56 protein-coding genes (1 of these 56 running past the window's edge) are annotated in these 55,547 nt (G+C 66.5%); 30 read left to right on the top strand and 26 right to left on the bottom strand.

All coding sequences use genetic code 11. The annotated features are described in order from the left end of the window. Positions 1 to 69 precede the first annotated feature (69 nt). The 9 genes from K3181_RS01930 to murI all read right to left on the bottom strand — a co-directional run bounded on the left by K3181_RS01930 (position 70) and on the right by murI (position 8,844). A complete protein-coding gene (locus K3181_RS01930) occupies positions 70 to 762 on the bottom strand; it encodes a nitroreductase (protein WP_221600297.1) in 693 nt (230 codons plus the stop codon). A gap of 62 nt (positions 763 to 824) precedes the next feature. Next, complete coding sequence (locus K3181_RS01925; protein WP_221600296.1) at positions 825 to 2,009, bottom strand: cell wall hydrolase; 1,185 nt, start codon at positions 2,007 to 2,009, stop codon at positions 825 to 827. 115 nt (positions 2,010 to 2,124) lie between these two features. Beyond that, a complete protein-coding gene (locus K3181_RS01920) occupies positions 2,125 to 3,048 on the bottom strand; it encodes a hypothetical protein (protein ID WP_221600294.1) in 924 nt (307 codons plus the stop codon). A 131-nt stretch (positions 3,049 to 3,179) separates the two neighbouring features. Continuing rightward, positions 3,180 to 4,037, bottom strand: a complete 858-nt coding sequence (locus K3181_RS01915) for a TauD/TfdA dioxygenase family protein (RefSeq protein ID WP_221600292.1) — start codon at positions 4,035 to 4,037, stop codon at positions 3,180 to 3,182. Between the two features lie 54 nt (positions 4,038 to 4,091). Further along, a complete protein-coding gene (locus K3181_RS01910; protein WP_221600290.1) occupies positions 4,092 to 4,367 on the bottom strand; it encodes a YdeI/OmpD-associated family protein in 276 nt (91 codons plus the stop codon). Positions 4,368 to 4,429: 62 nt separating this feature from the next. Beyond that, the gene (locus tag K3181_RS01905; protein ID WP_221600288.1) at positions 4,430 to 6,193 is read right to left on the bottom strand and encodes a hypothetical protein; all 1,764 of its coding nucleotides are present in this window, start codon (positions 6,191 to 6,193) and stop codon (positions 4,430 to 4,432) included. Positions 6,194 to 6,237: 44 nt separating this feature from the next. After that, positions 6,238 to 7,458: a 5-aminolevulinate synthase gene (gene hemA / locus K3181_RS01900; RefSeq protein ID WP_221600286.1), complete on the bottom strand. Its 1,221-nt coding sequence runs from the start codon at positions 7,456 to 7,458 to the stop codon at positions 6,238 to 6,240. A gap of 104 nt (positions 7,459 to 7,562) precedes the next feature. Beyond that, positions 7,563 to 8,039, bottom strand: a complete 477-nt coding sequence (locus K3181_RS01895) for a hypothetical protein (protein WP_221600284.1) — start codon at positions 8,037 to 8,039, stop codon at positions 7,563 to 7,565. 7 nt (positions 8,040 to 8,046) lie between these two features. After that, the gene (gene murI / locus K3181_RS01890) at positions 8,047 to 8,844 is read right to left on the bottom strand and encodes a glutamate racemase (RefSeq protein WP_247714829.1); all 798 of its coding nucleotides are present in this window, start codon (positions 8,842 to 8,844) and stop codon (positions 8,047 to 8,049) included. A 79-nt stretch (positions 8,845 to 8,923) separates the two neighbouring features. Between murI and plsY the strand changes: the two genes are divergently transcribed. The 6 genes from plsY (at position 8,924) to K3181_RS01860 (ending at position 14,452) form a co-directional block, all read left to right on the top strand. Beyond that, positions 8,924 to 9,541, top strand: a complete 618-nt coding sequence (gene plsY, locus K3181_RS01885) for a glycerol-3-phosphate 1-O-acyltransferase PlsY (RefSeq protein WP_221600283.1) — start codon at positions 8,924 to 8,926, stop codon at positions 9,539 to 9,541. Next, complete coding sequence (dprA, locus tag K3181_RS01880; RefSeq protein WP_221600281.1) at positions 9,538 to 10,647, top strand: DNA-processing protein DprA; 1,110 nt, start codon at positions 9,538 to 9,540, stop codon at positions 10,645 to 10,647. The genes plsY and dprA overlap by 4 nt, the downstream gene beginning before the upstream one ends. Before the next feature lie 292 nt (positions 10,648 to 10,939). After that, entirely contained in the window at positions 10,940 to 13,519 is a 2,580-nt protein-coding gene (gene topA, locus K3181_RS01875) for a type I DNA topoisomerase (RefSeq protein ID WP_221600279.1), read from the top strand. Then, positions 13,519 to 13,773: a hypothetical protein gene (locus K3181_RS01870; protein WP_221600277.1), complete on the top strand. Its 255-nt coding sequence runs from the start codon at positions 13,519 to 13,521 to the stop codon at positions 13,771 to 13,773. Before topA ends, K3181_RS01870 begins: the two co-directional genes overlap by 1 nt. Next, on the top strand, positions 13,773 to 13,955 hold the full coding sequence (locus K3181_RS01865; protein ID WP_221600275.1) for a hypothetical protein: 183 nt from the start codon (positions 13,773 to 13,775) through the stop codon (positions 13,953 to 13,955). Before K3181_RS01870 ends, K3181_RS01865 begins: the two co-directional genes overlap by 1 nt. A 203-nt stretch (positions 13,956 to 14,158) precedes the next feature. Then, positions 14,159 to 14,452, top strand: coding sequence for an endonuclease domain-containing protein (locus K3181_RS01860; protein ID WP_221600273.1), 294 nt, complete (start codon positions 14,159 to 14,161; stop codon positions 14,450 to 14,452). A gap of 150 nt (positions 14,453 to 14,602) precedes the next feature. Here the strand turns inward: K3181_RS01860 and K3181_RS01855 are convergent, their stop codons facing one another. Genes K3181_RS01855 through lepB form a run of 4 tightly spaced genes read right to left on the bottom strand, consistent with a single transcriptional unit; the run spans position 14,603 to position 18,398 of the window. Further along, on the bottom strand, positions 14,603 to 15,874 hold the full coding sequence (locus K3181_RS01855; RefSeq protein ID WP_221600271.1) for an MgtC/SapB family protein: 1,272 nt from the start codon (positions 15,872 to 15,874) through the stop codon (positions 14,603 to 14,605). Further along, a complete protein-coding gene (gene era / locus K3181_RS01850) occupies positions 15,874 to 16,788 on the bottom strand; it encodes a GTPase Era (RefSeq protein ID WP_221600268.1) in 915 nt (304 codons plus the stop codon). The genes K3181_RS01855 and era overlap by 1 nt, the downstream gene beginning before the upstream one ends. A 45-nt stretch (positions 16,789 to 16,833) precedes the next feature. Next, entirely contained in the window at positions 16,834 to 17,505 is a 672-nt protein-coding gene (gene rnc, locus K3181_RS01845; RefSeq protein WP_221600266.1) for a ribonuclease III, read from the bottom strand. Then, the gene (gene lepB, locus K3181_RS01840; RefSeq protein ID WP_221600264.1) at positions 17,502 to 18,398 is read right to left on the bottom strand and encodes a signal peptidase I; all 897 of its coding nucleotides are present in this window, start codon (positions 18,396 to 18,398) and stop codon (positions 17,502 to 17,504) included. The genes rnc and lepB overlap by 4 nt, the downstream gene beginning before the upstream one ends. A gap of 67 nt (positions 18,399 to 18,465) precedes the next feature. Between lepB and pgi the strand changes: the two genes are divergently transcribed. Genes pgi through K3181_RS01820 form a run of 4 tightly spaced genes read left to right on the top strand, consistent with a single transcriptional unit; the run spans position 18,466 to position 22,599 of the window. Continuing rightward, positions 18,466 to 20,028: a glucose-6-phosphate isomerase gene (pgi, locus tag K3181_RS01835; RefSeq protein WP_221600263.1), complete on the top strand. Its 1,563-nt coding sequence runs from the start codon at positions 18,466 to 18,468 to the stop codon at positions 20,026 to 20,028. Between the two features lie 42 nt (positions 20,029 to 20,070). Further along, entirely contained in the window at positions 20,071 to 21,435 is a 1,365-nt protein-coding gene (locus K3181_RS01830; RefSeq protein ID WP_221600261.1) for a sensor histidine kinase, read from the top strand. A 60-nt stretch (positions 21,436 to 21,495) separates the two neighbouring features. Next, the gene (locus K3181_RS01825) at positions 21,496 to 22,179 is read left to right on the top strand and encodes a ferritin-like domain-containing protein (RefSeq protein WP_221600259.1); all 684 of its coding nucleotides are present in this window, start codon (positions 21,496 to 21,498) and stop codon (positions 22,177 to 22,179) included. A gap of 15 nt (positions 22,180 to 22,194) precedes the next feature. Further along, positions 22,195 to 22,599 carry a GtrA family protein gene (locus K3181_RS01820; RefSeq protein ID WP_221600256.1) on the top strand — a complete coding sequence of 135 codons (405 nt, stop codon included), beginning with the start codon at positions 22,195 to 22,197 and terminating at the stop codon, positions 22,597 to 22,599. Positions 22,600 to 22,605: 6 nt separating this feature from the next. Here K3181_RS01820 and K3181_RS01815 read toward each other — a convergent pair whose 3' ends face one another. From K3181_RS01815 to K3181_RS01805, 3 genes are all read right to left on the bottom strand, one after another. Then, the gene (locus K3181_RS01815) at positions 22,606 to 23,847 is read right to left on the bottom strand and encodes an NRAMP family divalent metal transporter (protein ID WP_221600254.1); all 1,242 of its coding nucleotides are present in this window, start codon (positions 23,845 to 23,847) and stop codon (positions 22,606 to 22,608) included. 86 nt (positions 23,848 to 23,933) lie between these two features. Then, positions 23,934 to 24,203 carry a hypothetical protein gene (locus tag K3181_RS01810; RefSeq protein ID WP_221600252.1) on the bottom strand — a complete coding sequence of 90 codons (270 nt, stop codon included), beginning with the start codon at positions 24,201 to 24,203 and terminating at the stop codon, positions 23,934 to 23,936. A gap of 142 nt (positions 24,204 to 24,345) precedes the next feature. Then, complete coding sequence (locus tag K3181_RS01805) at positions 24,346 to 24,519, bottom strand: hypothetical protein (protein ID WP_221600249.1); 174 nt, start codon at positions 24,517 to 24,519, stop codon at positions 24,346 to 24,348. Positions 24,520 to 25,039: 520 nt separating this feature from the next. Between K3181_RS01805 and K3181_RS01800 the strand changes: the two genes are divergently transcribed. From K3181_RS01800 to K3181_RS01775, 6 genes are all read left to right on the top strand, one after another. Then, on the top strand, positions 25,040 to 26,425 hold the full coding sequence (locus K3181_RS01800) for a DEAD/DEAH box helicase (RefSeq protein WP_221600247.1): 1,386 nt from the start codon (positions 25,040 to 25,042) through the stop codon (positions 26,423 to 26,425). Between the two features lie 74 nt (positions 26,426 to 26,499). Then, entirely contained in the window at positions 26,500 to 27,186 is a 687-nt protein-coding gene (locus K3181_RS01795; RefSeq protein ID WP_221600246.1) for a CDP-alcohol phosphatidyltransferase family protein, read from the top strand. A gap of 78 nt (positions 27,187 to 27,264) precedes the next feature. Then, positions 27,265 to 28,617, top strand: coding sequence for a glutathione-disulfide reductase (gene gorA / locus K3181_RS01790; RefSeq protein ID WP_221600244.1), 1,353 nt, complete (start codon positions 27,265 to 27,267; stop codon positions 28,615 to 28,617). A gap of 394 nt (positions 28,618 to 29,011) precedes the next feature. After that, positions 29,012 to 29,923 (top strand): LysR family transcriptional regulator, encoded by a 912-nt coding sequence (locus K3181_RS01785; RefSeq protein WP_221600242.1) that lies wholly within the window; start codon positions 29,012 to 29,014, stop codon positions 29,921 to 29,923. A 405-nt stretch (positions 29,924 to 30,328) separates the two neighbouring features. Further along, complete coding sequence (gene infA / locus K3181_RS01780) at positions 30,329 to 30,595, top strand: translation initiation factor IF-1 (RefSeq protein WP_221600240.1); 267 nt, start codon at positions 30,329 to 30,331, stop codon at positions 30,593 to 30,595. A gap of 248 nt (positions 30,596 to 30,843) precedes the next feature. Further along, complete coding sequence (locus K3181_RS01775) at positions 30,844 to 31,059, top strand: hypothetical protein (RefSeq protein WP_221600238.1); 216 nt, start codon at positions 30,844 to 30,846, stop codon at positions 31,057 to 31,059. On the opposite strand, the gene K3181_RS01770 is transcribed toward K3181_RS01775, so the two are convergent. Beyond that, positions 31,053 to 32,168 carry an NAD(P)/FAD-dependent oxidoreductase gene (locus K3181_RS01770; RefSeq protein WP_221600236.1) on the bottom strand — a complete coding sequence of 372 codons (1,116 nt, stop codon included), beginning with the start codon at positions 32,166 to 32,168 and terminating at the stop codon, positions 31,053 to 31,055. The genes K3181_RS01775 and K3181_RS01770 overlap by 7 nt on opposite strands. A 71-nt stretch (positions 32,169 to 32,239) precedes the next feature. Between K3181_RS01770 and K3181_RS01765 the strand changes: the two genes are divergently transcribed. From K3181_RS01765 to K3181_RS01735, 7 genes are all read left to right on the top strand, one after another. Then, a complete protein-coding gene (locus tag K3181_RS01765; RefSeq protein WP_221600234.1) occupies positions 32,240 to 33,259 on the top strand; it encodes an NAD-dependent epimerase/dehydratase family protein in 1,020 nt (339 codons plus the stop codon). After that, positions 33,259 to 33,981, top strand: coding sequence for an SDR family oxidoreductase (locus tag K3181_RS01760; protein WP_221600232.1), 723 nt, complete (start codon positions 33,259 to 33,261; stop codon positions 33,979 to 33,981). Before K3181_RS01765 ends, K3181_RS01760 begins: the two co-directional genes overlap by 1 nt. A gap of 101 nt (positions 33,982 to 34,082) precedes the next feature. Further along, positions 34,083 to 34,637, top strand: a complete 555-nt coding sequence (locus tag K3181_RS01755; protein ID WP_221600229.1) for a TspO/MBR family protein — start codon at positions 34,083 to 34,085, stop codon at positions 34,635 to 34,637. A gap of 31 nt (positions 34,638 to 34,668) precedes the next feature. Next, positions 34,669 to 34,914: an accessory factor UbiK family protein gene (locus K3181_RS01750; protein WP_221600227.1), complete on the top strand. Its 246-nt coding sequence runs from the start codon at positions 34,669 to 34,671 to the stop codon at positions 34,912 to 34,914. 32 nt (positions 34,915 to 34,946) lie between these two features. Further along, positions 34,947 to 35,546, top strand: coding sequence for a DNA repair protein RecO (gene recO, locus K3181_RS01745; protein ID WP_221600226.1), 600 nt, complete (start codon positions 34,947 to 34,949; stop codon positions 35,544 to 35,546). Next, complete coding sequence (gene leuB / locus K3181_RS01740; protein WP_221600224.1) at positions 35,543 to 36,610, top strand: 3-isopropylmalate dehydrogenase; 1,068 nt, start codon at positions 35,543 to 35,545, stop codon at positions 36,608 to 36,610. Before recO ends, leuB begins: the two co-directional genes overlap by 4 nt. Before the next feature lie 32 nt (positions 36,611 to 36,642). Beyond that, on the top strand, positions 36,643 to 37,785 hold the full coding sequence (locus K3181_RS01735) for a glycosyltransferase family 2 protein (RefSeq protein ID WP_221600222.1): 1,143 nt from the start codon (positions 36,643 to 36,645) through the stop codon (positions 37,783 to 37,785). A gap of 183 nt (positions 37,786 to 37,968) precedes the next feature. Here K3181_RS01735 and K3181_RS01730 read toward each other — a convergent pair whose 3' ends face one another. Together K3181_RS01730 and K3181_RS01725 are read right to left on the bottom strand one after the other, a co-directional pair. Beyond that, positions 37,969 to 39,240, bottom strand: coding sequence for a phospholipid carrier-dependent glycosyltransferase (locus tag K3181_RS01730; RefSeq protein WP_221600220.1), 1,272 nt, complete (start codon positions 39,238 to 39,240; stop codon positions 37,969 to 37,971). A gap of 40 nt (positions 39,241 to 39,280) precedes the next feature. After that, positions 39,281 to 39,601 carry a hypothetical protein gene (locus tag K3181_RS01725; protein ID WP_221600218.1) on the bottom strand — a complete coding sequence of 107 codons (321 nt, stop codon included), beginning with the start codon at positions 39,599 to 39,601 and terminating at the stop codon, positions 39,281 to 39,283. Between K3181_RS01725 and K3181_RS01720 the strand changes: the two genes are divergently transcribed. Continuing rightward, positions 39,567 to 40,772, top strand: coding sequence for a trans-sulfuration enzyme family protein (locus K3181_RS01720; RefSeq protein ID WP_221600216.1), 1,206 nt, complete (start codon positions 39,567 to 39,569; stop codon positions 40,770 to 40,772). The genes K3181_RS01725 and K3181_RS01720 overlap by 35 nt on opposite strands. A 57-nt stretch (positions 40,773 to 40,829) precedes the next feature. Continuing rightward, positions 40,830 to 42,452 carry an acyl-CoA dehydrogenase family protein gene (locus tag K3181_RS01715; protein ID WP_221600214.1) on the top strand — a complete coding sequence of 541 codons (1,623 nt, stop codon included), beginning with the start codon at positions 40,830 to 40,832 and terminating at the stop codon, positions 42,450 to 42,452. Positions 42,453 to 42,492: 40 nt separating this feature from the next. On the opposite strand, the gene K3181_RS01710 is transcribed toward K3181_RS01715, so the two are convergent. Further along, the gene (locus K3181_RS01710; protein ID WP_221600212.1) at positions 42,493 to 42,906 is read right to left on the bottom strand and encodes a DUF6628 family protein; all 414 of its coding nucleotides are present in this window, start codon (positions 42,904 to 42,906) and stop codon (positions 42,493 to 42,495) included. A 119-nt stretch (positions 42,907 to 43,025) separates the two neighbouring features. Between K3181_RS01710 and K3181_RS01705 the strand changes: the two genes are divergently transcribed. The 3 genes from K3181_RS01705 (at position 43,026) to apaG (ending at position 46,300) form a co-directional block, all read left to right on the top strand. Continuing rightward, the gene (locus K3181_RS01705; RefSeq protein WP_221600210.1) at positions 43,026 to 43,637 is read left to right on the top strand and encodes a 2-hydroxychromene-2-carboxylate isomerase; all 612 of its coding nucleotides are present in this window, start codon (positions 43,026 to 43,028) and stop codon (positions 43,635 to 43,637) included. Positions 43,638 to 43,742: 105 nt separating this feature from the next. Further along, positions 43,743 to 45,707, top strand: a complete 1,965-nt coding sequence (locus tag K3181_RS01700; protein ID WP_221600208.1) for an alpha/beta hydrolase family protein — start codon at positions 43,743 to 43,745, stop codon at positions 45,705 to 45,707. A 194-nt stretch (positions 45,708 to 45,901) separates the two neighbouring features. Further along, positions 45,902 to 46,300, top strand: coding sequence for a Co2+/Mg2+ efflux protein ApaG (gene apaG, locus K3181_RS01695; protein WP_221602791.1), 399 nt, complete (start codon positions 45,902 to 45,904; stop codon positions 46,298 to 46,300). Between the two features lie 2 nt (positions 46,301 to 46,302). Here the strand turns inward: apaG and K3181_RS01690 are convergent, their stop codons facing one another. The 3 genes from K3181_RS01690 to K3181_RS01680 are packed head-to-tail and all read right to left on the bottom strand — an operon-like array spanning position 46,303 to position 50,659. Beyond that, complete coding sequence (locus tag K3181_RS01690; RefSeq protein ID WP_221600206.1) at positions 46,303 to 46,911, bottom strand: DUF305 domain-containing protein; 609 nt, start codon at positions 46,909 to 46,911, stop codon at positions 46,303 to 46,305. A 56-nt stretch (positions 46,912 to 46,967) separates the two neighbouring features. Then, positions 46,968 to 48,497 (bottom strand): Ppx/GppA phosphatase family protein, encoded by a 1,530-nt coding sequence (locus K3181_RS01685; RefSeq protein WP_345725432.1) that lies wholly within the window; start codon positions 48,495 to 48,497, stop codon positions 46,968 to 46,970. Continuing rightward, positions 48,494 to 50,659: an RNA degradosome polyphosphate kinase gene (locus K3181_RS01680; protein ID WP_221600204.1), complete on the bottom strand. Its 2,166-nt coding sequence runs from the start codon at positions 50,657 to 50,659 to the stop codon at positions 48,494 to 48,496. Before K3181_RS01680 ends, K3181_RS01685 begins: the two co-directional genes overlap by 4 nt. Before the next feature lie 167 nt (positions 50,660 to 50,826). Here K3181_RS01680 and K3181_RS01675 point away from each other — a divergent pair, with 167 nt between their 5' ends. Beyond that, a complete protein-coding gene (locus tag K3181_RS01675) occupies positions 50,827 to 52,809 on the top strand; it encodes a S9 family peptidase (protein WP_221600202.1) in 1,983 nt (660 codons plus the stop codon). 85 nt (positions 52,810 to 52,894) lie between these two features. After that, entirely contained in the window at positions 52,895 to 53,692 is a 798-nt protein-coding gene (locus K3181_RS01670; protein WP_221600200.1) for a LysR family transcriptional regulator, read from the top strand. A gap of 28 nt (positions 53,693 to 53,720) precedes the next feature. Here K3181_RS01670 and K3181_RS01665 read toward each other — a convergent pair whose 3' ends face one another. The 3 genes from K3181_RS01665 to K3181_RS01655 form a co-directional block, all read right to left on the bottom strand. Further along, positions 53,721 to 54,365 carry a GNAT family N-acetyltransferase gene (locus K3181_RS01665; protein ID WP_247714828.1) on the bottom strand — a complete coding sequence of 215 codons (645 nt, stop codon included), beginning with the start codon at positions 54,363 to 54,365 and terminating at the stop codon, positions 53,721 to 53,723. Positions 54,366 to 54,486: 121 nt separating this feature from the next. Continuing rightward, positions 54,487 to 55,281, bottom strand: a complete 795-nt coding sequence (locus K3181_RS01660) for a hypothetical protein (RefSeq protein WP_221600199.1) — start codon at positions 55,279 to 55,281, stop codon at positions 54,487 to 54,489. A gap of 182 nt (positions 55,282 to 55,463) precedes the next feature. Then, on the bottom strand, positions 55,464 to 55,547 hold the 3' end of the coding sequence (locus tag K3181_RS01655) for a hypothetical protein (RefSeq protein ID WP_221600197.1). 789 nt of this gene lie beyond the right edge of the window; only the last 84 of its 873 coding nucleotides appear in the window; its start codon lies beyond the right edge, outside the window — the gene reads right to left on this strand; its stop codon occupies positions 55,464 to 55,466.

The raw sequence follows: 55,547 nt of genomic DNA, 5'->3' as shown, positions 1-55,547 counted from the left end.
CGCTCGTCTCGCAGGAAAGGCGCAAGACCGACGGCCCGTGCGCCGAATGCCCGCGAGCCGAGTCGGTTTTCAGTCGAAGCCCACGAATCGCGCCGCTTCGGCCACCGGCTTGCGGGTGCTGACCACGGCGTTGGCGGGGAAGCTCTCGTCGGGCCAGCCCAGCGCGACCGCCTTCATGATCACCTGATCGTCGGGGATGCCCGCGTGCTCGCGCACCACGGGCGATTGCATGATGCCCTGCGAATTGATCACGCAGCCGAGGCCGCGGCTCCAGGCGGCATTGACCAGCGCGGTGGTGACCGCGCCGCAATCGAAGGGGGTATCGTCGCTGCCCGACAGTTCCTTGTCGTAGGCGACGATGACGCAGACCGGCGCGTCGAACTGGCGGAAGCCGCGCAGCACCCAGTCCTGCCGTCCCTCCTTGTCGTCGCGCTCGATCCCCATTGCACCGAACAATTGCTTCGCAACACCGACCTGGCGCTCGCGGTGGACCCCGGTGAAGGGTTCGCCGCGGCGGAACTCGCGGCTGTCGGGGACGCCCGCGAGGATGTTCTCGGTATTGCCCCGGCGGATCGCATCGAGCGGCTGGCCGGTTATGATGTGGAAATGCCAGGGCTGGGTGTTCATCGAAGTCGGCGAGCGCATCGCCATGGTCAGCACGTCCTCGATCAGCGCGCGCGGCACCGGCTTGTCGAGATAGCCGCGGATCGACCGGCGGCCCATCACCACCTCTTCGTAGGTCATATCCGGATTGCCGATCATTCCATTCTCTCCCTTGCGTTGGAGAGGAGGATTAGCGTGGCGAATCGGGGGCGCCAAATCCCTTACGGCTTCGCGGGCAGGCAGGTACCGATGGCTGGTGCGGGGAAGGTCCGGCAATCGAAGAAAACCGCTTCGGCCCCGCCGGCGCTGGCGGCGACGAAGCTGAAGCGCAGCGTGCGGCGCGCCTCGTCGTTGAGCGGAAGGCGTGCCGGGATTGCGTCGGCTTCGCTCCAGCCCTGGACGCGGCAATAGCCTTCGCCCGTGCACAAGGATCGTGCGCGCTCGACCAGCGCCTCGGGAGAATCGCCGCTCCCGACGAGCACGAAATGCACCCCCGCGCCAGGCGAAGCGGGGGCGGCTTCGGCAGGACGCTCGATCGCGGCAGAGGTGATGCTGCGCACCGCGGTGCCGCTCTGCAGCAGGGTTGGCAGCGGGTTGGCCTCGGCCACCGCCAGCGCGGTCTCGCGCAGTTGAAGCGGATCGGGCTCGCCCCCGCCGTAGCGTGCCGAGAGCGCGGTGCGGCTGCCCCAGAAGCCGCGCCAGCGGAAGAAGAGGTGCGGCCCGACCCGCGCCACCTTGTCGAGCTGGTCGCTCCACCAGGGATAGACGTAGTCGGCATGGAAATGCGTCGCATTGCCGACCGCGGGCTCGGTGGCGCCGTTCAGCATGGCTTCCGCGCGGGCGCGCGCCGAGTTCCACGCGGCGTCCGGATAGCGGCGCGCGAGCGAGCCGTCGCAGGTGAAGCTGAACTGGCAGCCGGTGGGGCGCTGCGAACCTTCGAACACTGCGCCGCAGACGGTCTTGGCGAAGGCCGGGTGGCGCACGCGGTTGAGCACCACCTGCATCACCGCGCGCTGCCCGCTATCGTCGTCCCCCGCCTCTGCCATGCCCGCGAGCGCCAGGCAGTCGCGCGCGCGCAGGCGATCCGCCGCGCTCCCGCGAAAGGCGAAGGGCAGGGGCTTGCCGGGGCCGATCGCAGCGAAGGCGGTGAGCTCGTTGCGCGCCAGCGCGTCGTCCGAATCGAGCTCGGACAACACCACCGTATCCGTGCCGGCTGCGGGAAGGGCGGGAACTGCGCGCGGGCGCGCGGTCGCCGGTGCCGGGGCTGCCTCCCGCCGCGTCGTGTGCTGCTGGGGAAAGCCTCCGCTGGCGGCGAGCAGCAGGAAGGGAAGCAGCACCAGGACCGCAAAGGCCAGCGTTGGCAGCGCATCGCTGCTGCGCGACGCGATAGGAGGGGTGATGTCCATCGCCGCTATTTAGGGATGCCAGGGCCCGCTTGCACCCCATCGCCGTCGCGACAGGGTGATCGAGGTCCCGAGCTCGCCTATGCCGCTTGGGCAAGGCGGGCGGGAGAACTGGGCCCTAGTCCTTCTTCCGTCCCAGATAGGTGCCCACACCCGAGAACGCGCGGCCGTCGTCGAGCGTGCCCGAATAGTTGAAGACGAAGCCGACTTCGACACCGGCGGGGCCGAAAAAGGCGCCTCCGAAATCCCCGCTGACGGAGCTTGCATCGCTTTTTGCCGTCGCGCCGGCGAAGGTTCCGCCCGCTGCTGGGACCGGCGCGAGCGAGTTCAGCGAACCCAGCTCGTAGACGGTGTCGGTGATCGTGCCGCCCCCTTCGAGGTTGCCCGCAAGTTGCAGGGCGAAGGTGACGCTATCGGTGCCGGCCTCGAACGCGATACCGCCTGAGGTGTCATCGAGATTGTACTGGTCGCCCCCGAGCATTGCAGAGCCGAATACCGAGAGGGGATCGTAGGACGCATTGCTGCCCGGAAGATCGCCTGCTTCGGTGCGGATGCCCACTGCGCACGAAATCAGGGCGGTCGGCAATCCACTGCCAATGCGATGGAGTGAGACCAGGCGGCTGTATTCCGCCGTAAGCGGGTAGAAGACCAGGTCGGTGATCACGCCCGACCCGTTTGATATGCGGTAGATGTCCGCACCGGCGCTGTTCTGCTTGCTCGATGGAGAGAATGTATAGGAGAATTCTTCGCCTTCGACGGTGTAACTCGAGCTTGAGGCATCGAAGGAGATCGTGAGCCCTTCGCCGAAGACCGGGTCGTCGTAAATCCGGTTCGATCCGTCGGCGAGTGTCTCGAACCCGCGACAGCTCGTGTCGAACACCGTGTCTTCCGCAAGGTCGGCGAACTTCACATATGTCGGAGTTGGTGTGGGCGTAGGACTCGGAGCCGGCGAACTGACCGGTGGGGTGCTCCCGCCGCCATCTCCCCCACCGCATGCAGACAATGCGAGCGATACGCCCGCGATAGCGACCCGGTACTTCATTCTTGCGACCCCATTTCCAGATTTCGGATGGGTAATTACATAGAAATGAAGAGATTAAAGTGCCATCGGAAGCTTATACGCCGTTTATTCTATTGGTGTGGCATGATTGGAACTATCGGGCTCAACCAGCCTCAGGGCTCGAAATAGGGCCGGTCGCCGGCGATCGTCACGCGCTCCATCACCCGGCGCGCGGGGAAATAGTCGGACACGGCGAGGTGCTGGCACACGCGGTTGTCCCAGAAGGCGACCGAGCCCGCCTGCCAGCGGAAGCGGCACTGGATCTCGACGTCCCACGCGGTCTTGTAGAGGTGGTCGAGCAGCCAGTCGCTCTCCTCCTTCGACAGCCCCTCGATATGGCTGGTGAAGCCGTTGTTGACATAGACCGCGCGCTCGCCCGTCTCCGGGTGGGTGCGGATGACCGGATGGCGCACCGGTGGATACTGGTCGTGCAGTTCCTCGGGACGCTTGCCGAGGCGTCGGGCAAAGACCCGCGCGATGTCGTGGACCGCGGTCAGCCCCTCGCAGAAACGTTGCATCTGCTCCGACAGCCGCTCGTAGGCGAGATGCATGTTCGCGAAGAGCGTGTCGCCGCCGCATTCGGGCACTTCGCGCGCCAGCAGGATCGAACCGAGCGAGGGCCGCTCGCGCCAGGTCACGTCCGAATGCCAGTTGTTCTCCTGGCCGCGGCTGTTGGGACCGTGCGCGATATGCAGCACTTCGGGGTTGGGCTGGTCCTTGGGCGTCGCGGGATGGATTTCGAGCTCGCCGAAATGCCGCGCGAACGCGATGTGCTGCTCCTGCGACAACTCCTGCTTGCGGAAGAAGATCACGCCATGCTTGAGCAGCGCGGCCCGGATTTCGGGGATGCGCCTTGCGACGTCATGCCCACCCAGATCGACTCCGTGGATCTCGGCGCCGATCGCGGGGGTCAGCGGCCGGATGTCGAGCGTACCCGTATCGAGTGTCGCGCGGTCAAAGGTCGTCGCCATGTCTCTCTCCCTTGGGAGGAGCATGCCACAGGCGGCGCGCGCTTGCCTAGAGCCTCAGGCGTCGACCCATTTGCGCGCGCTTTCGCGGCGGTGCGGGCAGCCGGGCCAGCAGCAGGGGCGCTTCTTGCCGCCGAGCACTTCCTCCTGCAGCCGCGCGCGGCGCTTGGCGCGGGTCGCCTCCTGCTTGGCCGAGATGGTCCAGCAGATCCATTCGTTGCGCGCGAGCGGGGTCAGCGCCTGCCATTTCCCGGCGAGGGCCGCGTCGCCATCGAGCATCGCCTCGAGTTCGGGCGGGGTGGCGTGGTGGAAATCGGGGTCTGCGGCTTGCATGGGGGCGCCTGCTCCTCTCGCTTGGACCGCATTCTTTCAGGCCGGGAGGCGAAAGGAAAGCCCTAGGCCGGCGCCGCACCCGGCGGTCCGCCTTCGAGACGCGCGAGCCGTTCTTCCATCGCGCCAAGCTCGCGCCGCACCCGGTCCTGCTGCTCCCGGCGCTTGAGCGCGCTGCGCAGCGCCTCCGCCAGCGGTTCGGCGACGCGTTCGATATTCGCCAGTTCGTCTTCGTTGTAGCGGTTGGCGTCGCTGCGCGGGCCGATCAGCAGCAGGCCGAGCGGGCCATGCTCGTCGGCGAGCGGAAAGCGCCACACGAAGCGCGGGTCGATCGTGAGGTCTGACCCCGGTTCGGTCAGCGTTTCGGGATCGGCGACGTCGCGTACCGCAAGAAGTTCGCGCCCGAGCTTGCGATCGACCAGCACCGCGGCCGAGCCGAAATGGACCGCAGGGGCAAGCGCGGCGAGCGCGCGCATCGCGATTTCATCGGGGTCTTCCGAGGCCCGCCAGGCCGACAGCTTGCCGAGCAGCGCGGAAATCTTCCCGCGGTCGCGGTCGAAGCGGTTCCTGGTGTGCTTCACCACGAACTGCTGCGTCGGAGCGAACAGACCCGCCGCCAGGACGGCGCAGAGCGCGGTGGCGAAGGTCTTGTTGTCTTCGCCCAGCGCCATTTCGATCGCGTTCTTCACCAGGTCGATGCTCGCCGCCCACAAGATCCCGATGACCAGCGCGACACCCGCCATGATGGCCGACCGCCCGATGACGCGGTCCGCTTCCCACAGGCGATAGCGGATCAGCGCGATCATCAGCCCCAGCGCCAGGAGCATGAAGCCGAGATCGAAGAAGGCCAGCACGCCCAGTCCGTAGATCGGCTGCCAGGGGCCGCTGGGATAGGCATCGACGACGACCATGACAAAGGCGATGGCGACACTGACCAGTCCGGTGGCGAAGCCGATACCGGCCCATTTGAGCTGCTGGCGCTCGATCCCTGGTTCGAAGTGCCGGTACTTCGTAGCTGTACCCAAGAGCAGGGCCAGCGGCAGGATGAAGGCGATGACCGCCGAGGCCAGCAGCGGGAATTCTTCGATGCTCAGCAGGACTCCGGCCAGCGGAGCGACGACGATCAGCCAGCGCGCCCACCCGGGCTCGAACCTGCCGTCGGGAAATATCGCTATTCCTATGACCAGCAAAACCCATGCCGCGGTCGAAACGAGATCGTACCACCCGCCGAGGCCGAGCCCCAGCCACATCAGCATCGGGGGATCGATGGTTGCCGCAAAGAGCAGGAAGGAGAACGAGAACATCAGGCAGACCGGATCGCGCGGACGCCGCAGAACCAGCAGCGCGGCGCAGGCGATCAGGACAAGGCAGGTGAGCAGCGAAACCGCCATCCGCAGACCCATGCGCGTGTCCCGGCGAAGCACTTCGTGCTTGCGCGTCTCCTGCGCATAGCGGGGGGATTTTTCGATGACCTGCGACCGGAGCGTGCCGTCTGCGTCGCTGAAGGTGATCGTGGGTGCCGCCCCTGCAGCGGCTATGGCCTCTGCGGCGTCGGCGATCCTGGCGTTGCGGGGTAAGGCCTTGCCGTCGATCGCGACTATGCGTGAGCCTGCGGCGACCACCGGCTTGCCCGGCTGCCGCACCAGCGTCTCGACCGTGGCGCTGCCGTCGTTCTCGACCTGGGATATGAGGTTGACCGCGGCAAATGCCGTATCCCGATCATAGGCATCGCGCAGCACATAGAGCGTGCCGAAGATATCGAGCAGGATGGCCGCAGCCAGCGCGAGGAACCACAAGGGGCGGATTCGTGCCAGCGCAATTGCGCTCAACTCCGGAAACCGGCTGGGGGGGAACCGTCTGGCTCCCTGCCCGGTCATGCCGCCTTGCGCAGCTCCATGTCCATCCGGTCCCAGATCTCGACCAGCGCGGCGACGAGATCGTTCATCATCGCTGGCGAGTGCGCCGGGCCGGGGGTGAAGCGCAGGCGCTCGGTCCCGCGGGGCACGGTGGGGAAGTTGATCGGCTGGACGTAGACGCCGTATTCGGCGAGCAATATGTCGCTGATCTTCTTGGCGCGAACGGGATCGCCGACCATCAACGGGACGATGTGCGTGACGCTGTCCATCACGGGCAGCCCGGCATCGCGCATCTTCTGCTTGAGCTGCGCGGCGGCTTCCTGCTGTCCGTCGCGCTCGACGCTGCTCGACTTGAGATGGCGCACCGCCGCCAGCACGCCGGCGACGAGCGCGGGGCTCAGCGAGGTCGTGAAGATGAAACCCGGAGCGTAGGAGCGGATGCAGTCTACGATCTTGCGGTCGGCAGCGATATAGCCACCCATCACGCCGAAGGCCTTGCCCAGCGTGCCTTCGATGATGTCGATCCGGTGCGCGGCCTCGTCGCGCTCCGAAATACCGCCGCCACGCGCGCCGTACATGCCCACCGCGTGCACCTCGTCGATATAGGTCAGCGCGTTGTATTTCTCGGCGAGGTCGCAGATCGCGTGGATCGGGGCCACGTCGCCATCCATCGAATAGACGCTTTCGAAGGCGATCAGCTTGGGCGTGTCGGCATCTTCGGCCGCCAGCAGTTCCTCGAGATGTTCGAGATCGTTGTGGCGGAAGACGCGCTTCTCGCAGCCCGAATTGCGGATGCCCGCGATCATGCTGGCGTGGTTGAGTTCGTCGGAGAAGATCACGCAGCCGGGCAGCAGCTTGGCCACGGTGGAGAGCGTCGCGTCGTTCGAGACGTAGCCGCTGGTGAACAGCAGCGCGGCGTCCTTGCCGTGGAGGTCGGCCAGCTCTTCCTCGAGCTGGACGTGGTAATGCGTGTTGCCGCCGATGTTGCGGGTGCCGCCCGAACCCGCGCCGACATCGTGCAGCGCCTCTTCCATCGCCGCGATGACCTTGGGGTGCTGGCCCATGGCGAGATAGTCGTTCGAACACCACACGGTGACCGGCTTGGGGCCGTTGTGACCGGCGAAGCAGCGCGCATTGGGGAAGGCGCCCTTGTTGCGCAGGATGTCGATGAAGACGCGATAGCGACCTTCCTCGTGCAGCCGTGAGATCGCTTCGTCGAAAATCTGGTCGTAATTCACTGGCGTATTCGCCCGTCGCTGCGCCGCCCGTCCGCGGCTGTCCAATGGACCACGCCCTAATCGAAACGGTTGCAATTCGCCACTGCGATCTTTGCGAGCGATTCTCAGCCGTTGGACGGCTTCAGCTCCGGGAGGGGGCGTCCGTCGCCGGGCCGGATGAACTCGCTGCGCAGGCTTTCGACGAAGGCCGCAAATTCGGCGCGGACATTGAGCCACAGGGCCCTTTCGTCGTCCGCTTCGGCGGGAATGGTGGTCAGCAGGATCTCCAGCGTGGCGTCCACCAGGCCGAGGTACCAATGCGGCGTCACCAGCAACGTATCGTTGTGATGCACGATCGCGGTTCCGTGATCGATTCTCGCCCTGACCGGATCCTCGACCCAGGCGAGCAGCAAATAGAGGCTCTCGGCGACCATCCGGCCTTCCAGCTCTCGCGTGTGGCCAAGCCCGTGGTGCTCGAAGGAGGCGCGGGCATCCGGATGGCGCGCATAGTAGGTTTCCAGCACGGGTTCGGTAATGTCTCCGACGACTTGGACCAGCCGTTCCAGGCTGCGCTGGGCGAGGGCGGCGCGATCCAGAACCACTGCCGGATCAGAACCGCTCGAGCCGGGTGATGCCGTGGCTTTCGAAGGCCTTGGCCAGACGTTCGAAATCGGCCAACTCCCCGGTGGTTACCGCTCGATCGGGGCCCGTACGGGCGAAGGTCTGTCCTTCGGTCAGCGATGCGATGCGCCGCGCGATGCCCTCGGCCCCGTGGACGAAGGCGATCTCCTTGCCGAAGGCCGCGCGGAGTTCGTCTTCGAGCAGCGGGAAATGGGTGCAGGCGAGCACGATGGTGTCGATCTCGCGCCCGTGCAACTGGAGCACCAGCCCCTTGGCCGCCTCGGCAACGTCCTCCACCCGCACGCTTTCGCCGCGCAGCTTGGCCTCGGCGAGCGGGACCAGCCCGTTGGTGCCGTGGCGCAGCAGCCGCTTGCCGACGGCGAATTCGTGCTCGAGGTCGTCGACGTATTTCTGGCGCATCGTCGCCTCGGTGCCGAGCAGGCCGAAGACGCCCGTCCGGGTCATCGCCGCGGCGGGTTTGATCGCGGGCACGGTGCCGACGATCGGGGTTGCGAGCACGTCGCGCACCATCCCCAGCGCGATCGTGCTGGCGGTGTTGCAGGCGATGCAGATCAAGCGCGGCTGGTAGCGTTCGGCCATGCGGCCGAGGAGACCGGCGACGCGTGCGGCAACTTCGGCCTCGCTCTTCGCGCCATAGGGCAGGCCGGCCATGTCGGCGGCATAGATCACCGGAGCGTCGGGCAGGAGCTTGCGCAATTCGCCCAGCACGGTGAGGCCGCCGACGCCCGAATCGAACAGCAGGATGGGGGAGGAGGATGCGTCCAAAGTGGATTTTCCGTGCGGCCTGAGCTTGTCGAAGGGCCGTACTAGCTTTTAGAGCGTGTTCAAGGAGGAAGGGCGCGGCATGGTCGCCCAGCCCATACCGGAGATTGGCGTGAACGAAGTTTTGGCAGCCCTGCTCGGCTACGCGATCGGCTCGATCCCTTTCGGCCTCCTGCTCACCCGTGCCGCGGGCATGGGCGACGTGCGCAAGATCGGTTCGGGCAATATCGGCGCGACCAATGTGCTGCGTACCGGTAACAAGGGGCTGGCTGCGGCGACGCTGTTGCTCGACCTCGCCAAGGGTCTCGCCCCGGTGGTCATCGCCGGCCAGCTGTGGGGCGAGGTCGGACAAGCCTTCGCCGCGGGCGCGGCGGTGATCGGGCACTGCTTCCCCGTCTGGCTCGGCTTCAAGGGCGGCAAGGGCGTGGCCACCAATGCCGGCGTTTCCTTCGGCCTCGCCTTGCCGGTCGGGCTCGCCTACGCCTTCGTCTGGCTGAGCGTGCTGGCGATCTTCCGCATATCCTCGCTCGCCGGCATGGCCGCGGTGGTCGCGGCGGCGGCGGCCGCGCCGCTGTTCGGCTATCCGCAGTTCTTCCCCGTCCTCGCTGCGATCGCGCTGCTGATCATCTATCTCCACCGCACCAATATCGCGCGGCTGATGAAGGGCGAGGAACCCAGGGTCGGCGGCTCGAAAGAGTGAGCGACGCGGGCCCGCCCGCGCTGTCGCAGGACGAGGCCTTCGCCCGCATCCGCCTGTTGCGCTCGCCCCATGTCGGGCCGGTCAGCTACGCCATGCTGCTGCAACGTTTCGGCAGCGCCGTTGATGCGCTCGCCGCGCTGCCCGAACTCTCGGCGCGGGGAGGGCGGCGCTACCGTCCCGCGAAGCTCGAACTCGTCGAGCGCGAAGTGGAGGCGGTGCGCAAGGCGGGCGCGAAATATCTGTTCCACGACCAACCGGGCTATCCCGCACTGCTTGCCGCGTTCGAAAGCGCGCCACCGATCCTGACCTGGCGCGGCGATCTGGCGCTGGCGGAAAGGCCCTGCGTCGCCATGGTCGGTGCGCGGAACGCGAGCGCGGCGGCGGTCAAGCTGGCGCGCGATTTCGCGGCAGGCCTTGCCGAGGCGGGGTTCGCGGTCGTCTCGGGCCTTGCGCGGGGGATCGACGGCGCGGCACACGAAGGCGCCTTCCCCCATACCATCGGGGTCATCGCGAGCGGGATCGACATTGCCTATCCACCGCAGCATGCAGCGCTACAGGAACGGATCGCGGAGGAAGGCCTGCTGCTTGCAGAGCAGCCGCCGGGCACCGAACCGCGCGGCAGCCACTTCCCCAGCCGCAACCGCATCATCGCCGGGCTCGCCGCGGGCACGCTGGTGGTCGAGGCGGCGGTCAAGTCGGGCAGCTTGATCACCGCGCGGCTGGCGGGCGAGGTGGGGCGCGAGGTTATGGCGATCCCCGGCAGCCCGCTCGAGCCGCGCAGCCACGGCTGCAACCATCTGATCCGCGAAGGCGCGGTGCTGGTACAGTCGCCCGAGGATGTGGCCGAGCTGCTCTCGGGCTTCGACGGCCAGCCGCGCTCGACTTTCCGCGAAACTGCGCCGGCGTTCGATTTCGAGCCGGGCGAGCTCGCCGATGCCGAGCCCGCCGACGTCGCCGGCCTGCTCACCACCGCCCCCGTCGCGGTCGACGAGCTCATCCGCCAGTCGGGCGACAGCGCCAGCGCGGTGCAACTGGCACTGCTCGAACTCGAGGTCGCCGGACGGCTCGAACGCCATGCGGGAGGGCGCGTCAGCCTGGTCGGCTAAGGCTGTCGACCCTCTCCCCGCCGGGCGTGTCGATGTGCGGTAAAATTGGCGCAAATCTGCAAGCGCGCCTGTCGTTTCTGTCATATGTTCGCCGCCCGGAAGCGGCCGACTCGGCGCGTTTCCGTTCACCAGATCGGAAAGCGGGCACCCCCCAACGGCGCTCGCGACGGGCCGCCTCCGTACCTCCTATACGGGCGGCCCGTTCCGATTTTGGCGCTTGACGGTCTTCGGACCCGGTCCCCATTTTCGCGCGTATACGCACGTACACACGTAAGGGACTGCCTTTTCCACCATGCAACTGGTCATCGTCGAATCGCCGGCCAAGGCGAAAACCATCGAGAAATACCTCGGCAAGGACTTCAAGGTCCTCGCCAGCTACGGCCATGTCCGCGACCTGCCGCCCAAGGATGGCAGCGTGCGTCCCGACGAAGGCTTCGCGATGGACTGGGAACTCTATCGCGACAAGCAGAGCCGCTTCAAGGAAATCGCCGACAACGCCAAGAAGGCCGACCGCCTGATCCTCGCCACCGACCCCGATCGCGAGGGCGAGGCGATCAGCTGGCATGTCCGCGAGCTGCTGCAGAAGCGCAAGGCACTGCCCAAGGATGTAGAGCGGGTGACCTTCAACGCGATCACCAAGCAGGCGGTGACCGACGCCATGAAGGCGCCGCGCGATCTCGACCAGGACCTGATCGACGCCTATCTCGCGCGCCGCGCGCTCGACTATCTCTATGGCTTCACCCTCTCGCCGGTGCTGTGGCGCCGTCTGCCTGGCGCGAAGAGCGCAGGCCGCGTGCAGTCGGTCGCGCTGCGGCTGATCGTCGATCGCGAGATCGAGATCGAGCATTTCCGCGCCGACGAATACTGGTCGGTGATCGCCAAGCTGCAGCATGACGGGACCGAGTTCGACGCGCGGCTGGTCAAGTACGACGGCAGCAAGCTCGACAAGCTGACGCTCGGCAACGAAGGCAGCGCGATGGCGGCCAAGGCCGCGGTCGAAGGAGCCAACTTCACGGTCGAGGAGGTCGAGACCAAGCCCTTCAAGCGCAATCCCGCGCCGCCGTTCACCACCTCGACGCTGCAGCAGGAGGCCGCGCGCAAATTGGGCTTCTCGGCCAGCCACACGATGCGGCTGGCGCAGTCGCTCTACGAAGCGGGCGCGATCACCTATATGCGTACCGACGGGGTGAGCATGGATGGCAGCGCGATCGCCGCCTGTCGCAAAGCCGTGGCCGATCGCTACGGCGGCCACGCGCTTCCCGATGCCCCGCGCATGTACAAGACCAAGGCGAAGAACGCGCAGGAAGCGCACGAGGCGATCCGGCCGACCGATTTCAATCGCGATCGCGCCGGTTCGGGCGACGAGGGCAAGCTCTACGATCTCGTCTTCAAGCGCGCCATGGCGAGCCAGATGGCCGCCGCCAGCCTCGAACGGACCACGGTGACGCTGCGCGATCCGCCCGGGCGTCACGAGCTGCGTGCCACCGGCCAGGTGGTGAAATACCCGGGCTTCCTCGCGGTCTACCAGGAAGGCCGCGACGATGCCGAGGACGACGAGGATGGCCTGCTGCCCACCATCTCCAAGGGCGACGCACCTCTGAAGCGCAGTGTCGAGGCCAATCAGCACTTCACCCAGCCGCCGCCGCGCTTTTCCGAAGCCAGCCTCGTCAAGCGGCTCGAGGAACTCGGCATCGGTCGCCCCTCGACTTACGCCAGCACCATCCAGACGCTGCGCGACCGTGCCTATGTGCGGATGGAGAAGAACCGCTTCTTCGCCGAGGAATCGGGACGCCTGCTGACCGCCTTCCTCGAACGCTTCTTCCCGCAATATGTGGCCTTCGACTACACCGCCGGGCTCGAGGACGAGCTCGACGTGGTATCGGACGGCAAGGAGGACTGGAAGACGCTGCTCGAGGCCTTCTGGCGCGACTTCAAGCCCAAGACCGAAGAGGTGATGGACAAGAAGCCTTCGGAGGTGACCGAAGTGCTCGACGATTTCCTTTCCGACTATCTCTTCCCCGAACGCGCCGACGGCAAGGACCCGCGCCATTGCCCGCTGTGCGAAAGCGAGGGGCGCGAGGGTGGCCGGCTCGCACTTCGCGGCGGCCGCTACGGCGCTTTCGTCGCCTGCGCCAATTACCCCGAATGCAAGTTCACCCGCCAGTTCGCCAAACCCGGCGGCGCCGATGGCGACGAGAGCGCCGATGACGGCGTGATGGGCGAGGATCCGGAAACCGGCCTGCCGGTCGAACGCAAGAGCGGTCGCTTCGGCCCCTATGTCCAGCTAGGCGAGGGCAAGGAGGCCAAGCGCGCGAGCATTCCCAAGGACCTCGACGATTTCGATCTCGAATGGGCATTGAAGCTGCTCGCCCTGCCGCGGATCGTCGGCACGCATCCCGAGACCGGCAAGGAAATCGAAGCTGCGATAGGCCGTTACGGACCGTACCTGCGACACGATGGCAAGTACGGCAAATTGCAGAGCACGCGCGAGGTGTTCGAGGTCGGGATGAATCGCGCGGTCGACATCCTCGCGCAAGCCGCCAATCGCGGCGGGGGTGGGCGCGGAAAGGCCGAACCGATCAAGACGCTAGGCGAACATCCCACCAGCGGCGGCGAGATCAAGGTCATGCCCGGCCGCTACGGTCCCTATGTCACCGATGGCACCACCAATGCGACGATCCCCAAGGACGTTAAGCCCGAGGACGTCACCGAAGCACAGGCGATCGAGCTGATCGACGCCCGCGCGGCCAAGGGCCCGGCGAAGGGAAAGAAGAAGGCGGCACCGAAGAAGAAGGCCCCGACCAAGAAGAAGCCAGCGGCGAAGAAAAAGGCCCCGGCCAAGAAGCCCGCAGCGAAGAAGGCGGCGGGCTGATGGCATATCAAGTCGCCGAGGACGACCTTCTGAAAATTCTGGGTGTTGCGCTAGTCGAAATCCGTGCGACAGAGTCCCTGCGGACAGCACAGGTTCTCGCGGATATATTCCACAATGTTCCAGCTGCTGTGGCCAATCGTCACCCTCCCGAAGAAACTCTGAGGCGCATGCTGGATTGTTCCGATCGCCATGGGGAACGCGAATATTTCGATCGTTTCCTTTCGCACTATCTCTCGTCGACGGAGGTCAACTAATGGCCAAGGAGCGTTTCGAGCGCCACAAGCAACCCTGGACCGGCGAGGAAGCGGGCCAGCTCCGCACGCTCGCCGCCAAGGGCAAGGGCCTCAAGGAAATCGCCAAGGCGCTGGGCCGCAGCGAGGAATCGACCAAGGACTTCGCCAAGAAGAACAAGATCGGGATCGCCAAAAAACGGTAGAATTACCCCTCAATCAGCACTGCTCGGCGCCATATCCCCATTTGCGATTGCATCGAAAATGGAGAGGATCGCTTGATCGATCCTCCCCAAATTGCAAAGCCATTGGGGGAGGTGGCAGCCGCGCAAGCGGCTGACGGAGGGGCCAATTGCCGAGGCCGAAACGAGAGGGAAACGTAGGCAGGGCGCGTAAGCTACGCGCCGTCATGTCGCTGCCCGAAGTGCTTTTGTGGCGCGAGCTGCGTCGGCAAAGCGAGGTCAAGTTCCGGCGCCAGCACCCGATCGGCCGCTACGTGCTCGACTTCTACTGTGCGTCCGCCAAAATCTGCGTTGAGATCGACGGGATCGCGCACGAGATGGGCGACCGTGCGCGGCGCGATGCGGCGCGGGACGAATGGCTCGGCGATCGCGGCATCGAGGTCCTGCGCATTCCCGCCTCCGATGTACTGAAATCACCCAGCGAGATCGTAGAGGCGCTGATGCGCACCTGTCGTCGCTAAAACCCCTCCGTCAGCGCTGCGCGCTGCCACCTCCCCATTTGCGATTGCATCGAAAATAGGGAGGACCGTTTGACCCGTCCTCCCCGAATTGCGCAGCCATTAGGGGAGGTGGGCGACGCCACAGGCGTCGGTCGGAGGGTGCCGCGCCACTCAGAGCCGCAAATACCCCGCCACGAGGCTCGCCCCCAGCACCGCCATGCTCGCCGCGAGCGCCCACGCCGCTGGCCGTGCCTCGCGCCTGCCGTAGGCGAGCGTCACCCCCAGCTTCACCGCCATGTTCGCAAGGATCGTGCCGGCTATTGCGAGCGCGGCGAGCGGGGCGGCGATGGCGGCGGGGTCGAGCCCACCGGCGGTGACGATCGCCGCGTCGACATCCATCGTGCCCATCACCAGCAGCAACACCGCGATGCCCTGTTCGCCGAAGCTGCCCTCGGCCCAGCGCGCGGCCACCGCGGCGGCGGCGACGAAACCGACGAAGGTGAAGGCGGGCAGCAGCGCGATGGGATTGCCCGGCGGGGCCGCATCGCCCCCTGACGGCGCCTTGCGATAGAGCCACCAGGCGACCGCAAAGCCGGCCAGCAGCGCGGGCGTGACGACCATCACGAAGGGCACCAGCAGCCGCGTCGAGAGCAGGGCGACCAGCACGATCACGCGCAGGTACATCACCGCCGTCGCCAGCGCGATCCCGGCGTTCTCCGCGCCGCCGCCTTCGCCCGCACCGAGCTTCTGCGCGAAGGAATAGGTCACCGCGGTCGAGCTGTAGGCGCCGCCGATTACCGCGGTGGCGATGGTCCCGCGCCGCGCGCCGAACATCCGGTTGGCGACATAGCCGGCGAAGGAGAAGCCGGTGACCACGATCACCACCAGCCACAGCGTTCGCGGCTCCCACGCATCGTAGGGGCCATAGCGGCCCTCCGGCAGGAAGGGGTACACTGCGAGCGCGATCACGGCATAGCGGGCGAAGGCCTTGATGTCGGCTTCGTCGAGCGCGCCGACCCAGCTATGCATCTCGGTGCGCAGCGCGAGTATGAGGACGGTCACCGCCGCCCCAGCCACCGCCAGCGCGGGTTCGCCGATGCCCGCGAGAAAACCGAGCCCCAGCGTGACCATTGCGGCCACGGCGCTGGTCGCATCGGGCCTGCCGCTGGCGAGTGCCGAGCGCGAATAGCCAATCGCGACCACCGCGGCAGTGATGGCGATCACCAGCCCTGAAACAACCGTGTATCCCTGCGACCCGAGCAGCCCGCTCAGCCCCGCGAGGAGGCCCAGCAGCGTGAAGGTGCGGATGCCCGCGACGCGCGAACCGGGCTCTTCCCCGCGCAGGTTCCAGCCGCGCTCGATGCCGATCATCAGGCCGACGGCGAGCGCCGCCCCGAGGTGGAGCAAGGCTTGACCGCCGTCGATCACCGCCGCCCCCCGCATCAGCTCTTCCAGTCGAGCCCCATTTCCTCGAACATTTCCTTGTCCTCGCTCCAGCGCTCGTCGGTCTTCACGTGGAGGAAGAGGTGGACCTTCTGGCCGAGCATTTCGGACAGCTCCTTGCGTGCCGCCTCGCCGATCGCTTTGATGCGGCTGCCGCCCTTGCCGAGCACGATCGCGCGCTGGTTGTCGCGCATGACCACGATTTGCTGGTGGATCTCGACGCTGCCGTCGGGCCGCTCGATGTATTTCTCCGGTCGCACCGCGCTATCGTAGGGCAGTTCCTCGTGCAGTTGGCGATAGAGCTGTTCGCGGGTGATTTCGGTCGCGAGCAGGCGTTCGCTGGCGTCGGAAACCTGGTCCTCGGGATACATCCACGGCCCCTCGGGCATCATCCCTGCGAGCGCGTCTTTCATCTCGGGCACACCGTCGCCGGTGAGCGCGGAGACGAAGTAGACCTCGGCGAAATCGACCTTGCCGGTCAGTTCCTGCGCCAAGGCGAGCAGCGGCTCCTTCTTGGCGACGTCGACCTTGTTGAGCACCAGGATCTTGCGTTCGGGGCGCTGCGCGATCTGTTCGATCAGCGGCTCGAGTTCGTGGCGGCGCTGCTTGACCGGATCGACCAGCAGCAACACCGCGTCGGCCGCCTCGGCGCCTTCCCAGGCGGCGCTGACCATCGCCCGGTCGAGCCGCCGCTTGGGCGCGAAGATGCCCGGCGTATCGACTAGGATCATCTGTGTTTCGGCGTCATCGCCGTGGTGCAGCGCGACGCCCATCATGCGCGCGCGGGTGGTCTGCGCCTTTGCGCTGGTGATCGCCACTTTCTGCCCGACCAGCTGGTTCACCAGCGTGCTCTTGCCCGCATTGGGGGCGCCCAGAACGGCGACGACGCCGCATTTCGTTTTCGTATCGGTCATATCAATTCCGCTCGTCCTGAGCTTGTCGAAGGATAGTCGCCAGAATCACCCGTATTTCTCCATGAATTCGCGCGCCGCCTCCTTTTCCGCTTCCTGTTTGCTGCTCGCCATGCCCACGGCCTCGCCGACCTTGTGGACCGACACCCGGACGGTGAAGCGCGCCGCATGGTCGGGGCCCGAGCGGTCGATCAGTTCGTATTCGGGCGGGCGGCGCTGGTTGCCAGCGGCCCATTCCTGCAGCGCGCTCTTGGGATGCTTGGCCTTGCCCGCACCGCTCTCGAGTGCGGGGCGCCACAGCGTATGCACCAGCTCGCGCGAGGCGTCGAAGCCATTGTCGAGGAATTGCGCGCCGAGCAGCGCCTCGATCACGTCGCCGAGGATGTTGTCGCTGTCGCGTCCGCCGTCGCTGCTCGCCTGCTTGGAGATGCGGATATGCGGCGGCAGGCCGATGCCGCGCGCCACCTGGGCGCACATGGCACGGCTGACGATCGCATTGAGGCGCTGCGCCAGCTTGCCCTCGGGTGCTTCGCTCTGCGCATAGAGCCAGTCGGCGATGGTCAGGCCGAGCACGCGATCACCGAGGAACTCGAGCCGCTCGTAGTCCTGCTTCTCGCCCATGCTGCCATGCGTCAGCGCGGCGAACCACAGCGCCTCGTCGCGCACCGCAAAGCCGGTCTCGTCGAGCCATGCGCGCGTTTCGGGTTTGAGCGCGCTCATATGTCGCTTCCGATCCGGTCCCAGCGCGCCGAGGTGATCCAGGTCCATGGCTTGATCCACTCGAGGCTGCCGTCGGTCGACCACAGCACCATGCTGGCGCGCCCGATCAGCAGGTCGGCATCGACCAGCCCGACGCCGCCCTTGGGCACGGCGGGATAGCGACTGTCCATCGAATTGTCGCGATTGTCGCCCATCATGAACAGCTTGCCTGCGGGCACCACGACCGGGGCGGTGTTGTCGGGATCGATCCGCAGCGGACGGCCATCCTTGTCGAGGCTCAGTCCGCCCGTCGCGCCGGTGAGGAAGCGCGGGCCGACCGAACCGAAATCGAGCGTCATGTAGCTCTTGCCCGAAGGCAGCGTCTCGCGGAACCGGCGGTAGCGGCAGACGGTACCGTCGACCACTTCGCCGCCGTCGCGGCGGCAGCCCGTGTTGGCGCTCATCGGGATGTCGGCAACGCCGGCATCCTCGCGCTGTAGCGGCTCGCCGTTGAGGATGACGACGCCGTCGCGCACCGCCACCGTGTCGCCGGGCAGGCCGATCACGCGCTTGACGTAGTCGGCGCCGGTCACCGGATGCTTGAAGATCGCCACGTCGCCGCGCTCGGGCAGATGCGCGAAGATCCGCCCCTCGAACAACTTGGGCTCGCCCGGGAGCGAGAAGCGCGAAATGCCGTAGGGCCATTTGGCCGCGACGAGGTAGTCGCCATTGCGCAAATTGGGCAGCATCGATTCGCTGGGAATGGTGAAGGGCGAGAAGATGAAACTGCGGAATATCAGCACCGCGATCACCAGCTTGACGACGAACCACAGGAAACTGCCCAGCGTTTCCTTGTTTTCGGGTTCGACCGCTTGGGTTTCGGGCGAGGATTTGTCCAGCGCTTGCTCTGTCATGCGGGGTTCTCAATCATCGCCGAGTTCCCTAGTCGCGCACCTCACCAACCGAAAGGATTTTTGAACGATGACCCTAGCCGCTGCGATCTGGGACAAGCTCGACACCCTGCCGCGCCCGACGCTGGGCGAATTGTTCAGCGCCGCGCGCGACGGCGGCGAGGGGGCCGACGAGCCGGGCGGCGCGGACCGCGTGGCGATGCTTTCGGGCCGGATCAACCTGCCCGGGGAAACCGGCGGCGGCGGCATATTGTTCGACTGGTCGAAGACGCATCTCGACCGCGCGGTGATCGCTGCGTTCGAGGAACTGGCCGAAGCGATGGATTTCGCCGGCATGCGCGCCAAGCTGTTCGGCGGCGAGGTGGTCAACCCGACCGAGGGCCGCGCCGCCGATCATGCGACGCTGCGCGGCACCGGCGACCCGGCCAAGGTCGAGGAGGCGATGGCGCTGATCGACCGCATGGGCATGCTGGTCGGGGCGATCCACCAGGGCGCGCTGGGCGAGGTCGAGCACCTCATCCACATCGGCATCGGCGGCAGCGCGCTGGGTCCGGCGCTGGGTGTCGACGCGCTGAGCCGCGATCTCTCCTATTGCGACGTGCATGTCGTCTCGAACATCGACGGCGTGGCACTGGAAGCGGCTTTCGCGAAATGCGATCCGGCCAAGACACTGGTCGCGGTGGCAAGCAAGACCTTCACCACGATCGAGACCATGACCAACGCCGAAAGCGCGCTCAAATGGCTGCGCGACAACGGAGTCGCCGATCCAGGCGGGCGCGTGATCGCGCTGACCGCCAATCCCGAGGGCGCGGTCGAATGGGGCGTCGACGAGACGCGCATCCTGCCGTTCCAGGAAAGCGTCGGCGGTCGCTATTCGATCTGGTCCTCGATCGGCTTCCCGATTGCCATGGCGGTGGGGATGGAGGACTTCCGCGCCTTCCTCGCCGGTGCCAGGGCGGTCGACGACCATTTCCGCGACACCGACGGGGCGGCAAACCTCGTCCTGCGCGCGGCCTTCGCCGATCTCTACTACACCCGCGTGCGCGGCTGCCAGACGCGTGGCGTGTTCGCCTATGACGAACGGCTCGGCCTGTTCCCCGACTACCTGCAGCAGCTCGAGATGGAATCGAACGGCAAGCGCGTCACTGCCGACCAGCAGCCGGTTGAAGGGCCGACCGCGCCGATCACCTGGGGCGGGGTGGGCACCGATGCTCAGCACGCGGTGTTCCAGCTGCTCCACCAGGGCACGCATCTGGTGCCGGTCGATTTCATCGCCAGCGTGGCGCCGGGCGACGAGCTCGACCCTGCGCATCATCGCATCCTGCTGATGAACTGTTTCGCGCAGGGCGCCGCGCTGATGGCGGGCAAGGCGGGCGAGGACCCCGCGCGCAACTATCCGGGCGACCGTCCTTCTGCGACGATCCTCTGCGACGATCTCGACGCCGCCGCGCTCGGCGCGCTGATCGCCTTCCACGAACATCGCACCTTCGCCAATGCCGTGCTGATGGGGATCAACCCCTTCGACCAGTTCGGTGTCGAGCTGGGCAAGCAGATGGCCAAGGCGATCGAGCAGGGCGGCGAGGAATTCGACGCCAGCACCGAGGCGCTGCTGGCCGCGGCGGGGCTCGGCTAGGAATCGTTTTCCCCCACGCGACACCGTGCTAACCGGGTGTCGATGGACAGGGATCGGGCGAGCGGCGACGCACAGCTGGCGGCAATCGTGCAGCATTCGAGCGATGCGATCGTCTCGAAGGATCTCGACGGCGTGGTGCGCAGCTGGAATGCGGCGGCCGAGCGGCTGTTCGGCTGGACGGCCGAGGAAATCGTCGGCCAGTCGATCCGCCGGGTGATCCCCGAGGATCGCCAGGACGAGGAGGATGCGATCCTCGCGCGCATCCGAGCGGGCGAGATCGTCCCCAAATTCGAGACGCTCCGCCTGCACAAGGACGGGGCGGCGATCCCGCTGGCGATCACCGTCTCGCCGATCAGAGACGCGGAGGGCCGCGTCGTCGGCGCTTCGAAGATCGCCAACGATCTGCGCGAGATGACCGATCTGCGGCGCGAATTGCGCGAATCGCAGCGGCAGTTCGAGGCGCTGGCGCAGAACATCCCGCAGCTCGCCTGGATGGCCGACAGCAAGGGCTGGATCTACTGGTACAACCAGCGCTGGTACGATTACACTGGCACCACGCTCGAAGAGATGCAGGGCTGGGGCTGGAAGGCGGTCCACCATCCCGACCACATCGATCGCGTGGTCGAGCGCATCCAGCATGCCTGGGACACCGGCGAGGATTGGGAGGACACTTTCCCCCTGCGCGGCACCGACGGCGAGTTCCGCTGGTTCCTCTCACGCGCCAGCGCGCTCAAGGACGATGCCGGCAATGTGATCCTGTGGTGCGGGACCAATACCGACATTACCGAGCAGCGCGAATCCAACGAACGCATCCGCCTGCTGATGGACGAGGTGAACCACCGTGCGCGCAACATCCTCGCCACGATCCAGGCGATTGTGCGCCAGACCATGCGCGGGGCTGACAGCGACATGGTCGCCGCGCTCGACCGACGGATCGAGGCGCTGTCGGCGAACCACGATTTGCTCAGTGACCAGAACTGGAGTGGGGTTCTCTTGCGCGATCTCGTCGTTTCGCAGGTGAGCCATGTCGGGGGGCTGGCGGATGGCCGCATCGAGCTGAGCGGGCCCGACCACCTGAGGCTCCAGCCGCGCCCCGCGGAAGCGCTCGGCCTCGCGATCCACGAACTGGCGACCAATGCGATGAAATACGGCGCGCTGTCGGAGGCGGAGGGCCGCGTGGCGGTGAGCTGGTCGGTCGAGGGCAGGGGCGCCGAGGCCATCTTCCGCATGGAGTGGCGCGAGAGCGGCGGCCCCCCGGTCGAGCCGCCCACACGGACCGGCTTCGGCTCGGTCATCATCGCGCGCAATCCGCAGATGGCGCTGCGCGGCGCAGTCGAATGGCGACCCGAACCGGATGGCGTCGTCTGGACCGTCAGCGCCCCGGCAGACGGCGTGGTGTTGGGTTAGCGATGGGGCGATCCCCCAAAGCGCGTGACGCGTCCGGGGTGGACGTGATAAACTCCGCCTATGAAACAGTGGTTCGCGCGTCGCTATCTCGACCTTCTCGGGTCGATCTACATCTATAACGAGCATCGCGGTTATACCGCGCTCGATCGGGTGCTCGAGGCGGTGCGCGCGAAGCATCCCGAGGCGACGGAGCTGATCGCCGCGGTCGAGAAGCACCGCGCCGACGAGCGCAAGCACTACACCATGTTCAAGCGCTGGTTCCAGCTGCGCGGGCAGATGCCGATCGCGCTCGACCGCATGTTCGGCCATATCGACCGCTTCATCGAGATCACCTTCGGCTGCACCATCGACAGCCTCGATACCGATGCGATCATCGCCAGCGACGATCTGTTCGAGCGCCTTTGTAGGGTCATCTCGCTGACCGAGAAGCGCGGGCTCAAGCAGGTCGAGATCCTGCTCGAACACCCGATCGTCAAGCAGGACAAGGCGCTGCACCGCATCTTCGAGGTGGTCCATGTCGACGAGCCCGACCACTTCCTGCCCTATGACAAATGGCTGTCCGAGAACCAGCGGCGCATGCCCAATGCGTGGGAACGGTGGATCGACCGGCTGATCCATTCCGAGCTCCTGTTCATCAAGCTGCCGCTGCTGTTCCTGTGGTTCGGCGCGCCGCGGCTGACCGAATGGCGCGACGCGGGCGAGGACAATCCGCAGCCCGCACCCAAGGGTCTGGCCGCCGCCTAGGCCGCGCCAAGATCCATGATCGCCCGCTTTTTCAAGCGCCGCGTCGGCGGCATGCTGTTGCGCAACACGGTGGTCAGCACCGGGGTTTTCCTCGTCGGGCTGGGGGCGCTGTGGCTGCTGGTCGAACGGGCGGGCGTCGATCCCGTGCTCGCGACGGCGATCAGCTTCCTCACCGCCAATTCGATCCACTACGTCTTCGGGCGCACATGGATCTTCGCCGGGTCGGAGCGCCATGTCGCCACCGGCTATGCGCTGTTCCTGCTGAACGCCTTGGTCGGCCTCGCGGTAACGGTGGGGCTGTTCTGGGTGCTGACCGAATTCACCCCGATGAACTACCTCGTCGCGCGGGTGGTGGTCTCGGTCTTCGCCGGGCTGGCGGTTTTCGCGCTCAACGCGACGATGAACTTCCGCCAGGTCTGACGCGGCTCAGACGAGCGCGAAATACATCACCGCCAGCGCGCCCATCACCGCCACGCCGGTCAGGCTCAGCGCCTTCATCGCGGTGGTGGGGCGAGCCTCCTCGGGCATGGCGCAGCGCGTGACCACGAGATAGTTGAGCAGCGCCAGCAGCGGCGCGACAACGAAGGTGGCACTGGTCACAAAGTCCAGGAAGGTCGTGAATTCGCGCATCAGCGTGAACAACACAACGATCGCCAGAGCCGCGAGGACGAGGCAGCTCGCGACATATTCGGCCCGCGTGCCGGTCTCGTTGTCGCCGCCGCGCAGCACCTCCATCGCGGCGGGCAGCGTGCGCGCATAGGCGTCGATCGCGGCGATCACCGTGGTCAGCATCACCGAGAGCGCGGCCACCGCGGCCAGCGCGGCGGCGGTCGGCCCCAGCGCCTCGCGGTAGAGATCGACCAGCTGCCCCGCGAAGCCGGGGGCGTCGGGCAGGGGGGCAATGTGCTGTGCGTGCATCACGCCCGCGCCCATGATGCAGAAACACACCGCCATCAGCGCGGTCATCACATAGGGCCACAGGAAGCTCGAGCGAGCTTTAACTATGGAAGGGTGTGTGCCCTCTGGCAGGCCGCTGTCGGCCTCGACCTTCCACAGCGAGAGCGCCACCGACACGTCGACCGGGTTGGGCATGAAGCCGGCCAGCGCGACGATGAACAGCAGCGCCTTGGTCTGGCCGGTCCAGGAGATGTCGGTCAGCGTCCCCCATTCGACGCGCGGCAGGACCATGAGCGTGGTGAGGACGGTCGAGATCACGAGGAAGGCCAGCAGCACGCCGTTGACCCTGTCGAGCAGGCGATAGCCGCCCACGAGCAGCAGCAGCGAGGCCAGCGCGATGACCAGCGAGGCCATCACCGGCATCGGCAGCAGCGGCCCGAATATCGTGGCGAAGATCCCCGCCGTCGCCGCACCCAGCGCGGCATAGACGATCGGCACCAGCGGGATCACCGCGATCAGGAACAGCCAGACCGCCCAGACGCCCAGCTCGCGATAGCCCGACAGCAGCGAGCGGCGGCGGACATGGGCATAGTCCACCCCGAAGCGATAGGCCGGGTATTTGAGAAGGTTGGCGAGGATGATCACGCCCACCAGCGCCACCCCGAACATCGCGCCCGCGCGGGTCGACTGGACGAGATGCGAGGTGCCGATCGCCGCCCCGGTGAAGATCAGCCCCGGTCCCGCCAGCCGGCGAAGTATTGACTCGGTCATTGCATGGCGTCCCCCCGGTTCGACGTCCCGTCGATGCTACCGGGGGGATCGCTTGTCCATCCCCGGTGTCGCGACCGGGGGGTGAATCAGGACCGTGCTGCGAGAAGCGCTACTACCGTGGCGAACCCCTCCTCGCTGGCAGAAGCCAGGTCGAGCGGTCGTGCATTGATCACCCGATCGAAGGTGTTGAGGAACTGCAGTGCGGCCTCGCGTCCGCCCAGCTCGACATAGGCCAGCGCCGCGATGGCGCCCTGCCGCTTACCCTGGTCGGGCGGCATGCGGTGGCTCTGGCGGGCCGTCCTTCGCCGAGGCGTCGGTGTACCGCGCTCGTTTCCGTCGCTGCTTTCGCCCGTCATCGCTGCACCCCGGGCCTGGCAGGCCGGATCGCCGCTGCAGCAGTTCTCACTTCGGCAGGGCGGGGCATCGCGCACAGTTTGGCCGTATGCGCGCAGCGCAATGCGGTCCCCATTCGTACCGGGTGGCGGCTTGCGACACCGATCATGGCTGCTCGCCCGCGGCATCTTGCGCGCGCTCTTCCGCGCGCCGATAGGCTCGCTCGCGCCCGCTCCAGCTCTTCGCACGGTTGTTGCGAATGGTCCCCCAGGTTATGATTGCTCCGACAATCACGAGCATGACAATCAGGGCTGCGGCGACGAGATATCGCTCGGTCATTGGACGGTGTGCGACCAGATTATCGGGTTCAGCGCAGCCTCGTCCGTAGCCAGGCGGTCCCGGATGCGGCGCGCATAGTGATCGACGAGCGACGGTTCCTCACGGTCATCGGGCAGCCGACGACTGACGCGTAGGAGCGCGAGTTGGTGGTGATAGAGTAGCTGGTTGAGGTCCAAGGCCTGTGCTCCATATTGCGGGGAGCACGTTCGGTCTCTCAGTCGCAGGGTCGCGTAGCTCGGCCTGCAATGGAAGTTTCGGTAAGCCAAAAGTGCTTTTCCTGCAAGGCTTTTCGCAGTTGCACACGCTTTGGTTGACTTTTGCGCAACATGCGTCCACATGGACCTATCGAAGCGCGCTAGCCAGCGTGAAGCGGCGATCGGCATACATCCATCGCCCCGGCCGCGCCTCGGTCCATTTTTTCCAGACTTCCCTTTTCACGCGGGTGGTTATTCAACCCCGCGACCGCGCCCGGATTCCGCCCAGGAACCGTCGGCGCGCCGCATCACGAATGCGAGTTTACATGACACAGTTTTCAGACCTCGGGCTGTCGCAGCCCGTCCTCCAGGCCCTCGACCTTAAAGGCTATAACCAACCCACGCCGATCCAGGCGCAGGCGATTCCGCCCGTGCTCGAAGGGCGCGACCTGATGGGCATCGCGCAGACCGGCACCGGCAAGACCGCCGCCTTCATGCTGCCCAGCATCGACCGGCTGCGCGAGGCCGACAAGCAGACGCCGTTCAAATCGTGCCGCATGCTGGTGCTCGCCCCGACGCGCGAGCTCGCCGGCCAGATCGCCCAGAGCGCCAAGGATTACGGCGCGCTGGCGGGCCTCAAGGTGCAGTCGATCGTTGGCGGCACCTCGGTCAACAAGGACCGCAACAAGCTCCACCGCGGCACCGACATCCTCGTCGCCACGCCCGGTCGCCTGCTCGATCTGATCGACCAGAAGGCCTTCACGCTCGACAAGGTCGAGGTGCTGGTGCTCGACGAGGCCGACCAGATGCTCGATCTCGGCTTCATCCACGCACTGCGGCGGATCAGCCAGCTGGTGCCCGATGATCGCCAGACGCTGTTCTTCAGCGCGACCATGCCCAAGCAGATCCAGGAACTCGTCGGCAAATATTGCCGCAACCCGATCAAGGTCTCGGTCACGCCCGAAAGCACCACCGCCGAACGGATCGACCAGTACCTCTTCATGGTGCAGCAGGACGAGAAGCAGACGCTGCTCGAGATGATCCTGTCCGAGCGCCACCGGGTCCCAGGCAGGTTCGAACGCGTCCTGATCTTCGCGCGGACCAAGCATGGCTGCGACCGTATCGTGAAGAAGCTCAGCCAGAGCGGCATTCCGGCCAATGCCATCCACGGCAACAAGAGCCAGCCGCAGCGCGAACGCGCGCTGGGCGAGTTCCGCAGCGCCAAGACCCCGATCCTGATCGCGACCGACGTCGCCGCACGCGGGATCGACATCCCCGGCGTCAGCCACGTGATCAATTACGAACTGCCCAACGTGCCCGAGCAGTATGTCCACCGCATCGGCCGCACGGCGCGTGCGGGCAAGGACGGTATCGCCATCGCCTTCTGCGCCGAGGACGAGCGCGATTATCTCAAGGACATCCGCAAGAAGACCGACGCCGAGTTCGAACGGCTGCCGCTGCCCGACAATTTCCGCGCCGTGGTCGAGGGTGTCGGCCCGACCAAGCGCGAGCAGAAGCCCAAGCTGGCGCGGCCCAGGGTTCGCCCCACCGGCGATGCCGCGGCGCGTAAGCCCAAGGTCAAGAACAAGCATCCGAACCGCGCGGGCGCACCCAAGCGCGACGGAGCCCCGGCGGGCGGACGGCCGCAGGGCAAGCGCCCCGCTGGCGGTGGCAACCGCCGTCGCCGGTCGGGCGCGCACCGTCCGGGCTGAGCCCCGGGCGGCTGGACACCCATTCGGCCTGGGCGCATCATCGCGCCCAGGCCGCACCAGCTGGAGCACCGTCGATGGAACCGGCTTTCAAGCCCAAGATCACCCCGATCGACCGGATTCAGGAAAATCTCGTCGCACGGGTCGAACGCCGGGCCCTGAACTGGCTCTGTGCGCGCCTGCCGCGCCGCGTGTCTCCGGACATGCTCACCGCCTTCGGCATGCTCGGCGCACTGATGGTCTTCACCGGCTATGTGGGCAGCAATGCCGACCGCGACTGGCTGTGGCTGTCGGTGGCCGGATACGTGGTCCACTGGTTCGGCGATTCGCTCGACGGCAGCCTCGCGCGCTTCCGCAAGATCGAACGACCGCGATACGGCTATTTCCTCGATCACAGCTGCGACGGGCTGGCAACCACGCTGCTGGTGGCGGGCATCGGGTTCAGCCCCTACGTCCAGCTCGAAGTGGCGCTGGTGGCGCTGGCCGGTTACCTGCTGATGTCGATCCACGCCTTCCTCTCGGTGCGCGTGCTGGGCGAATTGCGCCTGTCCTACCTCAATGCTGGCCCCACCGAGCTGCGGCTGCTGCTCATCGCGCTGACGCTGACCATGTATGCGGTCGGGCGCGAGCACCCGATCGCCTGGGGGCTGAACGGGTTCGATCTCTTCGTCGGCGCGGTCGGCCTGCTGCTGATCGCGCTGTTCGTGATCCAGACACTGCAGGTCGCCCGACGGCTGGCGGTGGAAGAACCGCCGCTCAACTAATTGCTTCGCCTGTAACTCGCGACTTGCCGAATGCGTATGGCGGGCCATATCGCACGCCTGCGCAAAGGGAGCCGCCGCATGTCCGAGAGTTACGATTTCGACCTTTTCACCATTGGCGCAGGGTCGGGCGGGGTGCGTGCCAGCCGCGTCTCCGCCGCGCATGGCGCGAAGGTCGCGATCGCCGAGGAGCACCGCGTCGGCGGGACCTGCGTGATCCGCGGCTGCGTGCCCAAGAAGATGCTCGTCTACGGCGCGCATTTCGCCGAGGACCTCGAGGACTGCAAGCGCTTCGGCTGGGAGATCGAGGGCAAGCGCTTCAACTGGCAGACGCTGCGCGACAATGTCCTCGCCGATGTCGACCGGCTCGAGGGCGCCTATACCGACACGCTCGAAAACCACGACGTCACCATCTTCCACGAGCGCGCAGAGATCACCGGGCCGCACGAGATCACGCTGGCGAGCGGCAAGGTGGTCACCGCGAAGTATATCCTCATCGCCACCGGCGCGCGCCCGCAGGTTCCGACCTGCAAGGGCGCCGAGCATGCGACCACCTCGAACGAGGCCTTTCACCTCGACAAGCTGCCCGAGAAGATCATCATCGCCGGCGGCGGCTATATCGCCAATGAATTCGCGGGCATCTTCAACGAGTTCGGCAGCAAGGTCTGCCTCGTCAATCGCGGCGACCAGTTGCTGCGTTCCTATGACGAGGCGCTGCGCGAGCGGCTGCTGCTGATCTCGATGAAGAAGGGCATCGACTTCAAGTTCAACACCATCTTCGAATATATCGAGAAGACCGACGACGGGCGCTTCAAGGTCAAGCTGTCGACCTGCGACGAGGAAGTGGTCGACCAGGTGATGTTCGCCACCGGCCGCAAGCCCAACACCGAAGGGCTCGGTCTCGACAAGGCGGGCGTCGAGCTCGGCGAGAAGGGCGAGGTCAAGGTCGACCGTTTCTCCAAGACCAATGTCGATCACATCTATGCCGTCGGCGACGTGACCGACCGGGTCCAGCTGACCCCGATCGCGATCCGCGAGGGCCAGGCCTTCGCCGATACCGTCTTCGGCGGGCACGACCCGATCGCGGTCGACCACTCCTGCATCCCCAGCGCGGTGTTCAGTCACCCGCCGATCGCGGCGGTCGGGATGACCGAGGGCGAGGCCAAGAACAAGCTCGGCAGCGTCAAGGTTTACCTGTCGGACTTCCGTCCGATGAAGAACGTGCTCGCCGGGCGCGACGAACGCAGCCTGTTCAAGATGGTTTGCGACGGCGACAGTGGGAAGATCGTCGGCATCCATATGATCGCGCCCGAGGCCGCCGAGATGATGCAGGCCGCGGCGATTGCGGTGAAGGCGGGGCTGACCAAGGCCGATTTCGACGCCACCACCGCGATCCACCCGACCATGGCCGAAGAGCTGGTGCTGATGCGGTGACCCGCAGCGGCTACCGGCAACGGGAAGGCCCTTCACTATAAAACAGGCCCCCGCCAGTCGGACTGTCGGGGGCCAGGGGGGAGAGAGGGAAAGCCGCGCTTCCCTCCGGGGGGTCTGGATCGCTGGTGCGTGTTCGGATCAGGCCGCAAGCAGCGTGAGGGGCGAGGTCGAGGCAGCGACCGAAATGGTGAGCAGCGACACGAAGGCGGCTGCGATGAAGGCGGACGTGTTGGTGATGGTCATGGCGGATCTCCTGGTATTCGATTTCCAATCGGGCGGTGGAGCATTCCATCGTCGTGCATTCTTGATACGCCTGGGCATGCCGCCGCGCTAACACTGCTCTTGCGTTGTCGTTATGCATAATTGCATAACAGCCTGCAGGCGGAGACCGGCCATGTTCGACTGGAACGACCTACGATACTTCCTCGCGGTGGCGCGGACCGGTAGCACGCTGGCCGCCTCGAAGCAGCTCAGGGTGAGCCAGTCGACCGTCTCGCGCCGGATCACGGCGCTCGAGGAAGAAGTCGAGGTGTCGCTCTTCATCCGCAAGCCGTCGGGCTACGAACTGACCGAGCGCGGGCGGGCGGTGCTCGCATCGGCCGAAGGCGTCGAAGCGGCGGTCCTTTCCTTCAGCGACGGCATCGCGGCGGAATCGCGGCGGCTCTCGGGCACGGTCCGGCTCTCGACGGTCGAATCCGCCGCCAATGCCTGGGTGATCCCGGCGATCGGCCTGCTGCGCGCCGAGCATCCCGAGATCCGCGTCGAGCTGCTGACGAGCGAGCACTATGTCGATCTGCTGCGCGGCGAAGCCGATGTGGCGGTCCGTTTCGGCCCTCGGCCGACGCAGGATTCGCTGATTGCCCGCCATCTCGTCGACATGCTCGAAGGCTGTTATGCGACGGTCGAGATGGTCGAGCGGCTGGGGATGCCCGCGGATGTGGCCGACCTTGCGCGCTATCCGCTGATCGCCTCGACCGATGCCAACAGCGTTACCAATCGCTGGTTCGCCGAGCATGTGCCCGACGCCGAGATCGCCCATCGCGCCAGCTCGATGTCGAGCATCATCGCGAGTGTCCGCTCGGGACTCGGCGCCGCCATCCTGCCGTGCATGATGGCCGATGCGGTGTCCGGCCTGGTCCGCCTGCTCCCGCCGATCGACGAGCTGACCACGCCCGGCTGGATGGTCACCACCGACGAGGCGCGCCGCCAGCCGCATGTCCGCGCTGTGATCGACCGCGTGGTCGAGCAGATCCAGCGGACGCTCGCCCAGCGCCCGGTGCATCTTTCGACCGTGCAGGCTGCCTAGCCGGCGGTGCGCACCCTTTCCACCGCCAGCATATCGGCGGAGACACCCAGCGCGTGCAGTTCGCCCGGCCAATCGCCGCGCGTCGTCATCACGGCGATTCACCCGACCATAGCCGAGGAACTGGTGCTGACGCGCTAGGCGGACCTGTCAACGATGCTCATGGTTACCGTCGCAGGGCGCCGAAGCGGCCGGACCCGGAGATGCAAAGATTGGTTGCCCACGGACCTTGCTCTTGTAATTTTTTTATAATTTTCTATATTGAAATTTCCCAACGTCGGTTGCGACGGATAATGATTGCCACGTCGCGCTAAAAGCGCCCGGTGGCACCACTTCCTTTTCACTCAACTTTGGCTCCGCCGCGGAACGAGTCCGCGCGGATAATTTGTCGTATGCAAAGGATATGGTTTGGCGAAGGAAGAGCTGATTACGATGGAGGGCATGATCGATGAGATGCTGCCCGACGGCCGTTTCGCCGTTACCCTCGATAATGAGCACCGCATCATCTGCTACACCGCAGGAAAGATGCGCCGATACCGTATCCGTTCGGTCGTTGGCGACCGCGTACATGTCGAAATGACGCCTTACGATCTGACCAAGGGCCGGATCGTCTTCCGCGAACGGACGCCGGGGCAATCGCCCGCCGGCGCCCGCAAGCGCGGTTACCGGCGCTGACTTACTAGAAGGCGGCAGCAAGCCTGCCGAACACGGAATGATTCACGAAAACAGGCGCGGCAATCCGCGCCCGGTACTTTCGCCGCGATATTGCGCGGCAACCCACCCGGCGATGCGGGACAGCGTCTCCATAGCCGCGGCCATACCCGCGATCGAACTGCGACGCCTTGTTGCCGCGATGGTCGACTGATTTGAAACCCCATCATGCGGCCATGCATCGGCATCCCCGCAACAGCAGGAGAACCGAAATGGACCTGAACCTCGAATATGCTGCCCACCAGCATGCGATGATGGATGCCGACGCGGCGGCCAATGACGACGATCGGCTGGCGAAGCTCGAAGAGGCTTCGGGGATCGCGACGCGTATCACTGACTTCCAGCACCGGTTGGGAGCGGCGGCCGCCTGCGCCTGGAGCAAGGCGCGGTTCGCCGTCCCTGCCAACCGCGCCAAGGTGAGTCAGTAAGAGATCTGGCGCAGCCGCTCGACTTCCAGCATCTCAGGCTTGACTCCCACCGCGCGCAGTTCTTCGGGCCATGCGCCGCCCGTCGCCAGCGTTTCGGCGGCCAGCGCCATGGCGGGCGAGGTCTGGAGGCCAAAGCCGCCCTGTCCCGCCAGCCAGAAGAAGCCCGGGGCCTGCGGGTCGAAGCCTGCGACCGGCAGCCTGTCGGGCGCGAAGCTCCTGAGGCCCGCCCATTTGCTCGCGAGGCGCGGGATGGTGAGCGTGGTCGCCTGCTCCACCCGCCAGGCGGCGAGCGCGATATCCTCCTCCTCGGGCTGCACGTCACACGGGTCGCTGGCGCCTTCGTCCATCGGGCTGGCGAGTAGCCGGGTGCTGCCTTCGGGCTCGATGTAGAAGCCCGGGCCGACGGTCTTGGTAAAGGGCCAGGCGGAGACATCCATCGGCACATCGAAGGTGATGACGGTGCGGCGCAGCGGGCGGATGCCGATGGGGGCGACCCCGGCGAGCCCGGCGACTGCATCCACCCAGGATCCGGCGGCGTTGACGACGACGCGCGCGGCATAGCTGGCGCTAGGGGTCTCGACGATCCAGCGCGTGCCCTCGCGACGCATCGCCGTGACCGGCGCGCTCGTGGCCAGCGTGCCGCCCGCTGCGAGCAACGCCTTGCGGTGCCCCTCGAGCAGGGCATGCGCATCGAGCTTGCGGCCTCTCGGATCGAGCAGCGCGCCGACGATCCCGCCTTCGTCCGCGCGCAGGATGGGCACGTGCGCCAGCGCCTCTTCCACCGAAAGCCGCTCCACCTGCGGCGCCCATTGGCGGTACTGGGTTTCGAGCCGGTCGAGCTCGGCCTGTTGCCCCTCGAGCGCCACGAACAGCGCAGGATGCACCCGCGCACCCGGTTCCTCCAGCAGCGGCAGGCTCGCCGCGGTCAGCGCGCGCACCAGCGGGGCATCCATGTCGAAATGGGCGAAGGCGGCGCTGCGGCCCGAAGAGTGAACGCCGGGCGCGGGTTCGGCCTCGCACACCAGCGTCTCGCCATGCCGCGCCAGCCGTGCCGCCGCCGACAATCCGGCGATCCCGGCACCCACCACGAGGAAATCGACCTGCTTCATCCGCGCTCCGTTGCTTGATGCAACCAACCCTCCTAACCTCCCGCCTGACAAAAGACAGGGGGAGCGAGGCCATGGCAGGCACAGTACTGGTAACCGGGGGCACCGGCTATATTGGCGGCGAGGTGATCGACCAGCTGCTGGCCAGGGGCTACAGCGTCCACACCACCGTCCGGAACAAGGCCAGGAGCGAGCCGAAACTGCGCGCGCGCTGGGCCGATGCGGGCGAGCGGCTCAAGGTCTTCCAGGCCGATCTGATGAGCGATGCCGGCTGGGCCGAGGCCAATGCCGGTTGCGACGCGGTCGCGCATGTCGCCTCGCCGTTTCCGATCGGCGTGCCCAAGGACAAGGACGAACTGGTCGTCCCCGCGCGCGAAGGCACGTTGCGCGCGCTCAAATTCGCGCACGAGGCGGGGATCGAGCGTTTCGTCCAGACCAGCAGCGCGGCGGCCATCGCCTACGGCCAGCCCGAGAAGGACAATTTCACCCATCTCGACTGGACCAATCTGACCGCAGGCGTGCCGCCCTATATCGAGAGCAAGACCGTGGCCGAGCGCGCCGCGCGCGACTGGGTGGCGATGCACGCGCCGACGATGACCTTCTGCTCGGTCAATCCGGTCGCGGTCTTCGGCCCTGTCTATGACGACGATATGTCGACCAGCGTCGAACTGGTGAAGAAGATCGTCGACGGCTCGATCCCGCTGATCCCCGACATGGGCATCTGCGTCACCGATGTGCGCGACGTCGCCGAGGCGCATGTCCGCGCGATCGAGGCGCCCGCGGAGACGGTCCGCGGCGAACGCTTCCCGTCCTCGGAGAAATTTCTCTGGCTGCGCGAAATGGCCGAGATCGTCCGCCAGCGGGTGCCCGAGCACGCAGCCAAGGTGCCCAGGCGCCCGATGCCCAACTGGCTGGTCAAGCTCCTCGCACTGTTCATGGACGAGATGAAGCAGATCAAGGGCGAGCTCGGAAACGTGCGCGATGTCTCGGGCAAGCATACCGAGGAGGTGCTCGGCTTCAGCTTCATCCCCGCGGAACAGACGCTCGAGGATACCGTTCGCAGCCTCGTGGCAAAAGGAATCGTGAAAGCCTGATGGACATGAACGGCAAGCGTGTGCTCCTCACCGGAGGCACGGCGGGTATTGGCGAACAGATGGCGCACCAGCTCAAGGCCAAGGGTGCCGAGGTGATCGTCACGGGCCGTTCGCTCAAGCGGCTCGAGGCGATGCGCGCGGCTGGCTTCGAGGCGATCGAGGCCGATCTGCACACGCCGCTCGGCGCCGAACGGATACTCCATGCGGTCGGCGACCGCACGATCGACGTGCTGGTCAACAATGCCGGGCAGGGGGTCGATCACGATTTTCGCGAGGCGGCGCCCGATCCGGACGCAGCCGACGACTGCATCTATGCCAATCTCAACACGCCCATCCGGCTGATCACTGCGCTGGTTCCACGCCTCAAGCTGCGTCCGGAGGCGGCGATCGTCAACGTCACCAGCGGCCTTGCCATCGCGCCCCGCGCCGGCGGGCCGGTCTATTGCGCGACCAAGGCGGCGCTGCGCAGCTACACGCAGGCGATCCGCGCGCAGCTGGCCGACACCAATATCGCAGTGATCGAGGCACTGCCGCCGGTGGTCGACACGCAGATGACCGCGGGGCGGAGGAACAAGAAGATGCCGCCGGCGGAATGCGCGCGCCAGATCGTCCACGCGCTGGAGAAGGGCCACGATGAGGCCAATGTCGGCATGGTCAAGGTGCTCAAGGCGGTCCATTCGGCCTCGCCGGCGCTGGCGCGCAAGGTCATGCTGCGATTTTGACCACGGCGACCCGTCGTGGCACGATTTCGTCCTGTCGCATTGCCACTGCGCACGGGCCTCGCCAAAAGGCGCATGAAACGAATCGTTGACGGGAAATCGACATGAACATGCTGGCGTCGCGCGGGCAGCTGCGCGCAAGTTTCATTCGCTGGGCGCTGTTTACCGTCCCGCTGGTGGTGCTGCTCGGCTTCCTCGCCGGCCAGCTCGGCAGCCCCGACACCGCGTGGTTCGCCAGCCTCGAAAAGCCTGCCATCTTCCCCGAACCGAAGTGGTTCGGGATCGTCTGGACCGTGCTCTACATCATGATCGGCTTTGCCGTGGCGATCGTCGCCTCGGCCTGGGGCGCGCGCGGGCGCACCGCGGCGCTGTGGGCCTTCGCGGTGCATTTCGCGTTCAACCTCTCGTGGAGCTACATCTTCTTCGGCGCACAGCAGATCACCGGAGCGCTGGTTGTGCTGGGATTGATCGTGCTGACGCTGCTGGTGGTGATCGCTCTGTTCTGGCGCGTCCGCCGGGGTGCCGCGCTGCTCCTGCTGCCCTATCTCGCCTGGGTCTGCTTCGCGACGCTGCTCAACTACCAGTTCCTCCAGCTCAACCCGCAGGCCGGCGAGGGAAATCCCGACGGCGCTGTCGAGCGCGTGCGGATAGGCAATTGATAGCGCGCGGCTCCGCGCCTAGGTAACGCCCATGCAAAGCCAGAACCCTTTGATCGCCGACTTCGTCAAACTCGCCAATTCGGCGGCCGGTACGCTTGCCGGCATGACCCGCGAGGCGCGCGACGCGGCGCGCGAACGCGCCAAGGGCACTTTCGGCGGGATGGATTTCGTCAGTCGCGAGGAATTCGACGCGGTCAAGGCGATGGCGAGCAAGGCGCGCGAAGAGGCCGAAGACCTCAAGGCCCGCGTCGCGGCGCTGGAAGCCAAGCTCAAGTGACCGTCGCCCCTGCCGCAGGGTAGGGACGCGCCATGCACCTCACCGCACCCGCCATCCTCGTCGCCGCGCGCCCGCATGGCGAGACGGCGGTGATCGCGCGCATGCTGACCGAACAAAACGGGCTGGTCGCGGCCTATGTAGCGGGCGGGCGCGGGCGGCAGCTGCGCCCGGTGGTGATTCCGGGCAATGTCGTGCAGGCTGAGATCCGCGCGAAATCCGACAGCCAGCTGCCCTTCGCGCGGCTCGAGCTGGTGACCAGCCGCGGACCGTGGCTGGGTGAACCGCTGCCCGCCGCGGCGATTTCCTGGGCGACCGCGCTGACCGCCGCCGCACTGCCCGAGCGCAATCCCTATCCCTCGCTGCACACCGCGCTCGGCGGGTTGCTCGACGCGATCTGTTCGGCGGGCGCGGCGCGCGACTGGGTCGCGGCGCTGGCGCTCTACGAGGCGCTGCTGCTGCGCGAACTGGGCTATGGCGGCGAGCGGCCCGAGATAGCGGACCTTGGCGAGGCCTTGGAAATTCTCGACCGCCAGGAGCCGCTGATCGCGCGCTACCTGCTTGCCGACACGCGCGCCGACGTCCTAGCTGCACGGCAACTCCTGAGGCAGCGACTGGCACGGATGGTGGAATGAAGATCGCAATTTTCCCCGGCGACGGGATCGGTCCCGAAGTGACGGCGCAGGCGCTGCGCGTGCTCGAGACGCTTTCGCTGCCGGGCCTCACCCTGTTCGAGGGCGATGTCGGTGCCGCCGCCTACCGCCGTCACGGCCATCCGCTGCCCGAAGAGACGCTCGAGATGGCACGTGCCGCGGATGCCATTCTCTTCGGCGCGGTGGGTGATTTTGCCTGCGACGATTTGCCGCGAGCGCTTCGCCCCGAACAGGCGATCCTCGGCCTGCGCAGCGAGCTCGGCCTGTTTGCCAATCTGCGCCCCGCGGCGGGCTTTCCCGGGCTCGAACACCTTTCCTCGCTCAAGCCCGAGGTCGCGCGCAGCATCGATCTCCTCGTCGTGCGCGAACTCAATGGCGACGTCTATTTCGGCGACAAGGGCGAGCGGATGAGCGCGGGCGGGCGCGAGGGCTGGGACGCGATGTCCTACAACGAGGCAGAGGTGCGCCGGATCGCGCACACCGCCTTCCGCGCCGCGATGGGGCGCGGCAAGCGGCTGACCAGCGTCGACAAGGCCAATGTCTTGGAGACCAGCCGCATCTGGCGCGAGACCGTGATCGCGGTATCCGGGGAATACCCCGAGGTCGAACTCGAGCACATGTATGTCGACAATGCCGCGATGCAGCTGGTCAAGTCGCCGGGGCAGTTCGACACGGTGGTCACCGGCAACCTCTTCGGCGACATCCTCTCCGATCAGGCCTCCGCCTGCGTCGGTTCGATCGGCCTGCTCGCGAGCGCGAGCCTCGGCGAACGGCAGACCGATTACGGCACCTTCGGCCTCTACGAGCCGATCCACGGAAGCGCGCCCGACATCGCCGGGCAGGGCAAGGCCAACCCGGTCGCGGCGGTGCTCAGCCTCGCCATGCTGTTACGCCATTCGCTCGGGCGCGAGGAAGACGCGGCGCGGATCGAGCGCGCGGTCGAGGCCATTCTGGCCGATCGCGTCTTCGGCGGCGACCTCGGCGGGACCGCCTCGACCGAGGATATCGGCGACGCGATTGTTAGGAAGATGGTAACCACATCTTGAGGAATGGCACGTAACCGGGTCATGCAATGGATATGACACCGCAGACGCAGCCCGACACGGCCACCGCGACCCTTGCCAGCGCCCGCCCGCTCGAGCTGGCAATCATCCTGCCGACGCTCAACGAGCGCGACAATCTTGCGCCGCTGGTCGAGCGGATCGAGGGCGCTCTGGGCCTGTCGGGCTGGGAAGTGCTGATCGTCGACGACAATTCCTCCGACGGCACCAGCGACGAGGCGCGTCGGCTGGCGCTTTCCGACCCGCGCGTCCGCGTGATCCAGCGGATCGGCCGCCGCGGGTTGTCGAGCGCCGCGATCGAAGGCTTCTGCGCCACCGCAGCGCCTTACGTGGCGGTGATGGATGCCGACCACCAGCACGATCCCAAGCTGCTCGTCGACATGCTCGCCTGCGTCAAATCGGGCGAGGCCGATGTCGCCGTCGCCAGCCGCTTCGCCGAGGGCGCGAGCATGGAGGAGTGGGGCCGGCCCGACCGCGAGAAGCTTTCGAGCGTCGCCAACACGCTCGCGCGCAAGCTTACCGGGGTCGAACTCAGCGACCCGATGAGCGGTTTCTTCCTGCTGCCCTCCGCCACCGCGCGCGCGCTGGTCCCGAACCTTTCGGGAATCGGCTTCAAGATCCTGCTCGACCTGCTCGCCACTTCCGAAACACCGCTCAAGGTGAAGGATTTCCCGATGAATTTCTCCGCCCGCCGCTCCGGCGAATCGAAACTGGACCGCGCCATCGCGCTCGATTTCCTTGCCGGCCTCTACGACAAGAGCTTCGGCCGGGTGATTCCGACGCGCTTCGCGCTGTTCGGCACGGTCGGCGTGATCGGCGTCGGCGTGCACATGGCGATCCTCTACGCCTTCCTGTTGTTCGGCGGGGCCAATTTCAGCTGGAGCCAGGCGGTCGCGACCTTCGGTGCGATGAGCTTCAACTTCTGGCTCAACAACTTCCTCACCTATCGCGACAAGCGGCTGAGCACGCCCAAGGGCATCTTCTGGGGCTGGGCGGCCTTCATAGCCGCCTGTTCGATTGGCGCCTTCGCCAATGTCGCGGTGGCGACGACGCTACACGATCGCGGCCTGCACACCGTGCTCGCGGCACTGGTCGGCATCGGCATCGGCTCGGTCTGGAACTACGCCCTGTCGAGCCGCTTCGTCTGGGGCAGGTATTAGGATCGGCCTCCCCGGTACGGGGAGGGGGACCACCGCAGGTGGTGGAGGGGCACTCTCCACTGCTCAGGACGCCCCCTCGTAGGCACCACATTTCCCATTGATGGTTTGGCATCCGGGTTCCGATCAGGCGTCGGTGCCCCTCCACCATGCTTCGCATGGTCCCCCTCCCCCGCCGGGGGAGGCCTACCTCCAGCTCGCGAGCCAGGTCCACACCGCGAAGCTGTCGGGGCCGGTGAGCGGCGCGGCGCTGATGATCGGGTAGAACCAGGCGAACACCAGCACGCTGCCGATCACGGGCGCCAGCGCGGTCTTGCGCCGACCGTTCTGCCATAGCGCATCGCAGGCAAGCGCCAGCGCGGCGAGCAGTGCCATGCTGGGCAGTGCGTAATGATAATAGAACTGCACCGGCTTGGCGGCGAATATCCAGAAGCCGAGGCTCGCTACATAGAGAACCGTCACACCCAGCGCGGCCCAATGGCGACGGACAAAGCCGTGCCAAGCGCACCAGGCGAGCGCGGGCAGGCCGAGCAGCATGGTCAGCGGGTTGCCGATCAGCATGATCCCGCGCTGGACGCCGTCGACCGGCTCGTAGAGGTACCAGATCGAGCGGACGTTCAGCACCCACTGCTCCCAGGTCGACTGGTAGGGATGTGGTTTCAGGACCTGCTCCTGCTGCGAGAGCATGAACTGGTGGTGGTACACCAGCCCCTCGGTGATCGGGCTGATGCGGAAGAAGAAGGCCGGGAGGAAAGTTGCGGCATAGACCGCCAGCGGTACCACGCCGAGCCACAGCGCGGCCTCGATCAGCGTGGTGCCGGGCACCGGCGCGCCGCGGCGGCTGCGGAACAGGCGTCGGCGGCCGGCCGCCACGCGGGCGAAGAAGAAGGCGAGGCCGGGCAGCATGGCGACCACCAGCGCGTTCCACTTGGCCCCCATGGCGAGGCCCAGCGCGATGCCGGTGAGTGCCAGCCTCCAGCGGCCCTGCTCGGGCTGGCGGATCGCACCGGCGAAGTGCCACGCGGCGAGTGCGAGGAAGGCGAGGTAGAAGATGTCCAGCATCGCGATGCGCGCGTGGATGAACAGGTGGAAGCCCGTCGCCAGCAGCACGCCATAGGCGAGCGTCGCGAAGCGGCTGAGCGTGGCGAACCACAGTGCGCGCATGGCGGCGAACAGCGTCAGCGTGCCGAACAGGCTGGGCAGCAGCCGCCAGCCCCAGGGATTGTCGCCGAACAGGGCGATGCCGAGCGCGAGCAGTTCCTTGCCGACCAGCGGGTGTTCGCGATTGGTGAACTCGCCGAGCACCAGCAGTTCGCGCGCGGCGGGCAGGTAGTGGATCTCGTCGAAATAGGGTTTCGCGACGACGGTCAGGTAGGGCAGGCAGGCGAGCCAGAAGACCAGCGCCAGCGCGGCGCACCAGCGGATCGGATCCTTGGGTTGCTCGGGCGCCCGGCTCATCGCCAAGCGGCTTAGAAAAGCCGCGCTCCCGCTTCAAGCGCTAAGCTTCGGAGGCCGGGCGCTTTTCCAGCCAGAACAGGCGAGCGACCATGGCGAGCCGGCCGGTGCTGGAGGTCGCGGCGACGAACAGCAGCCAGAGCGGCACCGCCATGCCCTGCCTGCGGCCGATGCCGATCCGCGGGTCGGCGCGCGCGCGGTGCTCGCCGTGGTCGAGGGGGCAAAGATGCTCCGCGCGGTCGGGCGCGGCGATGTCGGCGAAGCGGGGCTTGCCGCGCTGGAAGGCTGAGCCGCTTGCCGCGCGGGCGCGCCGTGCTATCCCGCAGCGCATGAAGAAGACCACCGGCATGGACCGCTCGATCACTCGCAACTGGCGCCCCGCGACGCAGGCCGTGCGCGGCGGTACCTGGCGATCGGAGCATGGCGAGACGAGCGAGGCGCTGTTCCTCACCTCGGGCTACACCTACGACGACGCGCAGACCGTCGCCGACCGTTTCGCGGGCGAGGCCGGGGGGATGACCTATTCGCGCCTCCAGAACCCGACCGTCGCCATGCTCGAGGAGCGCATCGCGCTGATGGAAGGCGCCGAGGCCTGCCGCGCACAGGCGAGTGGGATGGCGGCGATGACTACCGCGCTGCTGTGCCAGCTCTCGGCCGGCGATCACGTTGTGGGCGCGCGCGCCGCCTTCGGATCGTGTCGCTGGCTGCTCGACCATCTTCTGCCGCGCTTCGGGATCGAAACCAGCGTGGTCGACAGCGCCGACGACGATGCCTGGGAAGCCGCGATCCGTCCCAACACCAAGGTCTTCTTCTTCGAGACGCCCGCCAACCCGACGCTCGACGTGGTCGATCTCGCGCATGTCTGCGGCGTGGCGAAGGCGCATGGCATCACCACCGTGGTCGACAACGCCTTTGCCACCAGCGCGCTGCAGAAGCCGATGGAGTTCGGTGCCGACGTCGTCGCCTACAGCGCGACCAAGCTGATGGACGGGCAGGGCAGGGTGCTTGCGGGCGCGGTCTGCGGTTCGCAGCAATGGATCGACGAGGTGCTGCTGCCCTTCCAGCGGAACACCGGACCCAATATCGCCCCCTTCAACGCCTGGATTGTGATGAAGGGGCTCGAAACGCTCGACCTGCGCGCTCGCCGGCAGAGCGAGAATGCGGTCGAGTTGGGCAAGTTCATCGAGCCGCGCGTGCCCCGGATCCTCCATCCCGGCCTGCCGAGCCATCCGCGCCACACCCTCGCGACGCGCCAGATGGTCGCCACCGGCCCGATCTTCGCGCTCGACGTGGGCGACCGCGCGACCGCCTTCGCGCTGCTCGACGCGCTCGAACTGGTCGATATCTCGAACAATATCGGCGATGCGCGCAGCCTGATGTGCCACCCGGCGAGCACCACCCATGCCGGGATGACGCAGGAGGATCGCGACCAGATGGGCGTGACCGAGGGCCTGCTGCGGATCAATGTCGGGCTGGAGGATATCGAGGATCTCGAGGAAGACCTCGATCGTGCGCTGACCGCGGCGGGGTTCTAGCCGCACGCAGAGGCGTCGCGCCGCCGCCGTAGCGGCGCGGGTGATGAGGAGAGGACAATGCCGAACAACCAGCCGGTGAGCATGCTCGATACGCATGAGGTCTTCAACCAGCCGCCACCGCTGGAAGGCCACAACCCGTTTTCGGGCGATCGCGCGCTGGTCGCCGCGCTCGCGAAAGCTGGCGGCGCGGCGCATGGCGAGCATCTGGTCGGGCTGGGCGCAAGCTGCGGTTCTGCCGAAGCGATCGAATGGGGCGTCGAGGCCAATCGCGTGCTCCCCGTGCTCGAGAATTACGACCGCTACGGCCATCGCATCGACGAAGTGCGTTTCCACCCCGCCTATCATTCGCTCATGCGGCTGGGGCTCGATAACGGTTTTGCCTCCACTGCCTGGCAGGGCGGGGCGGCGGGCCATGTCGCGCATGCCGCAATCCTCTACCTTACCAGCCAGGTCGACTGCGGGACGAGCTGCCCGATGACGATGACCTATGCCGCCGTGCCCGCGCTGGGGGCCGAGGAGGCGGTGGCGAGCGAGTGGGTGCCGCGGATCGCCGCAGGCCGTTACGATCCCGCCTTCCGCCCGGCGCAGGAAAAGGCTGGGGTAACGATCGGCATGGCCATGACCGAAAAGCAGGGCGGATCGGACGTGCGCGCCAATACCACCCGCGCGGTGCGCACGGGCGAGGACGGCTGGTTCAGCCTCACAGGGCACAAATGGTTCTGTTCCGCGCCGATGTGCGACGCCTTTCTGACGCTCGCCTATACCGAGGAAGGGCTGACCTGCTTCCTCGTCCCCCGCTGGTTGCCCGACGGGACGCGCAACACGGGCTTTCGCGTCATCCGGCTCAAGGACAAGCTGGGCGACAAGTCCAACGCATCCTCCGAAGTCGAATATCACGGCGCGCTGGCGCAGCGGCTCGGGCCAGAAGGGCGCGGTGTCGCCACGATCATCCAGATGGTCCAGCACACGCGGCTCGACTGCGTTATCGGCTCGGCGAGCCAGATGCGCGCGGCGCTGGCGCAGGCGCTATGGCATACGAGCCATCGCACGGCCTTTCAGAAGCAGCTGGTCGACCAGCCGCTCATGGCCAATGTCCTTGCCGACCTCGCGCTAGAAAGCGAAGCGGCGATGGCGCTCGGCATGCGGCTCGCGCAGGCCTTCGATGGCGACGAGCCGCTCGCGCGGTTGCTGACGCCGGTCGCCAAATACTGGGTCTGCAAGCGCGCGCCGAACATGGTCTATGAGGCGATGGAAGCGCATGGCGGGGCGGGCTATGTCGAGGCGGGCCCGATGCCGCGGCTGTTCCGCCAGTCGCCGCTCAATGCGATCTGGGAAGGCTCGGGCAATGTCATCGCACTCGACGTGCTGCGCGCGGCCGCGCGCGAGCCCGAAACGGTCGGTGCGATGCTCGAATGGCTGGGCGCGCAAAAGGGGCTGCATTCGGCCTATGACGCGGCGCTCGTGGCATTCGATCCTGCGGCGATCCGCGAATCCACCGCGCGGCTCGCGGTCGAACGCCTCGCGTTGCTGTCGCAGGCCGCCGTGCTGCTCGAATGGGAAAGCCCGCTGGCCGAAGCTTTCTGTACCCTGCGGCTGGGCGAACGCGGCATGAGTGTGGGCGCCTTCGATGCCGAGATCGACACGCAGGCGATCATCGCGCGGGCGATGCCGGCAGCCTAGCCAACGCCCGCGCGCGTAGCTGCGGCGGCGTGACGGGGCTCTAGAGCTTCCAGCCGTTGCGGATCGCGATCCGCTCCAGCTCCTTGCCCAGCGCATGCGCGCTGCCCATGGCGACGGGGCAGCGCGCATCGTCGGTCAGCGCGGCATGGACATCGAGCCCCGCACCGCCGACCAGCGTCATCAACAGCCCCTCGTCGCGCGTCATTCCCGCCGCACAGCAGGGCGCTAGCAGGATCTTGCGCCGCGAACTGCGCGAGAGATCGAGCACCAGCGCGCGTGCCAGCACCAGAAGCCTGCGGAAATCGGTTCCCGCCGCATCGAGCGCGAGCAGGCTCGCACGCGCGTCCTGGAGCCCGTGCGCGGCCAGCCGCCGCAGGATCACCAGGCCGAGCGTCTGGTGGCGCCGCGCGGGCAGCGGCAGGTCGAGGGCGGGCGAATCAGACGAATGGGCCATGCGATCTCCTTTCGGCCGATCCTATGCTATTGCAAATCATTCGCAAGTGAAGCTTGCAGGCTTTTCCCATTGTCCCGGTGGCGCGGATTTGGGAGGAACGTGGAGGAAGAGGAGGCCCGATGCCCAAGACCGTCGAATACATCTTCGATTTCGCCGCGCCCAACGGCTATCTCGCCTGGTACCCGCTCAAGGATATCGTCGCGCGGGCCGGGGCGCAGCTCACCGTAACGCCGGTCTTCCTCGGCGGGATGCACAAGCTTACCGGCAATGCGCCGCCGATGATCCGCGACGCCGGGGTGAAGGGCAAGGTTCCCTATGCCGCGCTCGAGTTCCAGCGCTTCCTCGACCGCCACGGCATGGACCGGTTCCGCATGCACCCGGCGCTGCCCTTCAATTCGATCATGCTCCAGCGCGTGCTGGTTGCCGCGCAGGACGAGGCCGAGCGACAGGCGATCGTCGAGGCGCTGCTGCCCGCGGTATGGGAGCGCAATATCGATTGCGCCGATGCCGACGCGGTCGCGTGCGAACTGGCGCAGGCCGGGCTCGATGCCCAACGCCTGCTCGCCGCGACGCAGGACGCGGAGGTGAAGGCGCAACTCGTGGCCAATACCGAACATGCGGTCGAGCGCGGCGCCTTCGGCATCCCGACCTTCTTCGTCGACGGCGAAATGTGGTTCGGCAAGGAACGGCTCGGCCAACTCGAAGGGTTCCTCGAGGGCGGCAAGCCGTGACAGAGCCAAGTATTCGATCGCGATGACTGCCCGCCAATAGTGTAGTAGCTTGCGCCGTCACAATCTTGCGCTAAGGTCTCGCGGGGGTTTGATTTCGGGGGTCGCATGAATTTCGTGAAGGTATTCTGTGCCGTGGTGCTGGCCGCGGCAAGTCCGGCATTTGCCCAGGAAGGGAATGGTCCGACCGAACCCGTTTCCCATTTGGCAGTCGAGAACGCTGAAATTCCCATTGCGGCCTTCAGCACGCGCAGCGACTTCGGCACGGCCATGCTCTCGCCCAAGGGCACGCGCTTCGCCTTCGTCCACCGCTCCGATGGAGAGGCGAAGGTCGTGCTCATGGACTCGGATACGCTCGAGCCGCTCCACACGATCCGCACCGGCGAGAAATACGGCTTCAACTGGTTCCGCTGGGCGGGCGAGGATCGTATCCTGATGTCGATCGAGGCAACCACCAGCTTTTTCGGCATGCCGATACCCATCAGCCGCCTCGTCGTGTTCGACATACCGACGCAAAAGGCCACGGCCATCGGGTTTCGCAAGCAGGGCGTGGAGGGTGACGATGTCCTCTACATCGACCCCTACGGGCGGTTCATCATCCTATCGATGTCCGAAAGCCTTTTCGAGCAACCCGATGTCTGGCGCTATCCGCTCGACGGGTCGGGAGAAGACGGGGCGGTGAAGGTGCAGAAGCGCGACCGGCTGGTCGACGAGTGGTTTGCCGACGATCAGGGCACGGTCCGCATGGGGGTTGGCTGGACTCGCGGCGACTCGACCATCATCCACTATCGTTCGGCGCCTGGCGAGGACTTGCGACGGGTGACCAAGCTCAAGCGGGACGCCGAAGAGCTCGACAATTGGGATATCCTCGGCATCTACGCGGGGAGTGATACCGGCTACGCGATGATGAAGGGGGCGGACGGCCGGCAGGTCTTGCGGGAGTTCGACTATGCAACCGGTGAACCTGGCCGGCTGATCCACCAGCAGCCGGGGTGGGACGTTGATTCCGTCCTCTTCAATGATCGCAAGCTGGTCGGAATACGCTATACCGATGACGAGCGGCAGACCGTGTGGTTCGACGAGGAGATGGCCGCGCACCAGAAGGCGCTCGAACAGGCATTGCCCGGAAGCCGGATAAGCATCGCGTCGCGGGCCGGGACCGAGCGCATGCTGGTCATGCAGTACGGTGCCTCCGATCCTGGCGCGCTTTATGTCTTCACGCCGGCGCAGCGAAGCCTGAAGATGATCGCGGCGTTACGCCCCGAGATCGATCACACCCGCATGAGCGAAGTTCGCGCGATCGAATATGCGGCGCGCGACGGGACGCCGATCCGCGCCTACCTGACCTTGCCGCGCGGCCGGGAAGCGCACGATCTTCCCTTGGTGGTGCTGCCGCATGGCGGGCCCTACGGTATCCGCGACACTTTGCGCTACGACGACTGGCCACAACTGCTCGCCAGTCGCGGATATGCCGTACTGCAGCCCAATTTCCGCGGATCGGGCGGGTATGGCGAGGCGTTCGAAGAACTGGGCGACGGCCAGATTGGCCGCCGTATGCAGGACGATCTCGACGATGCGATGGATTGGGCGGTCGCGAAGGGGTTCGTCGATCCCGGGCGCGTCTGCATGGTCGGGGCAAGCTATGGCGGTTATGCCGCGCTGTGGGGTGTCATCCGCAATCCCGAGCGCTATCGATGCGCGGCCAGCTTTGCTGGCGTGACCGACTTCAATGCGCAGATCAAATACAGCGGCAAATATATGGAGCGCCGTTATCGCAAGGATTTCCGGCGCAAGGTCAAGGGCGAAGGCGATGCCGAGATCGATCTCGACGATGTGTCGCCCGCCAGCCAAATCCATCGCCTGACGCGGCCGGTCCTGCTGGTTCACGGCAACGAGGACACCCGGGTTCCATTCTCGCAGTTCAAGACCATGGTGGAAGCGGCAGAGAAGGCCGGGAAGACGCTCGAAACGCTCGAACTCGAAGACAATCACAACCTTGCCAAGGAAGAAAGCGAACGCGCTTGGCTGGAGGCGCTCGTCGCCTTCCTCGCGCAGCACAATCCGCCGGATTAGCCCGGGGCAGGTCCAAGTTTCGGCCCGAAGGGGGAGGGGCGGCGCGCGATCCGCCCGGTTCTTCGGGCAAACCCCGAGGCGTCGCGTGCACCTGCACCAAGCGCTTGTTTAATCGCGCTGAATCGCCCGCCCCCGGGGGATAAGTGCAACCCACGGGTTGCGCCGCCTTGCGGTGCCTCTACATAGGTAGTGTGATCAAAGAACTCTTCCAGCATGCCGCCATCACCCACGGGATCACCGTGCGCGTGGCGGTGAACTTCCTGCCCGAGCAGTCGCGGCCGGAAGCGGGGAAGTGGTTCTGGGTCTATCACATCCGCCTCGAGAACGGTTCGCACGAGCGCGTCCAGCTGATGACCCGCCACTGGCGCATCACCGACGGGCGCGGGCTGGTCAGCCATGTCGATGGCGAGGGCGTGGTCGGCGAACAGCCGGTGCTGATGCCGGGGCAGAGCCACGATTACGTCAGCGGCTGCCCGCTCGATACGCCGCACGGTTCGATGGAGGGCTTCTACACCTTCCACGCCGAAGACGGTTCGCCGCTCGAAGTGCGCATTCCCTTCTTCCCGCTCGCCGCGCCCGCCACGGCCAAGTAACGTCAGCGCATCGGGGCGAGGTCGGATTCGCCCTCGGCGGTGATGTCCCGACCGATGGCTTCCTTCGCCTTCGCTTCGAGGTCAGGCGTCAGCTTGGTCGAACGCCCCGCGATGGTTTCGCCCGAACCCATTTCGCCATTGGCCTCGATATCGGCGAGCAGCAGTTTCATCTCGGCGATTTCCTTGATCTGCGCCTTGATGATGTCGTCGGCCAGCTTGCGCACGCGCGGGTCGCTGATCTGCGCGCGCTTGCTGGTCAGCACGGCGATCGAATGGTGCGGGATCATCGCCTTCATCCACGCTTCGTCGTCCACCGTCTGCTGGCTGCGCACGAGCCACAGGAACAGGCCGCCGAAGGCGAATGCGGCGGCGAACACCAGCAGCTTTGTGGTGCGCGACCGGTACATGCCCCACATGAAGCCGAGCATGACCACGATCATCGCGCAGCCCATCATCAGCGCCATCCACATGCGCGTCTGGCTGAAGAAGTCGTGATCGATCGCCCAGCTGTTGAAATAGGTCAGGACGAACATGGTCACGACCGAGGTCGCGATCATGGCGAAGAAAGTGGTCCATTTGCCGTGTCCACCACGGCTGTGCGCGCTATCCATCGAAATTCCCCTGTGTTTTCCCGACCAACGGAATACGCAAGGGGTCGGTTCCGGGGCTAGAGCTCCTCGTCCTCACCCACGCCCGAGAAGTTGAAGCTGCCGATCTTGATCTTGGGCTTGAGGTCGAGCCAGCCGGCGAGGATTTCGAAATCGAGCGTCGCGGGATAGTTCGCCAGCGCGGCGCGGCTCTCGTCGAGCCGCAGGACGAGGCTCTTTTTCTTACGCCGCAGCGCGCTGGTGCTGAGCGAGACCTTGCTGCCGCCGCCCAGCCTCCGCGCGAGGCGGAAGCCGAGGCCCCAGGTCATGCCTTCGCGCAGGTCGTCGTCGCTGGCGAGCTCGCGCAGCTTTTCGGGCAGTTCGGTGCGACCGAGGCTGCCGAACAGCGCGGCGCAGATCATTGCCCGCCCGCGCGCGTCGAGATCGATCCAGCGCTTGCCCAGCGACCATTCCACCGCATGGCTGTCGCGCAGATTGGGCTCGACGCGGTGGAGCGCGCCCGACAGCTGCGCCGCCGCGAGCCGAAGCCGCTCGTTCACCTTTCCGTCGCCATCGGCGAGGTCGACCGTCCAGGCGGCGAGCAAAGTCGCCTCGGTGATCGATGCATCGCGCGGCGCGGCATAGGCGGTGACCCCCGCGAGCAGCGGATCGGCCTGCATCTGCGCCGGTTCGAGCCGCGCATAGAGCAGGCCTTCGCGGATGCCCCATGAGGAAAAAATCAGCTCGTCGGGCTCGATCTCGTCGAGCAGCGGCTGCAGCAGCGCGGCGGCATCGGGCAGGTAATGCGCGCGCATCGGCGTGATACCGCTGATCTGCATCAGTTTTTCGGGCTTGGCGCCGACCAGTTCCTTGGCCAGCCGCCGCGCATCGTCGGGCAGCAGGGTGAAGCCGTGCGGATCGGTCAGCGGATAGTCGAAATAGCGCATCGCATAGGAGGCGAGCGCGCGCCAGGTGCCGCCGATCATGTACATCGGGCCGGGGTGCGCCGAGGCCCAGCCGACCGATGCGAGCTGGTCGTGAACTGCGGCGGTGAAGGCCTCGGCCCCGGCGGCGCGCAAAGCGGGCAGGCGCAGCGTACCGAGCCTCAGGCTCGAGGCCTCGTGACACTTGTTGTCGGCGATCGAGACCAGTTCGAGGCTGCCCCCGCCGAGGTCGGCAACCACGCCTCGCGCGCCGGGGAAGGCGCCCAAAGCACCCATAGCCGAGGCGCAGGCTTCCTCCTCGCCCGACAGCAGCCGCGGCTCGAGGCCCAGCTCGGCCACGCGATCGAGGAATTCGGCGCCGTTCTCCGCGTCGCGTGCGGCGGCGGTGGCGACCGTCTGGACATCCTCGATCCCGAGGTCGCCGAGGATCAGCGCGTAGCGCGCGAGCGCGGCCATCGCCTCGTCTGACGCTTCCTCGGGAATGCGTCCGGTGTCCGACAGGTCGCGCCCGAGCCGGGCGGCGACCTTCTCGTTCCACACCACTTCGGGTGCGCGGCCGGTGCCTTCGTAGATCACCATGCGCACCGTGTTCGAACCGATGTCTATCACCGCGCGCGGGGGCTGGATCAGCCGCCGCTGCCACTTGGCCGAACGCGATTTGCTCACTTGGACGTGTCTTTCAGGGTCAGTCGCGGAACTTCGTGATCGCCCAGCGCGGCGCCGCGGCCCGAGAGCGAAGGGTTGGCCATGAAATACTGGTGACAGTTGAAGCCGCCCTCTCCCTTGCGCAGTCGATGGTACTGGCCATCGGGATCGAGCTGCCAGCTCTGTTCGGTATCGAGGATATTGGCGAGCATCACCTGGCCCAGCACCTGGTCGTGGACGGTCTTGTTCGAAATCGGGACCATCACCTCCACCCGATGCTCGAGATTGCGGCTCATGGCATCGGCGCTGGTCAGGAACACCTTGGCCTGGCGGCTGGGCAGCGCCCGGCCGTTGGCGAAGGCCCAGATACGCGAATGTTCGAGGAAGCGGCCGATCACCGATTTGACGCTGATGTTCTCGGAAATGCCCGGCAGTCCGGCGCGCAGGCTGCAGATGCCGCGCACCACCATGCGGATCTCGACCCCGGCCTGGCTCGCCTCGTAAAGCTTGTCGATCATCGCCTTGTTGGTGATCGAATTGAGCTTCACCCAGATGCCCGCGGGCTTGCCCGCCGCGGCATTCTCGATTTCCTTGTCGATCAGCGCGTAGAGCTTTTCCTGCAGCCCGATCGGAGAGACCGAGATCCGCTCGAGGTCGTCGGGCTCGATATAGCCGGTGATGAAATTGAACATCTTGGCCGCGTCGCGACCCAGCGCTGCATCGGCGGTGAAGAAGCTCAGGTCGGTGTAGATCTTGGCATTGACCGGGTGATAATTGCCCGTGCCGAAATGGCAGTAGGTGCGGTAGCCATCCTCTTCGCGGCGCACCACCAGGCTGACCTTGGCGTGGGTCTTCCAGTCGGTGAAGCCGTAGATCACCTGCACCCCGGCGCGTTCGAGCTCGCTCGCCCAGTGGATGTTGCGTTCCTCGTCGAAGCGCGCCTTCAGCTCGACAACGGCGGTCACCGCCTTGCCGTTCTGCGCCGCCTCGATCAGCGCGGCGATGACCGGCGACTGGTCGCCCGCGCGATACAGCGTCTGCTTGATCGACATCACTGCCGGATCGCGCGCCGCCTGGAAGAGGAAATCGACCACCACGTCGAAGCTTTCGAACGGGTGGTGGATGACGATGTCCTTCTCGCGGATGGCGGCAAAGCAATCGCCGTCATGCTCGAGGATGCGCTCGGGATAGCGCGGGGCGAAAGGCTCGAACTTCAAGTCAGGTCGAGCTTCGTTGCAGATCGCCGCGAGATCGGCGAGGCCGAGCATGCCGCCGGTCTTGACGATCATCGCCTCCTCGACCTCGAGCTGTTCGCGCAGCAGCGTCTCGGCCACCTCGTCGCAATCGTCGTCGAGTTCGAGCAGGACGGTGCGGCCGCGGCGGCGGCGCTGGATGGCGGTGCGGAAATAGCGCACCAGGTCCTCGGCTTCTTCCTCGACTTCGATGTCGCTGTCGCGGATGACGCGGAAGACTCCGTCGCCCAGTACCTTGAAACCGGGGAAGAGCTGGTCGGCGAAGCGCGTGACGAGCTGTTCGATCGAAACATAGATCGCCTGTTCGCCCGGGACGCGCACGAAACGCGGCGCGCCGCTGGGGATCAGCACCATCTCGATCAGGTCGGCCTGTCGCTTGCCGCGCTTGAGGCGGAAGATCAGCCCGATCCCCTTGTTGGCAACGAAGGGGAAGGGGTGGCTGGGGTCGATCGCCTGCGGGGTGATCAGCGGCAGGATGTCGCTTTCGAAATAATCGCCGAGCCATTTCTGCTGGCTCTTGGTCAGATCGTCGATCGCCGAGATCAAGATGCCTTCTTCGGCGAGCAGGGCGCGCAGCGTATCGAGGCTGTCCTGCTGGCGATCCTCCAGCGCGGAGACCTGCTCGCGGATCGCCTCGAGCTGCTGGCGCGGGCTGGTCCCGTCGATGCCCTGCGTCTCGATGCCGCGCTGGACCTGGCCTTCGAGCCCGGCGATGCGGACCATGGTGAATTCGTCGAGATTGCTTGCCGAGATCGACAGGAAGCGCAGCCGTTCGAGCAGCGGGTAGCGGGTGTTCTCGCTCTCGGCGAGCACCCGGCGGTTGAACGACAGCCAGCTCAGCTCGCGGTTGGTATAGCGATCCTGCGGCGCGACAGGCGCGTCCGGTCCGGCGTCGTTGGCCGGGATGGTGCGAGATGCTTCGGCGGTCATGCAGCTGTGCTTTGGGGCATGGTCCTCGAATATGACGGAATGGTTACAATGTGGCTCCGCTAACGGCTATAGCAAAGCATTTGTTTCGACGAGCGAATTGGCGGGATTGTTAAACGCCTGTCGGAAACGGAATTTTCCCCAGCCTAGTTCTCAGGGGGTTGCCTACCATGTCTCTATTCCGGTCGCATTGCTGCCAGGCCCTGGCCTGCGCGCTGAGTGTCGTGCTGGCTCCTGCCGGCCTTGCCGCTCAGGACGATCCGCCGCCGCAGATCGACGCCGCGGGGCGCCCGGCCAAGATACCGGTTGCGGCCTTCGCCGACTGGCTCGTGCTCGATGGGGCACGCCTTTCGGAAACCGGCCGCAGGATCGCGATCGGCGGCAATTCGGACGGCCACCAGATGATCCGCATCTACGATGCCGATACGCTGGAGCTGAAACAGGTGATCGACGGGGGCGATTCCGACGATTTCAACTGGTTCCGCTGGGCGGGCGACGACCGCCTGCTGCTGTCGGTGATGCGCCAGACCGAGAACGCCAATTACTGGGCGCGGATGTCGCGCCTGCTGGTCTACGACATGGTGACCGGGAAGATGTCCTATGCCGGCTTGAAGAAGGCTGCGGTCGATGGCGACACCGTGGTCTATGTCGATCCGGCGGGCGAGTATGTCCTGCTCAATTATCAGAACCAGGCCCGGTACGAGGCCGAGGTGTGGCGCGTCCCGCTCGATGGCACTGCGATGGAGCGATCCGAGCGCGTGGTCGACAATCAGGGCGGTGTGCAGTTCTGGTTCGCCGACAGCGATGGCGTGGTCCGGCTGGGCATGGGTCGCACCAGCCGGGGATCGGTCGTCGTGCTCTACCGTGGCGGACCGGGCGAGGAATTCGAGCGCGTCACCAAGATCGCGCGCGACGACGAGGACACGATCGAGAACTGGGATGTCATCGGGCTGCAGCCCGGCAGCGACATCGGATACACGTTGCAGCCGACCGAAGACGGGCGCGAGATCCTGCGCGAGTTCAACTATCGTACCGCAACGGCGGGGCCGGTGGTCTACGAGGATGACAAGTGGAGCGTGGAAGGCGTGCGCCTCGATGACGACGGCAAACCGGTTGCGGTCAACATCCGGGACGACCGCCTCCGCCAGGTCTGGCTCGACAAGGACATGGGCGCCGTGCAGGACAGCCTCTCGCAGGCGCTCGGCGGCCGGAGCGTGCGGATCATCTCCAATGCCGACCGGCGGCGCATGCTGGTGCTGCAGACGGGACCCGACGATCCCGGCGCGCTCTATGTCTTCACCCCGGCCGAGAAGCGGCTCGCCTTCCTCGCCAATCTGCGCCCCGACATCGATTTCCGCCTGCTTTCGCGCGGCACCGCACACGATATCGCGACGCGCGACGGGCTGGCCATGCGCAGCTACCTCACCCTGCCGCGCGGGCGCGGAAAGACCGGCCTGCCGCTCATCGTCATGCCGCATGGCGGGCCCTTCGGAATCCGGGACGATCTCGAATACAACGACTGGGTGCAGCTGTTCGCCAATCGCGGCTATGCCGTGCTGCAGCCCAATTTCCGCGGTTCGGGCGGGTTCGGCTCCGATTTCGAAGAGGCCGGCGATGGCGAGATCGGCCGCAAGATGCAGGACGATCTCGACGATGCGACGCGCTGGGCGGTGGCGCAGGGCTATGCCGATCCCGCCCGGGTCTGCGTGGTCGGGGCGAGCTATGGTGGCTATGCCGCGCTGTGGGCGGTGATCCGCAATCCCGAACTCTATCGCTGCGCGGCGAGCTGGGCGGGGGTGACCGACTGGGACGCGATACTGCTTTACGATTCGGAAGCGCTGACGCGACGCGCCTATACCGAAAAATGGAAGCCGAAGGTGCGCGGCAAGGATTCGGGCTTCGATCTCAGCAAGGTCTCGCCCATGGCGCAACTCGGTCGGCTCACCCGCCCGGTCTTCCTCGGTCAGGGCAAGGACGACACGCGGGTGCCCTATTCGCAGTATTATCGCCTGGTCGAAAAGGCCGAGCGGATGGGCATCGAGCTCGACACGCTGATGCTCGAGGATGGCCACACGCCGGTGCGCGAAGGCAATCACGAAAAGCTGCTCGATGCGATGGTCGCCTTCCTCGAGCGGCACAATCCGCCCGACTGAGCTGGCCGCCCGCAGGAGCATTTTCGACGCGCGATGCAGGAGGCGACTTGTGCCGCAGCGCAGCATTGCCTAATTCGGCCATCCGATGAAGCGTACCCACCTGCCTCTCAACGCCCTGCGCGTTTACGATGCCGCCGCGCGGCATCTCTCGTTCACCCGCGCCGCCGACGAGCTGGCGGTGACTCCCGCCGCGGTCGGCCAGCAGATCCGCGCGCTCGAGGACCATCTCGGCACGGTGCTGTTCCGCCGCACCAGCAAGGGGCTTGAGCTGACGCAGGAAGGCGCTGCCGGGCTCGACGCGCTGCGCGAGGGCTTCCTCAAGTTCGAGGAGAGCGTCTCGGCGATGCAGGCGGGGCAGGCCAGCGACAGCTACACCATCGCCTGCCCGCGCGAATTCTACGCGCAGTGGCTCGCCCCGCGGCTGGCCAAGTTCGGCGAAGCCAACCCAGAGATCAAATTCGCCTTCGTCGCCGACGAGAACGCCGATTTCACCGAGGCCAATCTCGACTGCGCGATCCGGCTGGTCGACGGCCCGGGCGAATTGCAGGGGATCGAGCTCGACGAGGCCCGCCGCGTCACCGTCGCGCGCCCGGCCGAGCATGGCGGCGCGCCCGACAAGTGGATCGACTGGGGCCTGCCGCTGCAGGACGGCATCGCCGCGCATGTCACCGTCTCCAACGCCGGCCAGGCGCTGTCCTCGGCGCTCGCCGGGCTGGGCAAGGCGATCCTGCCCGAACTGCTGGTCAAGGAAGCGCTCGACGCCGGGCTGCTCGAGGTGCTCGACGGGCCGCACACCGGCACGCGCGCCTATTGGCTGGTCGCGCCGACGCCGCAATGGCGGACCAAGAAGGTCAAGGCGCTGGTCGCCTTCCTCTCGCAGTAGAGCCGCGCCCCGGGAGCGCCGCCGCGCGCTACGCCGCCGCCGAATCGAAATGCGCGAAGATGTCGGCGAGGCCCGGCGGATCGCTCTCCTGCCGCAGCCGCGCCAGCGCGGGCGCGACCTCGAGCAGATATTCCGCCTGCGGCCCGTCCTGCGCGACATGGCGTCCGCCGAGCCGCCGGATGAAGCCGCGCGCGGCCTCGTTCTCGGCCAGCACATGCGCGCGGAAGGCCTCCATCTGCCCGTCCTCGGCCTCGAGCAGCAGCGTCGCGGCGAGCAGCCGCCCCACGCCCATGCCGTGATAATCGTCGACCACGCCGACCGAGAACTCGGCCTCGCGCTCGCCCGCATCGGGGCGCATCGCGTGGACCGCGCCCATCACCCGCTCCTCGGGATGCGACATATCGATCGCGCCCCAGGCGAGGTGGAGCACGCCGTCGACGTCGAGCAGCCGCTCGATCACCCAGTCGGGCGGGCTCGCCCCGCCGGAGAAGAAGCGGAGGTAGCGCGAGCGCGGGCTCATCCGCGCGATCCCGCCACGCAGCCGCTCCTCGTCATCGGGCCCCATGGTGCGGATGCAGATTTCGCGCCCGTCGGCGAGCCGGGTGACGATCGAGGACGGGCCGCAGCCGCCTTGCGAGCGCAGCGGTATCGGGCTCCCGGCAGTATCGGCCATTCTCGCACTCCATCGCGCAACTCGCCCCCGCGGCGCGCAACCTAGGGGCAATCGCGCCCCCGCGCCAGCATGGCCGCGCGGCATACGAACCCACGCGCACCCACCTGCGCGCGAGGGACGCCTACCAATCGATCCGCTCCTGCAGGTCCTTCAGGCTCCAGCGACTGAGCATGAACAGCCGCGTTTCGCGCTCCTCCTCCTCGGGGGTGCGGGCCGTTGCCGCCTCGGCGGCGAGCCGCGCCTGCTCCTCCTCCCACTCGGCCTCGGCGCGCTCGGCTTCCTCGAGCCGCGCCTCGCGTTCGCGCTCGCACTTGGCATCGGCCGCATCGCGCTCGCGGACATAGTCGGCCATGCGCGCGGCGAAGCCCGCTTCCAGCTCGGCGCGCACCGCTTCGTAAGCGGGCTGGCCGGGGGCGAGGGCGCCCCCGCCATAGCTCTCGGGCAGGCGGTTGCGGAGCAGGAAGCGCAGGAGGTTGTTGTCGGGCTTGTTCCACAGGCCGAGCAGCTTGCCGCCCGAGACGAGCGGTGTCGGCGTGCCGAGCATGGCGCGCTCCAGCGCGATATCCTCGAGCCGCCGCACCCCGCGCGCGAGCGCCGCGTCCCACGCCTCGGCGAAGCCCTCCGCCCCGGGCCGGTGGCGCAGCCTGTAGAGCGCCTCCAGGCTCTTCCCGATATGCCGCGCGGCGACCTTGACGATCCCCGTGGCGGCAAGCGTGGCGACGAAGCGCCGCTGGAGATCGGGCGTGATCGAATTGCGCCGCGGCTGCCGGTGGAGGAAGGGCGCGAAGGCGAGGAGCGGATCGTCCTCGTCGGGCTCGTCGGCGGTGAAGGCGACGGCGGAGGTCGCCTGCCGGGCGATCTTGCGGGAGGGGGTGGGGTGGTCGGAATTGGGCATGACCCCGGGTAGGATGCACATTCCAGCGAAGTAGGAAAATGGTTTCTAGCCGAGCTCAATCAGAGCCGTATGCGAGGCAAGGCCGACCGCCCGCCCGAGCTTATACAAGGAAACCAAGGAGCGCGGACGCGCTCCGACCAATGTTAGAGGGCCCAAGATGCGGTACTGTGAAATTGCGAAATAGTTTAAGCCAATCAGAATGGTCAATTTCTCGCGCTGAGCGGTAGAGACTGAAGATCTCTTACAACAACAACGTCAACTGTCGGTCGTTGGCGCGCAGAAACCAC

Origin of the sequence: Qipengyuania mesophila, assembly GCF_019711655.1 — a bacterium.
Lineage (GTDB): Bacteria > Pseudomonadota > Alphaproteobacteria > Sphingomonadales > Sphingomonadaceae > Qipengyuania > Qipengyuania mesophila.
This window is presented reverse-complemented; position numbering and strand designations above follow the sequence as displayed.

What these genes read in the sequence shown, in the direction of transcription:
- K3181_RS01930 (WP_221600297.1), bottom strand. Translation starts at nt 762, where the DNA reads ATGATCGGCAATCCGGATATGACCTACGAAGAGGTGGTGATGGGCCGC.
- K3181_RS01925 (WP_221600296.1), bottom strand. Translation starts at nt 2,009, where the DNA reads ATGGACATCACCCCTCCTATCGCGTCGCGCAGCAGCGATGCGCTGCCA.
- K3181_RS01920 (WP_221600294.1), bottom strand. Translation starts at nt 3,048, where the DNA reads ATGAAGTACCGGGTCGCTATCGCGGGCGTATCGCTCGCATTGTCTGCA.
- K3181_RS01915 (WP_221600292.1), bottom strand. Translation starts at nt 4,037, where the DNA reads ATGGCGACGACCTTTGACCGCGCGACACTCGATACGGGTACGCTCGAC.
- K3181_RS01910 (WP_221600290.1), bottom strand. Translation starts at nt 4,367, where the DNA reads ATGCAAGCCGCAGACCCCGATTTCCACCACGCCACCCCGCCCGAACTC.
- plsY (WP_221600283.1), top strand. Translation starts at nt 8,924, where the DNA reads ATGGTCGCCCAGCCCATACCGGAGATTGGCGTGAACGAAGTTTTGGCA.
- topA (WP_221600279.1), top strand. Translation starts at nt 10,940, where the DNA reads ATGCAACTGGTCATCGTCGAATCGCCGGCCAAGGCGAAAACCATCGAG.
- K3181_RS01870 (WP_221600277.1), top strand. Translation starts at nt 13,519, where the DNA reads ATGGCATATCAAGTCGCCGAGGACGACCTTCTGAAAATTCTGGGTGTT.
- K3181_RS01865 (WP_221600275.1), top strand. Translation starts at nt 13,773, where the DNA reads ATGGCCAAGGAGCGTTTCGAGCGCCACAAGCAACCCTGGACCGGCGAG.
- K3181_RS01860 (WP_221600273.1), top strand. Translation starts at nt 14,159, where the DNA reads ATGTCGCTGCCCGAAGTGCTTTTGTGGCGCGAGCTGCGTCGGCAAAGC.
- K3181_RS01855 (WP_221600271.1), bottom strand. Translation starts at nt 15,874, where the DNA reads ATGCGGGGGGCGGCGGTGATCGACGGCGGTCAAGCCTTGCTCCACCTC.
- era (WP_221600268.1), bottom strand. Translation starts at nt 16,788, where the DNA reads ATGACCGATACGAAAACGAAATGCGGCGTCGTCGCCGTTCTGGGCGCC.
- rnc (WP_221600266.1), bottom strand. Translation starts at nt 17,505, where the DNA reads ATGAGCGCGCTCAAACCCGAAACGCGCGCATGGCTCGACGAGACCGGC.
- lepB (WP_221600264.1), bottom strand. Translation starts at nt 18,398, where the DNA reads ATGACAGAGCAAGCGCTGGACAAATCCTCGCCCGAAACCCAAGCGGTC.
- pgi (WP_221600263.1), top strand. Translation starts at nt 18,466, where the DNA reads ATGACCCTAGCCGCTGCGATCTGGGACAAGCTCGACACCCTGCCGCGC.
- K3181_RS01830 (WP_221600261.1), top strand. Translation starts at nt 20,071, where the DNA reads ATGGACAGGGATCGGGCGAGCGGCGACGCACAGCTGGCGGCAATCGTG.
- K3181_RS01825 (WP_221600259.1), top strand. Translation starts at nt 21,496, where the DNA reads ATGAAACAGTGGTTCGCGCGTCGCTATCTCGACCTTCTCGGGTCGATC.
- K3181_RS01820 (WP_221600256.1), top strand. Translation starts at nt 22,195, where the DNA reads ATGATCGCCCGCTTTTTCAAGCGCCGCGTCGGCGGCATGCTGTTGCGC.
- K3181_RS01815 (WP_221600254.1), bottom strand. Translation starts at nt 23,847, where the DNA reads ATGACCGAGTCAATACTTCGCCGGCTGGCGGGACCGGGGCTGATCTTC.
- K3181_RS01810 (WP_221600252.1), bottom strand. Translation starts at nt 24,203, where the DNA reads ATGACGGGCGAAAGCAGCGACGGAAACGAGCGCGGTACACCGACGCCT.
- K3181_RS01805 (WP_221600249.1), bottom strand. Translation starts at nt 24,519, where the DNA reads ATGACCGAGCGATATCTCGTCGCCGCAGCCCTGATTGTCATGCTCGTG.
- K3181_RS01800 (WP_221600247.1), top strand. Translation starts at nt 25,040, where the DNA reads ATGACACAGTTTTCAGACCTCGGGCTGTCGCAGCCCGTCCTCCAGGCC.
- K3181_RS01795 (WP_221600246.1), top strand. Translation starts at nt 26,500, where the DNA reads ATGGAACCGGCTTTCAAGCCCAAGATCACCCCGATCGACCGGATTCAG.
- gorA (WP_221600244.1), top strand. Translation starts at nt 27,265, where the DNA reads ATGTCCGAGAGTTACGATTTCGACCTTTTCACCATTGGCGCAGGGTCG.
- K3181_RS01785 (WP_221600242.1), top strand. Translation starts at nt 29,012, where the DNA reads ATGTTCGACTGGAACGACCTACGATACTTCCTCGCGGTGGCGCGGACC.
- K3181_RS01775 (WP_221600238.1), top strand. Translation starts at nt 30,844, where the DNA reads ATGGACCTGAACCTCGAATATGCTGCCCACCAGCATGCGATGATGGAT.
- K3181_RS01770 (WP_221600236.1), bottom strand. Translation starts at nt 32,168, where the DNA reads ATGAAGCAGGTCGATTTCCTCGTGGTGGGTGCCGGGATCGCCGGATTG.
- K3181_RS01765 (WP_221600234.1), top strand. Translation starts at nt 32,240, where the DNA reads ATGGCAGGCACAGTACTGGTAACCGGGGGCACCGGCTATATTGGCGGC.
- K3181_RS01760 (WP_221600232.1), top strand. Translation starts at nt 33,259, where the DNA reads ATGGACATGAACGGCAAGCGTGTGCTCCTCACCGGAGGCACGGCGGGT.
- K3181_RS01755 (WP_221600229.1), top strand. Translation starts at nt 34,083, where the DNA reads ATGAACATGCTGGCGTCGCGCGGGCAGCTGCGCGCAAGTTTCATTCGC.
- K3181_RS01750 (WP_221600227.1), top strand. Translation starts at nt 34,669, where the DNA reads ATGCAAAGCCAGAACCCTTTGATCGCCGACTTCGTCAAACTCGCCAAT.
- recO (WP_221600226.1), top strand. Translation starts at nt 34,947, where the DNA reads ATGCACCTCACCGCACCCGCCATCCTCGTCGCCGCGCGCCCGCATGGC.
- leuB (WP_221600224.1), top strand. Translation starts at nt 35,543, where the DNA reads ATGAAGATCGCAATTTTCCCCGGCGACGGGATCGGTCCCGAAGTGACG.
- K3181_RS01735 (WP_221600222.1), top strand. Translation starts at nt 36,643, where the DNA reads ATGACACCGCAGACGCAGCCCGACACGGCCACCGCGACCCTTGCCAGC.
- K3181_RS01730 (WP_221600220.1), bottom strand. Translation starts at nt 39,240, where the DNA reads ATGAGCCGGGCGCCCGAGCAACCCAAGGATCCGATCCGCTGGTGCGCC.
- K3181_RS01720 (WP_221600216.1), top strand. Translation starts at nt 39,567, where the DNA reads ATGAAGAAGACCACCGGCATGGACCGCTCGATCACTCGCAACTGGCGC.
- K3181_RS01715 (WP_221600214.1), top strand. Translation starts at nt 40,830, where the DNA reads ATGCCGAACAACCAGCCGGTGAGCATGCTCGATACGCATGAGGTCTTC.
- K3181_RS01710 (WP_221600212.1), bottom strand. Translation starts at nt 42,906, where the DNA reads ATGGCCCATTCGTCTGATTCGCCCGCCCTCGACCTGCCGCTGCCCGCG.
- K3181_RS01705 (WP_221600210.1), top strand. Translation starts at nt 43,026, where the DNA reads ATGCCCAAGACCGTCGAATACATCTTCGATTTCGCCGCGCCCAACGGC.
- K3181_RS01700 (WP_221600208.1), top strand. Translation starts at nt 43,743, where the DNA reads ATGAATTTCGTGAAGGTATTCTGTGCCGTGGTGCTGGCCGCGGCAAGT.
- K3181_RS01690 (WP_221600206.1), bottom strand. Translation starts at nt 46,911, where the DNA reads ATGGATAGCGCGCACAGCCGTGGTGGACACGGCAAATGGACCACTTTC.
- K3181_RS01680 (WP_221600204.1), bottom strand. Translation starts at nt 50,659, where the DNA reads ATGACCGCCGAAGCATCTCGCACCATCCCGGCCAACGACGCCGGACCG.
- K3181_RS01675 (WP_221600202.1), top strand. Translation starts at nt 50,827, where the DNA reads ATGTCTCTATTCCGGTCGCATTGCTGCCAGGCCCTGGCCTGCGCGCTG.
- K3181_RS01670 (WP_221600200.1), top strand. Translation starts at nt 52,895, where the DNA reads ATGAAGCGTACCCACCTGCCTCTCAACGCCCTGCGCGTTTACGATGCC.
- K3181_RS01665 (WP_247714828.1), bottom strand. Translation starts at nt 54,365, where the DNA reads ATGGCCGATACTGCCGGGAGCCCGATACCGCTGCGCTCGCAAGGCGGC.
- K3181_RS01660 (WP_221600199.1), bottom strand. Translation starts at nt 55,281, where the DNA reads ATGTGCATCCTACCCGGGGTCATGCCCAATTCCGACCACCCCACCCCC.